Origin of the sequence: Comamonas denitrificans, assembly GCF_042654745.1 — a bacterium.
Taxonomy (GTDB): domain Bacteria; phylum Pseudomonadota; class Gammaproteobacteria; order Burkholderiales; family Burkholderiaceae_C; genus Comamonas; species Comamonas denitrificans.
This window is the reverse complement of sequence record NZ_JBHSEY010000010.1, coordinates 55,782-111,822: the sequence shown is the minus strand read 5'-3', so window position 1 is coordinate 111,822 and position 56,041 is coordinate 55,782. Positions and strand designations below refer to the sequence as shown.

General features: G+C 61.8%; 54 protein-coding genes and 1 riboswitch (2 of these 55 only partly in view). Of the genes, 30 read left to right on the top strand and 24 right to left on the bottom strand.

Features of this window, described 5'->3' with window-relative positions; translation table 11 throughout:
- Positions 1 to 461 carry the 5' portion of a dCTP deaminase gene (gene dcd / locus ACFO24_RS02475; protein ID WP_207573888.1) on the bottom strand. The gene continues 106 nt to the left of window position 1, outside the view, so only the first 461 of its 567 coding nucleotides appear in the window; its start codon is at positions 459 to 461; its stop codon lies off the left edge, out of view.
- A 285-nt stretch (positions 462 to 746) separates the two neighbouring features.
- On the opposite strand from dcd, the gene ACFO24_RS02470 reads away from it, so the two are divergent.
- Together ACFO24_RS02470 and brnQ are read left to right on the top strand one after the other, a co-directional pair.
- Positions 747 to 1,184, top strand: a complete 438-nt coding sequence (locus tag ACFO24_RS02470) for an HIT family protein (protein WP_377736620.1) — start codon at positions 747 to 749, stop codon at positions 1,182 to 1,184.
- Positions 1,185 to 1,360: 176 nt separating this feature from the next.
- The gene (gene brnQ, locus ACFO24_RS02465) at positions 1,361 to 2,683 is read left to right on the top strand and encodes a branched-chain amino acid transport system II carrier protein (RefSeq protein ID WP_377736618.1); all 1,323 of its coding nucleotides are present in this window, start codon (positions 1,361 to 1,363) and stop codon (positions 2,681 to 2,683) included.
- A 4-nt stretch (positions 2,684 to 2,687) separates the two neighbouring features.
- Here the strand turns inward: brnQ and ACFO24_RS02460 are convergent, their stop codons facing one another.
- Positions 2,688 to 3,194, bottom strand: coding sequence for a hypothetical protein (locus tag ACFO24_RS02460; protein ID WP_377736617.1), 507 nt, complete (start codon positions 3,192 to 3,194; stop codon positions 2,688 to 2,690).
- A 37-nt stretch (positions 3,195 to 3,231) separates the two neighbouring features.
- Positions 3,232 to 4,440, bottom strand: a complete 1,209-nt coding sequence (gene coaBC / locus ACFO24_RS02455) for a bifunctional phosphopantothenoylcysteine decarboxylase/phosphopantothenate--cysteine ligase CoaBC (RefSeq protein WP_377736615.1) — start codon at positions 4,438 to 4,440, stop codon at positions 3,232 to 3,234.
- A gap of 102 nt (positions 4,441 to 4,542) precedes the next feature.
- Here coaBC and ACFO24_RS02450 point away from each other — a divergent pair, with 102 nt between their 5' ends.
- The 4 genes from ACFO24_RS02450 to ACFO24_RS02435 all read left to right on the top strand — a co-directional run bounded on the left by ACFO24_RS02450 (position 4,543) and on the right by ACFO24_RS02435 (position 8,828).
- Complete coding sequence (locus ACFO24_RS02450; protein ID WP_377736613.1) at positions 4,543 to 6,189, top strand: CTP synthase; 1,647 nt, start codon at positions 4,543 to 4,545, stop codon at positions 6,187 to 6,189.
- A 103-nt stretch (positions 6,190 to 6,292) separates the two neighbouring features.
- A complete protein-coding gene (gene kdsA / locus ACFO24_RS02445) occupies positions 6,293 to 7,150 on the top strand; it encodes a 3-deoxy-8-phosphooctulonate synthase (protein ID WP_377736611.1) in 858 nt (285 codons plus the stop codon).
- Positions 7,151 to 7,199: 49 nt separating this feature from the next.
- Positions 7,200 to 8,486, top strand: a complete 1,287-nt coding sequence (gene eno, locus ACFO24_RS02440; protein ID WP_207573881.1) for a phosphopyruvate hydratase — start codon at positions 7,200 to 7,202, stop codon at positions 8,484 to 8,486.
- A 66-nt stretch (positions 8,487 to 8,552) separates the two neighbouring features.
- The gene (locus ACFO24_RS02435) at positions 8,553 to 8,828 is read left to right on the top strand and encodes an FtsB family cell division protein (protein WP_377736608.1); all 276 of its coding nucleotides are present in this window, start codon (positions 8,553 to 8,555) and stop codon (positions 8,826 to 8,828) included.
- A 65-nt stretch (positions 8,829 to 8,893) separates the two neighbouring features.
- On the opposite strand, the gene hslO is transcribed toward ACFO24_RS02435, so the two are convergent.
- Both hslO and ACFO24_RS02425 read right to left on the bottom strand, forming a co-directional pair.
- Positions 8,894 to 9,880, bottom strand: coding sequence for an Hsp33 family molecular chaperone HslO (gene hslO / locus ACFO24_RS02430; protein WP_377736606.1), 987 nt, complete (start codon positions 9,878 to 9,880; stop codon positions 8,894 to 8,896).
- A 43-nt stretch (positions 9,881 to 9,923) separates the two neighbouring features.
- Positions 9,924 to 10,448 (bottom strand): gamma carbonic anhydrase family protein, encoded by a 525-nt coding sequence (locus ACFO24_RS02425; RefSeq protein WP_377736605.1) that lies wholly within the window; start codon positions 10,446 to 10,448, stop codon positions 9,924 to 9,926.
- A 54-nt stretch (positions 10,449 to 10,502) separates the two neighbouring features.
- Here ACFO24_RS02425 and ACFO24_RS02420 point away from each other — a divergent pair, with 54 nt between their 5' ends.
- The 3 genes from ACFO24_RS02420 to ACFO24_RS02410 all read left to right on the top strand — a co-directional run bounded on the left by ACFO24_RS02420 (position 10,503) and on the right by ACFO24_RS02410 (position 13,951).
- Positions 10,503 to 11,309, top strand: coding sequence for a ferritin-like domain-containing protein (locus tag ACFO24_RS02420; protein ID WP_377736603.1), 807 nt, complete (start codon positions 10,503 to 10,505; stop codon positions 11,307 to 11,309).
- A 42-nt stretch (positions 11,310 to 11,351) separates the two neighbouring features.
- Positions 11,352 to 12,590: an EAL and HDOD domain-containing protein gene (locus ACFO24_RS02415; protein WP_377736602.1), complete on the top strand. Its 1,239-nt coding sequence runs from the start codon at positions 11,352 to 11,354 to the stop codon at positions 12,588 to 12,590.
- A 95-nt stretch (positions 12,591 to 12,685) separates the two neighbouring features.
- On the top strand, positions 12,686 to 13,951 hold the full coding sequence (locus tag ACFO24_RS02410) for an EAL and HDOD domain-containing protein (RefSeq protein ID WP_377736600.1): 1,266 nt from the start codon (positions 12,686 to 12,688) through the stop codon (positions 13,949 to 13,951).
- Positions 13,952 to 13,977: 26 nt separating this feature from the next.
- Here ACFO24_RS02410 and xerD read toward each other — a convergent pair whose 3' ends face one another.
- Together xerD and queG are read right to left on the bottom strand one after the other, a co-directional pair.
- Positions 13,978 to 14,907 (bottom strand): site-specific tyrosine recombinase XerD, encoded by a 930-nt coding sequence (xerD, locus tag ACFO24_RS02405; protein WP_377736598.1) that lies wholly within the window; start codon positions 14,905 to 14,907, stop codon positions 13,978 to 13,980.
- A 23-nt stretch (positions 14,908 to 14,930) separates the two neighbouring features.
- Positions 14,931 to 16,007, bottom strand: coding sequence for a tRNA epoxyqueuosine(34) reductase QueG (queG, locus tag ACFO24_RS02400; protein WP_377736760.1), 1,077 nt, complete (start codon positions 16,005 to 16,007; stop codon positions 14,931 to 14,933).
- A gap of 81 nt (positions 16,008 to 16,088) precedes the next feature.
- Between queG and tsaE the strand changes: the two genes are divergently transcribed.
- Together tsaE and ACFO24_RS02390 are read left to right on the top strand one after the other, a co-directional pair.
- On the top strand, positions 16,089 to 16,598 hold the full coding sequence (gene tsaE / locus ACFO24_RS02395; protein ID WP_377736596.1) for a tRNA (adenosine(37)-N6)-threonylcarbamoyltransferase complex ATPase subunit type 1 TsaE: 510 nt from the start codon (positions 16,089 to 16,091) through the stop codon (positions 16,596 to 16,598).
- Complete coding sequence (locus tag ACFO24_RS02390; RefSeq protein WP_377736595.1) at positions 16,595 to 18,025, top strand: N-acetylmuramoyl-L-alanine amidase; 1,431 nt, start codon at positions 16,595 to 16,597, stop codon at positions 18,023 to 18,025. The genes tsaE and ACFO24_RS02390 overlap by 4 nt, the downstream gene beginning before the upstream one ends.
- Before the next feature lie 79 nt (positions 18,026 to 18,104).
- Here the strand turns inward: ACFO24_RS02390 and ACFO24_RS02385 are convergent, their stop codons facing one another.
- Positions 18,105 to 18,758, bottom strand: a complete 654-nt coding sequence (locus ACFO24_RS02385; RefSeq protein ID WP_377736594.1) for a DedA family protein — start codon at positions 18,756 to 18,758, stop codon at positions 18,105 to 18,107.
- A gap of 168 nt (positions 18,759 to 18,926) precedes the next feature.
- Here ACFO24_RS02385 and ACFO24_RS02380 point away from each other — a divergent pair, with 168 nt between their 5' ends.
- The 4 genes from ACFO24_RS02380 (at position 18,927) to gdhA (ending at position 23,659) form a co-directional block, all read left to right on the top strand.
- Complete coding sequence (locus tag ACFO24_RS02380) at positions 18,927 to 19,208, top strand: glycine zipper 2TM domain-containing protein (RefSeq protein ID WP_377736593.1); 282 nt, start codon at positions 18,927 to 18,929, stop codon at positions 19,206 to 19,208.
- 93 nt (positions 19,209 to 19,301) lie between these two features.
- Positions 19,302 to 21,266 carry a DNA mismatch repair endonuclease MutL gene (gene mutL, locus ACFO24_RS02375; RefSeq protein WP_377736592.1) on the top strand — a complete coding sequence of 655 codons (1,965 nt, stop codon included), beginning with the start codon at positions 19,302 to 19,304 and terminating at the stop codon, positions 21,264 to 21,266.
- Positions 21,267 to 21,299: 33 nt separating this feature from the next.
- Positions 21,300 to 22,130: a MurR/RpiR family transcriptional regulator gene (locus tag ACFO24_RS02370; RefSeq protein ID WP_377736591.1), complete on the top strand. Its 831-nt coding sequence runs from the start codon at positions 21,300 to 21,302 to the stop codon at positions 22,128 to 22,130.
- Between the two features lie 185 nt (positions 22,131 to 22,315).
- Positions 22,316 to 23,659, top strand: a complete 1,344-nt coding sequence (gene gdhA, locus ACFO24_RS02365) for an NADP-specific glutamate dehydrogenase (protein WP_377736590.1) — start codon at positions 22,316 to 22,318, stop codon at positions 23,657 to 23,659.
- A gap of 89 nt (positions 23,660 to 23,748) precedes the next feature.
- Here gdhA and ACFO24_RS02360 read toward each other — a convergent pair whose 3' ends face one another.
- A complete protein-coding gene (locus tag ACFO24_RS02360) occupies positions 23,749 to 24,177 on the bottom strand; it encodes a bacteriohemerythrin (RefSeq protein WP_377736589.1) in 429 nt (142 codons plus the stop codon).
- 84 nt (positions 24,178 to 24,261) lie between these two features.
- Positions 24,262 to 25,161, bottom strand: a complete 900-nt coding sequence (locus ACFO24_RS02355; protein WP_377736588.1) for a LysR family transcriptional regulator — start codon at positions 25,159 to 25,161, stop codon at positions 24,262 to 24,264.
- A 102-nt stretch (positions 25,162 to 25,263) separates the two neighbouring features.
- Between ACFO24_RS02355 and ACFO24_RS02350 the strand changes: the two genes are divergently transcribed.
- The 13 genes from ACFO24_RS02350 to fghA all read left to right on the top strand — a co-directional run bounded on the left by ACFO24_RS02350 (position 25,264) and on the right by fghA (position 37,949).
- Positions 25,264 to 26,229, top strand: coding sequence for an MBL fold metallo-hydrolase (locus tag ACFO24_RS02350; protein ID WP_377736587.1), 966 nt, complete (start codon positions 25,264 to 25,266; stop codon positions 26,227 to 26,229).
- Between the two features lie 123 nt (positions 26,230 to 26,352).
- Positions 26,353 to 28,029, top strand: coding sequence for an FAD-dependent oxidoreductase (locus ACFO24_RS02345; protein ID WP_377736586.1), 1,677 nt, complete (start codon positions 26,353 to 26,355; stop codon positions 28,027 to 28,029).
- A 40-nt stretch (positions 28,030 to 28,069) separates the two neighbouring features.
- Positions 28,070 to 28,300, top strand: a complete 231-nt coding sequence (locus tag ACFO24_RS02340; protein WP_207573862.1) for a DUF2783 domain-containing protein — start codon at positions 28,070 to 28,072, stop codon at positions 28,298 to 28,300.
- Between the two features lie 42 nt (positions 28,301 to 28,342).
- Complete coding sequence (locus ACFO24_RS02335; RefSeq protein ID WP_377736585.1) at positions 28,343 to 28,888, top strand: VOC family protein; 546 nt, start codon at positions 28,343 to 28,345, stop codon at positions 28,886 to 28,888.
- Positions 28,889 to 28,916: 28 nt separating this feature from the next.
- Positions 28,917 to 29,933 (top strand): fumarylacetoacetate hydrolase family protein, encoded by a 1,017-nt coding sequence (locus ACFO24_RS02330; protein WP_377736583.1) that lies wholly within the window; start codon positions 28,917 to 28,919, stop codon positions 29,931 to 29,933.
- 47 nt (positions 29,934 to 29,980) lie between these two features.
- The gene (locus tag ACFO24_RS02325) at positions 29,981 to 31,000 is read left to right on the top strand and encodes a TRAP transporter substrate-binding protein (protein WP_377736582.1); all 1,020 of its coding nucleotides are present in this window, start codon (positions 29,981 to 29,983) and stop codon (positions 30,998 to 31,000) included.
- Between the two features lie 103 nt (positions 31,001 to 31,103).
- On the top strand, positions 31,104 to 31,661 hold the full coding sequence (locus tag ACFO24_RS02320) for a TRAP transporter small permease (RefSeq protein ID WP_377736580.1): 558 nt from the start codon (positions 31,104 to 31,106) through the stop codon (positions 31,659 to 31,661).
- Positions 31,658 to 32,980, top strand: coding sequence for a TRAP transporter large permease (locus ACFO24_RS02315; protein WP_377736579.1), 1,323 nt, complete (start codon positions 31,658 to 31,660; stop codon positions 32,978 to 32,980). Before ACFO24_RS02320 ends, ACFO24_RS02315 begins: the two co-directional genes overlap by 4 nt.
- Before the next feature lie 22 nt (positions 32,981 to 33,002).
- Positions 33,003 to 33,671, top strand: coding sequence for a maleylacetoacetate isomerase (gene maiA, locus ACFO24_RS02310; RefSeq protein WP_377736758.1), 669 nt, complete (start codon positions 33,003 to 33,005; stop codon positions 33,669 to 33,671).
- 50 nt (positions 33,672 to 33,721) lie between these two features.
- Complete coding sequence (locus ACFO24_RS02305) at positions 33,722 to 34,942, top strand: multidrug effflux MFS transporter (RefSeq protein WP_377736578.1); 1,221 nt, start codon at positions 33,722 to 33,724, stop codon at positions 34,940 to 34,942.
- A complete protein-coding gene (miaA, locus tag ACFO24_RS02300) occupies positions 34,929 to 35,942 on the top strand; it encodes a tRNA (adenosine(37)-N6)-dimethylallyltransferase MiaA (protein ID WP_377736577.1) in 1,014 nt (337 codons plus the stop codon). The genes ACFO24_RS02305 and miaA overlap by 14 nt, the downstream gene beginning before the upstream one ends.
- A gap of 31 nt (positions 35,943 to 35,973) precedes the next feature.
- Complete coding sequence (locus ACFO24_RS02295) at positions 35,974 to 37,110, top strand: S-(hydroxymethyl)glutathione dehydrogenase/class III alcohol dehydrogenase (RefSeq protein WP_377736576.1); 1,137 nt, start codon at positions 35,974 to 35,976, stop codon at positions 37,108 to 37,110.
- Positions 37,111 to 37,112: 2 nt separating this feature from the next.
- On the top strand, positions 37,113 to 37,949 hold the full coding sequence (fghA, locus tag ACFO24_RS02290) for an S-formylglutathione hydrolase (protein ID WP_377736757.1): 837 nt from the start codon (positions 37,113 to 37,115) through the stop codon (positions 37,947 to 37,949).
- 34 nt (positions 37,950 to 37,983) lie between these two features.
- On the opposite strand, the gene bfr is transcribed toward fghA, so the two are convergent.
- The gene (gene bfr / locus ACFO24_RS02285; RefSeq protein ID WP_377736575.1) at positions 37,984 to 38,451 is read right to left on the bottom strand and encodes a bacterioferritin; all 468 of its coding nucleotides are present in this window, start codon (positions 38,449 to 38,451) and stop codon (positions 37,984 to 37,986) included.
- A 269-nt stretch (positions 38,452 to 38,720) separates the two neighbouring features.
- On the opposite strand from bfr, the gene yddG reads away from it, so the two are divergent.
- Entirely contained in the window at positions 38,721 to 39,611 is an 891-nt protein-coding gene (yddG, locus tag ACFO24_RS02280) for an aromatic amino acid DMT transporter YddG (protein ID WP_377736573.1), read from the top strand.
- 12 nt (positions 39,612 to 39,623) lie between these two features.
- Here the strand turns inward: yddG and ACFO24_RS02275 are convergent, their stop codons facing one another.
- From ACFO24_RS02275 to ACFO24_RS02250, 6 genes are all read right to left on the bottom strand, one after another.
- Entirely contained in the window at positions 39,624 to 40,151 is a 528-nt protein-coding gene (locus ACFO24_RS02275; RefSeq protein ID WP_377736572.1) for a hypothetical protein, read from the bottom strand.
- Between the two features lie 10 nt (positions 40,152 to 40,161).
- Positions 40,162 to 41,055: an ABC transporter substrate-binding protein gene (locus tag ACFO24_RS02270; RefSeq protein WP_377736570.1), complete on the bottom strand. Its 894-nt coding sequence runs from the start codon at positions 41,053 to 41,055 to the stop codon at positions 40,162 to 40,164.
- Positions 41,055 to 42,935: a TonB-dependent receptor domain-containing protein gene (locus ACFO24_RS02265; protein WP_377736569.1), complete on the bottom strand. Its 1,881-nt coding sequence runs from the start codon at positions 42,933 to 42,935 to the stop codon at positions 41,055 to 41,057. The genes ACFO24_RS02270 and ACFO24_RS02265 overlap by 1 nt, the downstream gene beginning before the upstream one ends.
- A gap of 76 nt (positions 42,936 to 43,011) precedes the next feature.
- Positions 43,012 to 43,264: riboswitch (cobalamin riboswitch) on the bottom strand.
- A gap of 6 nt (positions 43,265 to 43,270) precedes the next feature.
- Positions 43,271 to 44,860 carry a methyl-accepting chemotaxis protein gene (locus tag ACFO24_RS02260; protein WP_377736568.1) on the bottom strand — a complete coding sequence of 530 codons (1,590 nt, stop codon included), beginning with the start codon at positions 44,858 to 44,860 and terminating at the stop codon, positions 43,271 to 43,273.
- Positions 44,861 to 44,931: 71 nt separating this feature from the next.
- Complete coding sequence (locus ACFO24_RS02255) at positions 44,932 to 45,588, bottom strand: DUF924 family protein (RefSeq protein ID WP_377736567.1); 657 nt, start codon at positions 45,586 to 45,588, stop codon at positions 44,932 to 44,934.
- A 125-nt stretch (positions 45,589 to 45,713) separates the two neighbouring features.
- Positions 45,714 to 46,625: a LysR family transcriptional regulator gene (locus tag ACFO24_RS02250; RefSeq protein ID WP_377736756.1), complete on the bottom strand. Its 912-nt coding sequence runs from the start codon at positions 46,623 to 46,625 to the stop codon at positions 45,714 to 45,716.
- 106 nt (positions 46,626 to 46,731) lie between these two features.
- Between ACFO24_RS02250 and metE the strand changes: the two genes are divergently transcribed.
- Positions 46,732 to 49,002: a 5-methyltetrahydropteroyltriglutamate--homocysteine S-methyltransferase gene (gene metE, locus ACFO24_RS02245; protein WP_377736566.1), complete on the top strand. Its 2,271-nt coding sequence runs from the start codon at positions 46,732 to 46,734 to the stop codon at positions 49,000 to 49,002.
- Positions 49,003 to 49,220: 218 nt separating this feature from the next.
- On the opposite strand, the gene ACFO24_RS02240 is transcribed toward metE, so the two are convergent.
- From ACFO24_RS02240 to ACFO24_RS02210, 7 genes are all read right to left on the bottom strand, one after another.
- Positions 49,221 to 49,712, bottom strand: a complete 492-nt coding sequence (locus ACFO24_RS02240; RefSeq protein ID WP_377736565.1) for a DUF1178 family protein — start codon at positions 49,710 to 49,712, stop codon at positions 49,221 to 49,223.
- A gap of 84 nt (positions 49,713 to 49,796) precedes the next feature.
- On the bottom strand, positions 49,797 to 50,105 hold the full coding sequence (locus ACFO24_RS02235; protein WP_207573844.1) for a DUF2818 family protein: 309 nt from the start codon (positions 50,103 to 50,105) through the stop codon (positions 49,797 to 49,799).
- Between the two features lie 20 nt (positions 50,106 to 50,125).
- Positions 50,126 to 51,622 carry an NADH-quinone oxidoreductase subunit NuoN gene (nuoN, locus tag ACFO24_RS02230; RefSeq protein ID WP_377736563.1) on the bottom strand — a complete coding sequence of 499 codons (1,497 nt, stop codon included), beginning with the start codon at positions 51,620 to 51,622 and terminating at the stop codon, positions 50,126 to 50,128.
- 27 nt (positions 51,623 to 51,649) lie between these two features.
- On the bottom strand, positions 51,650 to 53,125 hold the full coding sequence (locus ACFO24_RS02225) for an NADH-quinone oxidoreductase subunit M (RefSeq protein WP_207573842.1): 1,476 nt from the start codon (positions 53,123 to 53,125) through the stop codon (positions 51,650 to 51,652).
- 13 nt (positions 53,126 to 53,138) lie between these two features.
- Complete coding sequence (nuoL, locus tag ACFO24_RS02220) at positions 53,139 to 55,169, bottom strand: NADH-quinone oxidoreductase subunit L (RefSeq protein WP_377736562.1); 2,031 nt, start codon at positions 55,167 to 55,169, stop codon at positions 53,139 to 53,141.
- Positions 55,170 to 55,199: 30 nt separating this feature from the next.
- Positions 55,200 to 55,508 (bottom strand): NADH-quinone oxidoreductase subunit NuoK, encoded by a 309-nt coding sequence (gene nuoK / locus ACFO24_RS02215; protein ID WP_207573841.1) that lies wholly within the window; start codon positions 55,506 to 55,508, stop codon positions 55,200 to 55,202.
- A protein-coding gene (locus ACFO24_RS02210; RefSeq protein WP_207573840.1) for an NADH-quinone oxidoreductase subunit J crosses the window boundary here: on the bottom strand, positions 55,505 to 56,041 show its 3' portion. The gene runs 120 nt beyond the window's last position; the window shows 537 of its 657 coding nt (coding positions 121–657); its start codon lies beyond the right edge, outside the window; the stop codon is at positions 55,505 to 55,507. The genes nuoK and ACFO24_RS02210 overlap by 4 nt, the downstream gene beginning before the upstream one ends.

Here is a 56,041-nt window from a genome sequence, read left to right as displayed (position 1 = left end):
CAGCCCTCGCCGGCATAAATTTTGGCGGGCAGCGGCGTGGTGTTGGAAAACTCCAGCGTCACATACCCTTCCCACTCGGGCTCAAAAGGGGTCACATTGACGATGATGCCGCAGCGGGCGTAGGTGCTTTTGCCCAAGCACACCGTCAGCACATCGCGCGGAATGCGGAAATACTCCACCGTGCGGGCCAGTGCAAAGCTGTTGGGCGGGATGATGCAGTAATCGCCCTCGAAATCGACAAAGCTTTTTTCATCGAAATTTTTCGGGTCCACCACGGTGCTGTGGATGTTGGTAAAAACTTTGAATTCGCGGGCGCAACGGATGTCGTAGCCATAGCTGCTGGTGCCGTAGCTGATGATTTTCTTGCCGTCGGCCTGGCGAATTTGCCCAGGCTCAAAGGGCTCGATCATGCCGTGCTGCTCGGCCATGCGGCGTATCCATTTATCGCTTTTGATGCTCATGCGCGCTTCTCTCTCGTCGTCATTAAGAACGTGTTCACGATCTGCGCGCGAAGGGGTGCGGGATGCGGATCGGGATGGGCTGCAAGGCGCAAACCACAGACATAGCCGTAGCTATGGCGAGGATTTGCAACGCCGCAGACCGCCCGAGGCCGCGACTGCACACCCGCGAGGAGATCGTGAACACGTTCTAAGGGGCAGTGGTATCGGTAAAAATCCGCACTCTACCTGCAACGCCAGCGGCTGCGCAGGAAAAACCCATCCGCCATCTATAAAAAGGAGCCCTCTATGCCCATGTTTGTTGATACCTCGCCGCCCGGTGAATGCATTTTTTGCAAACTCGTTGCCGGCACCCTTCCCTGCGCCCAGGTGTATGAGGACGAGCTGACCCTGGCTTTCATGGACCTGGGCCAAGTCAATCCCGGCCATGTGCTGGTGGCCAGCAAGCGCCACGCTGTCACGCTGCTAGAGCTGACCGCCGAAGAAGCCGGTGCCGTCATGCAAACCGCACAGCGCATGGCGCACGCCATCCAAAGCGCATTCGACCCCGAAGGCATCACCGTGCTGCAAGCCAACGGCGCTGCGGCCGAGCAAACCGTGCGCCACTTTCACCTGCATGTGGTGCCGCGCTACCAAAACGATGGCATCACCTTAGGCTGGCCACGCAAAGAACCTGGCCCCGCTGCGCTGCATGACTACGCCGAGCGCCTGCGCAAAGTGCTGTAAGCACAGCACGGCGGCACCACCGCCGCCCCACACCCCCTGCACCCCAAAATGCAGGGGTTTTTTATGCGCAAAAAGCAAAGCAATCAAAAAAATTTCAAAAAATACGCCAAACATCATTTTTTAAAGCGCCAAGAAACCAATATGTGCAATTTATTTTTGTCACAATCGTGCCCATCATGACGACGAAAAAACTCCATCTCTGGGACATTCTGGCCCTTGGCTTTATGACTTTTGCCCTCTTTCTGGGGGCTGGCAACATCATTTTTCCGCCCATGGTCGGGCTGTCTGCCGGAGATCAGCTGTGGCCGGCCGCCCTGGGCTTTTTGCTCACCGGTGTGGGCCTGCCGCTGCTCACGGTGGTGGCCTTGGCCCGCGTGGGCGGGGGCATGCCGGCACTGACTGCCCCCCTGGGCAAGGCCGCCGGCATTGCCTTGGGCGTGGCGGTGTACCTTTGCATTGGCCCCCTGTTTGCCACCCCGCGCACCGCCACGGTGTCTTTTGCCATGGGGGTCGCCCCCTTTGTGGGCGACACCCCAGTCAATTTGCTCATCTTTACCTGCGTTTATTTTGCGCTGGTGCTTTTGCTCTCGCTCTACCCTGGCAAGCTGATGGACAACATCGGCAAAATCATCACCCCGGTGCTGATTCTGGCCTTGGCCATTGTGGGCGGGGCCGCCTTTTTCCTGCCGACCGGCCTGCTCAGCGCCGCCACGGGCAACTATGTCCACCAACCCCTGGCCGAGGGCTTTTTGCAGGGCTACCAAACCATGGATGCGCTGGGCGCACTGGTGTTTGGCGTGGTGATTGTCAATGCCATCAAAAGCCAAGGCATCCACGATGCGCGGCTGCACACCCGCTACGCCATTGCTGCCGGGGTGATTGCGGCGCTGGGGCTGGGGCTGGTGTATATCTCACTGGTTTACCTGGGGGCCCACAACGCCCATTTGGCCGCCAATGCCAGCACCGGCGTAGAAGTTCTCACCCGCTACGTGGAGCATACTTTTGGCAACCCCGGCTTGTGGCTGCTGGCCACGGTGATTTTGTTGGCCTGCCTGACCACGGGCGTTGGCTTGGTCAGCGCCTGCGGGGTGTACTTTAGCCAGCTGCTGCCCCTGTCCTACCGGGCCGTGGTCATTTTGATTAGCGCCTTTTCACTGGGCGCGGCCAACTTGGGGCTGGCCCAGCTGATTGCCATTGCTGTGCCTGTGCTCTACACCATTTACCCGGTAGCGATTGCGCTGGTGGGACTCAATTTACTCAGCCGCTGCTGGCGCAATCCGCGCACAGTGTTCGCTCCGGTGTTGCTGGTGGCGCTGATTTTTGGCTTGGTCGATGGCTTCAAGGCGGCTGAACTGCAGGCATGGATTCCCAGTCTGCTGCTGAGCTTGCCCGGTGCCTCGATGGGGCTGGGCTGGCTGCTGCCTGTGCTGGTGGCCTGCGCCCTGGCAGCAGCATGGGACCGCGTGCGCCCCTACCCACCAGCGCACGCCGCGCATTGATGGCCTAGCCGGCAGACTTTGTACTGGAAGCTGCCTTGGCCGAGCGCAGCAAGCGGCGCACATTCCACACCACCCACAACACAATCGCCAGCGGAATCCACTCGGCTTTAAACACCAGCAAGCCCAGCAGCACCATGCCAAACACGATGCTGGGCACCTTCATAGAGGCGGCAGGCAGGCCAGGCTTGTCTTGCCCCGCTGTGGGTGGATTAAAAGCACCGCGCTTTTTGCCCGAAGTGGTGGTATTGCTTTGCGCCAGCATCTGCGTCACCTGGCGCACCACCTCTTCTTTCTTGCTGGCAGCCTTGGTGGCTGCGCTCGCCTTGGCCCCCACTTGGCCAGCATGGGGCTGGGCAGTCGGCAGGGTAAAACCACCCGTGCGGCGATGCTCTTGCTCTGACCACTGCATCAGCTGCTCAACATAGCGCACATAGTCCCCATTGGGGGGGCCGCTGTAATCGGCCAAAGCGGGGGGCGGTTGGTGGCGTAAGCCAGATGCGGGTTGGTTCATAGCCTGTCTGCCCCTGTTGGAAGTAAATAAAAGGCCGTCACGGCAAACGCCGTGCGATTTCTGCGATCAGGGCATGGCCCAGTTGCGCCTTGCTGGCCCGGGGCAAGGCACTGCTGCCGTGGGCATCAATCAGCAGCAGCGTATTGTCATCCTGACCAAATGTCGCTGGGCCAATGTTGCCCACCAGCAACGGAACGTTTTTGCGCACCCGCTTGGCACTGGCGTGGGCCAACAGGTTGTCACTCTCAGCGGCAAAGCCCACACAGTACAGCTGCCCCTGCTGGGCGCGTTCACTGTTGGCCACGGTGGCCAGAATGTCGGGGTTTTCGACAAAGGCCAGGCTGGGCACGGCACCACTGCCGTCTTTTTTGATTTTTTTAGTAGAAAAATCGGCCGGACGCCAATCTGCAACTGCGGCGGCAGCTATGAAAATAGAAACATCCTCTAGCGCCGACTGCACCGCTGCCAGCATGTCCCGCGCCGATTGCACATTGATGCGCTGCACACCCCGGGGCGTAGGCAAATGCACCGGGCCGGCGACCAAGGTCACCTGCGCCCCCGCCGCGCGGGCCGCCGCCGCAATGGCAAAGCCCATCTTGCCGCTGGAATGGTTGGTCAAGCCGCGCACGGGGTCCAGCGCCTCAAAGGTCGGCCCCGCCGTAATCAACACCTTGTGCCCCGCTAAGCGCTTGGGCACCAAGCTGGCGGCAATGTCTTGGATCAGCTCTTCAGGCTCCAGCATGCGGCCATCGCCGCATTCGCCACAGGCTTGCTCGCCCTGGCCCACGTCCAGCACCTGGGCCCCATCGGCTGCGGCCTGGGCAAAGTTGCGCTGCGTGGCCGGATGCGCCCACATTTCGCGGTTCATGGCCGGGGCCAGCAGCAAGGGCTTGCCGTGCGGCCGCGCCAGGCACAGCAAACTGAGCAACTCATCGGCCCGGCCCTGGGCCAGCTTGGCGGCAAAGTCGGCACTGCACGGGGCAATGACGATGGCATCGGCCGCGCGGCTCAAGTTGATGTGCGCCATGTTGTTCTCAGGCCGCGCATCCCATTGCGAGGTAAACACCGGACGACCCGATAGCGCCTGCATCGTCACCGGGGTGATGAATTGCTGGGCCGCCTCGGTCATGACGACTTGCACGGTGGCCCCGACTTTGGTGAGCAGGCGGCACAGCTGCGCCACCTTGTAGCAGGCGACCCCGCCGGTCAGGCCCAAGACGATGTGTTTGCTTTGAAGCTCTTGCATAGGCAAATGCTAGCAGAGGGCGGGGGTGCATTCACCCAAGGGAGCTGCAGTTGGCGGACGCTGCCCCCTATAATCGCAATTTCCCGCTACCTATACAACGGCATGACCAAATTCGTTTTTGTCACGGGCGGTGTGGTGTCCTCCTTAGGCAAGGGCATCGCCTCGGCCTCGCTGGCAGCACTGCTTGAATCGCGTGGCCTCAAAGTCACCCTTATTAAGCTCGATCCCTATATCAACGTCGATCCGGGCACCATGAGCCCCATCCAGCACGGCGAGGTGTTCGTCACCGACGACGGCGCTGAGACCGATCTGGACCTGGGCCACTACGAGCGCTTCATCGAAACGCGCATGAAGCAGGCCAACAACTTCACCACCGGCCGCATCTACCAAAGCGTGCTCGAAAAAGAGCGCCGGGGCGACTACCTGGGCAAAACCGTGCAGGTGATTCCGCACATCACCAACGAAATCCAAGAATACGTCAAACGCGGCGCAGGCATTGGCACCCCGGATGCGGTGGACGTGGCCATCTGCGAAGTGGGCGGCACTGTGGGCGACATTGAATCGCTGCCCTTTTTAGAGGCCGTGCGCCAATTGGCGCTGAAGCAGGGGCCGAACAACACCGCCTTTGTCCATCTGACCTACCTGCCCTACATCGAAACGGCGGGCGAGCTCAAAACCAAACCCACCCAGCACACGGTGCAAAAGCTGCGCGAAATCGGCATCCAGCCCGATGCCCTGCTGTGCCGCGCCAAGCACAGTGTGCCGGCCGATGAGAAGGCCAAAATCTCCCTGTTCACCAACGTGGCCGAGTGGGGCGTGATCAGCATGTGGGATGTGGACACCATCTACAAAGTGCCGCGCATGCTGCACGAGCAGGGCCTGGACGGCATGGTCTGCGACAAGCTGCGCCTGAACACGCCGCCGGCCAACCTCAAGCGCTGGGACGATTTGGTGTACGAAACCGAACACCCCCAGGGCGAGGTGCGCGTGGCCATGGTGGGCAAATACGTGGAGCTGTCCGATGCCTACAAGTCGGTGAACGAAGCGCTCAAGCACGCTGGCATGCAAAGCCATGTGCGCGTCAAGATTGATCACATTGATTCGGAACTCATCACCGATGCCAACGCGGCCGAGCACCTGGGCGGCTACGATGCCATTTTGGTGCCCGGCGGTTTTGGCGAGCGTGGCGTGGAAGGAAAAATCGCCACCGCCCGCTTTGCCCGCGAGCGCAAGGTGCCCTACCTGGGTATTTGCTTAGGCATGCAAGTGGCCACCATCGAATTTGCCCGCAACGTGGCGGGGCTGGCCGATGCCAACTCCACCGAGTTCAAGCCCGACACCCCCCACCCCGTGATCGCCTTGATTACCGAGTGGAAAGATGCCGACGGCAAGGTGTACACCCGCGATGCCAACTCCGACCTGGGCGGCACCATGCGCCTGGGGGCCCAAAGCTCGGATGTGCAAAAAGGCACGCTGGCGCACGGCATTTATGGCGACGTGGTCACCGAGCGCCACCGCCACCGCTACGAAGCCAATGTGCAATACCTTGATCGCCTGCGCCAAGCCGGGCTGGTGATCTCGGCGCTGACGCAGCGCGAGCAACTGACCGAGATTGTCGAACTGCCCACCAGCGTGCACCCCTGGTTCATTGGCGTGCAGTTTCACCCCGAGTTCAAATCCACGCCATGGAACGGCCACCCGCTGTTCAATGCCTTTATCCGCGCGGCTTTGGCTGAAAAGAAAGATTAATAACAGGAGCTGCTTGCGCACTAAATTCGGCCAATGAAGGGCTAAAACCCCTTGAAAAGCTGAAGAATAAAGCGCAAACAGCTCTGATTATTCAAAGACCACTATGCAACTTTGCGGTTTTAACGTTGGCCTGGACCAGCCCTTTTTCCTGATTGCCGGCACCTGCTCGATCGAGGGCTTGCAAATGTCGCTGGATGTGGCCGGCCAGCTCAAAGAAAGCTGCACCGCGCTGGGCATCCCGCTGATCTACAAAGGCTCGTTTGACAAAGCCAACCGCTCCTCGGGCAACAGCCAGCGCGGCGTGGGGATGGATGCGGGGCTGAACATCCTGGACGAAGTGCGCCGCCAGTTGCAGCTGCCCATCCTGACCGACGTACACGAAGCCGCCCAAGTGGCCGAGGTGGCCAGCGTCGTCGATGTGCTGCAAACCCCCGCCTTCTTGTGCCGCCAAACCGATTTCATCCGCGCCGTGGCGCAATCGGGCAAGCCGGTGAACATTAAAAAAGGCCAGTTCCTCGCCCCCTGGGACATGAAAAACGTCATCGACAAAGCCCGTGCGGCTGCGGCCGAAGTGGGCCTGAGCGAAGACCGCTTTCTGGCCTGCGAGCGCGGGGTCAGCTTTGGCTACAACAACCTGGTGGCCGATATGACCAGCCTGGCGCACATGCGCCAAAGCGGTGCCCCCGTGGTGTTTGACGTGACCCACTCGGTGCAAAAACCCGGCGGCCTGGGCGCTGTCAGCGGCGGTGCCCGCGACATGGTGCCCGTGCTGGCGCGTGCCGGTGCGGCCGTGGGCGTGGCCGGTTTTTTCATGGAAACCCACCCCGATCCGGCCCAGGCCTGGTCGGACGGCCCCAATGCCGTGCCCCTCAAGCACATGCACGCCCTGCTGACCACCTTGGTGCAAATCGATGCCATCACCAAGCAAAACGGCTTCTTGGAAAACGATTTTTCGGCCTGAGCCTTCACCGCGCCAGGCCCCAGTTTTTTGAAACTTCAAAGGAAACACCATGAGTGCAATTGTTGATATCGTCGGCCGCGAAGTGCTGGACAGCCGCGGCAACCCCACCGTCGAATGCGACGTGCTGCTGGAATCGGGCGTGATGGGCCGCGCCGCGGTGCCCTCGGGGGCCTCCACCGGCTCGCGCGAAGCCATTGAGCTGCGCGACGGCGACAAAGGCCGCTACCTGGGCAAGGGCGTGTTGAAAGCCGTGGAGCACATCAACCACGACATCGCCAATGCCGTGATTGGCCTGGATGCGGCCGAGCAAGCCTTCCTCGACAAAACCATGATCGAGCTGGACGGCACCGACAACAAATCGCGCCTGGGCGCCAACGCCATGTTGGCTGTGTCGATGGCCGTGGCCCGCGCTGCGGCTGAAGAAGCCGGCCTGCCCCTGTACCGCTACTTTGGCGGCATGGGCGGCGTGCAACTGCCCGTGCCCATGATGAACGTCATCAACGGCGGGGCGCACGCCAACAACAGCCTGGACCTGCAAGAGTTCATGATCATCCCCGTGGGCGCGCCCTCTTTCCGCGAAGCCGTGCGCTGGGGTGCCGAGGTGTTCCACGCGCTCAAAGCCATCATCCACGACCAGGGCATGAGCACCGCCGTGGGCGATGAAGGCGGTTTTGCCCCCAGCGTGGAAAACCACGAAGCGGCCATCCAACTGATCATCCAGGCCATCGAAAAAGCGGGCTACAAGGCTGGCGAACAAATCGCCCTGGGCCTGGACTGCGCCGCCAGCGAGTTCTACAAAGACGGCATGTACGTGCTGGCCGGTGAAGGCAATATGACGCTAACCGCTGCGCAGTGGACCGACATGCTGGCGGGCTGGTGCGACAAATACCCCATCATCAGCATTGAAGACGGCATGCACGAAGGCGACTGGGACGGCTGGAAGCTGCTCACCGAGCGCCTGGGCAGCAAGGTGCAGCTGGTGGGCGACGATCTGTTCGTGACCAACACCAAGATTTTGAAAGAAGGCATCGACAAGCGCATTGCCAACTCCATCCTGATCAAAATCAACCAGATCGGCACGCTGACCGAGACCTTTGCTGCCATCGAAATGGCCAAACGCGCCGGTTACACCGCCGTGATCTCGCACCGCTCGGGCGAGACCGAAGACAGCACCATTGCCGACATCGCCGTGGGCCTGAACGCTGGCCAGATCAAGACCGGCTCGATGAGCCGCTCTGACCGCATCGCCAAGTACAACCAGCTGCTGCGCATCGAGGAAGACCTGGGCGACGTGGCCGAGTACCCAGGCCGCGCGGCGTTCTACAACCTGCGTTAATGCGCCCCTCAATCCATTAAGGACACCCCAAAAATGCCCTCCCCGTGAGGGCGTTTTCAAGCCGCCATGGTTGGACGCATCGTCACCCTCGTTTTGTTGGCCCTGCTGGCCCTGATCCACAATCAACTGTGGCTGGGGGACGGCGGCGTGGCCCGCGCCCAGGCATTGCAGGCCCAAATTGACGCACAACAAAAAGCCAACGCTTTGGTGCAGCAAGAGGTCGAGCGCCTGCGCTCGGAAGTGCAAGACCTCAAAGACGGCAACGAGATGGTGGAAGAAAAAGCTCGGGGCGAGCTGGGCATGCTCAAACCCGGCGAAATTTATATTCAAATCACCCAATAAGGCTTACCGCGTCTGCGCAACAAGCTATAAAAAAAAGCTGCCTTGGCAGCTTTTTTCAATGGGGTTTATTGCACCGAACCGGGTGCCGTGTGGCTGGTATCGGTAAACAGCTGGGTAATGTCAATCGGATCAAACCGGTACTGGGCCCCGCAGTAATCACACCCCACCTCCACCGAGCCGCGCTCAGCGACCACGCTGGCGACCTCTTCCTGCCCCAGGCCTTTGAGCATGGTTTGCACCCGCTCACGGCTGCAGGTGCAGGCAAAGTGCGGCCCGCTAGGGCCTGTTTGCGGGACAAAGCGCAGCAGTTTTTCCTCCCAAAACAGGCGGCGCAAAATGGTATCGACATCCAGGCTGAGCAACTCCTCGCGCGTCAAGCTCGCGGCCAAGGTGGCGATGCGTTGGTAGTCTTCGTTTTCGCCCTGGGCATCCTCGGCATCGCTGGCGCTTTCGGTGGCTCGGGCCAAATTGTCTTGGCCTTTGAGCGGCATGCGCTGAATCAGCAGACCAGCGGCCACTTCGTCATTGGCGGCCAGCACCACCGTGGTGTCCAGCTGCTCGGACTGGAGCATGTAGTGCTGCAACGCCTGGGCCAAGGTCGCCACGCTGTCGCCTTGCGCGTTTTGCAGCGACACCACGCCCTGGTACGGCTGCATGCCAGGTTGGCGATCTTGCGGATCAAGGGTGATGGCGCAGCGCCCCTGGCCATGCACATTGACCAAACTGGTCAGGTCAGCACCACCGTCCACAGTGCCATGCACTGTGGCCGTGGCCCGCAGGGCCAGGTTGCTGTGTACCTCGGCGACGGCCACTTTGACCGGGCCATCGCCAAAAATTTGAAACACCAAGGCACCATTGAATTTGATGTTGGACTGCATCAGCACAGCCGCCGCCGTCATCTCACCCAACAATTCATGCACCGCGCGGGGGTAGGCCCCGGTTTCGGTATTGGCGGCACGGCGCTGCAAGATGGCTTGCCACGCATCGGTCAGGCGCACCACCATGCCGCGCACAGGCAGGCCATCAAACAAAAATTTATGCAGTTCAGACATTGTTTTCCTTTCGCCGGGGCAGACAAGCGCGCAGTGCACCGCTTTAGCCGATGTGGCGCAGCCCCTTTTTAAAACGCTGCGCATTATCCCGGTAGTGCTGGGCGCTGCGGCGCAAGCCCTCGATTTGTGCATCAGTCAGCTGGCGCACCACCTTGGCGGGGCTGCCAAGAATCATGCTGCCGTCAGGAAATTCTTTGCCCTCTGTGACCAAGGCCCCCGCACCAACCAGGCAGTGCTTGCCAATTTTGGCCCCATTGAGCACCACCGCGCCAATGCCAATCAGCGATTCATCGCCAATCGTGCAGCCATGCAGCATGGCCTTGTGGCCCACAGTGACATTGCGGCCAATGCGCAAAGGCTGGCCCGCATCGGCGTGCAGCACGGTGTTGTCTTGGATATTGCTGCCCGCACCAATGTGCAAATGGTCGCTATCGCCACGGGCCACCACGCCAAACCACAGGCTGGCCTGGGCCTCTAAGGTCACGCGCCCGATCACCTGGGCACTGTCGGCCACCCAGGCCGAGTCGGCAATTTCAGGCACCACGCCATCCAGTTCATACACCGCCATACGGTCTCCTTGTTAAAACTTCAGGTTATTTACCCACTACCTACAATCGCACGTATGCAACTTCGACATCATGCCTTGGAGGTTTTGTGCCTGTGCAATCCGCAGGAAAAAGCCCAGGCCGCCATGGCCATGCTGGCCCAAGCACACCGCTATGCGATTGCGCCGCAGGCGGTGCTGCACTGCCATGCCCCCTTGCCCGGCCACCCTGCCCGGCCGGTGCTGCGGCCGCACACGCAGGTGGCCCGGCGTTCGCCCGCCACCTTGCAAGGGCGGGCCGTGCTGATGCATGCCATTGCACACATTGAGTTCAACGCCATCAATCTGGCGCTGGATGCGATTTGGCGCTTTGCCGACATGCCTGCGGCCTACTACCTGGATTGGCTGCAGGTCGCCGGGGAAGAGGGCAAGCATTTTTTACTGATCGACGCCTGGCTGCAGCAGCACGGATTTGCTTATGGGGACTTTCCCGCCCACCAAGGGCTGTGGAGCATGTGCGAAAAAACTGCCGAGGACATCACCGCCCGCATGGCCTTGGTTCCCCGAACTTTAGAAGCGCGTGGCCTTGATGCCACGCCACAAATTCAATTAAAACTTCAAAAAATTGGCTCTGATGATGCGCTAGAAGCTAGCAAAATATTGGATATCATCTTGCACGAAGAAGTGGGGCATGTTGCCATTGGCAACCATTGGTACAACTGGTTGTGCTTGCAACAACGCGTATCCCCCCAAGCCCACTACACTGCACTGCTTGAGCGCTACCAGGCACCGTGGCCCAAGCCCCCACTCAATCGCTCTGCCCGCCACGCCGCAGGCTTTACCGCGCAAGAGATTGCCTGGCTAGAGATGGGCCCACCCGCATAATCGGCCGGCCTGTTTTCCGCCCCTTCGTTCGTTTTTTTATTTATGACTACCCCCTCCGCTGCCGTTGGTGCCTCTACCGCCTTGATTGCCCGCCAGGCCATTGTCAATAGTGAAAAATCGGTCATCGGCTATGAACTGTTCAACCGCTCGCGCGCCCCGGCCGAGCACACGGCCGCCTCCGATGTGCTGCTGGTGTTTACGGCCATGACCCACGCTGGCACCGAAGACATCATGGGCGACAAACTGCTGTTTGTGAACTGCACGCACGAGAGCCTGGCTGGCGGCCACCTGGAGCTGCTCGACCCCAGCAAAATCGTGCTGGAAATTCAAGACCTGGGCCACAGCGCCAGCGCTGAAGCCCATCTGCGCCTGCCCATGTTGGAGACGCTCAAGCAACGCGGCTTCAAGCTGTCGTTTGGCCATTTTGTGCTCGATTCGGTGTACGCAGGCTGGCTGGCGCTGGCCAACTACATCAAGCTCGATTTAACCGTGTTGCCACGCGACCAGTGGCTGGTGCTGATTCAGTACGCCCAAAAACACAGCACGGCGCAGCTCATTGCCACAAAAATGGAGACCGTTGAGCAGTTTGAGCTGCTGCAACAAATGGGGGTCAAGCTCTTTCAAGGCTTTTGGTTTGCCCGCCCTTCGGTATTTGAAGCCAAAATTTTGGCCCCCCGCCAAACCAGCCTGGTCGAGCTCATCACCTTGCTGCGCCGCCAGGCCAGCACCGATGAACTCGAAGAGGTGTTAAAAAAAGATGCCGGCTTGGCCTTTAACCTGCTGCGCCTGATCAATTCCGCCAGCTTTGGCATGCAGCGCGAAGTCACCTCGTTTCGCCATGCGGTGCTCATCATGGGGTTGAAAAAACTTTTTCGCTGGGCGGCCTTGCTTCTGGCCGCCACCAAATATGCCAATACCCCGCCCTCCCTGGGCCAAACAGCGGTGGTACGCGGGCGCTTGATGGAGTTGCTGGCCGAAGAGTTTTTAAGCGAAGAAGAAGCGGACATGGCGTTTGTCACGGGCATTTTCTCGCTGCTCGATTTGATGCTGTCCATCCCCACTGCTGACGCGCTGCAATTGATCCATGCGCCCGAGCCCATTCGCCAAGCCTTGCTCCACCAAGTGGGCCCCTTGGCCGATTTGCTCACCCTGGCCAAGGCCTGCGAAAACAATAATGACTCTGTTTTTGACGAGGCTGCCGAAAAACTGGGCCTGACCAACCAACAAATCAACTGGGCCCACTTGCGAGCCCTGGCCTGGAGTGACCAGGTCAACGGTTAAAGCACCAAGGCGACATTGTGTTCACCGGCAATCGCGGTACAGTTATTTCATTAAGAGCAATCAGCCCTTGAGGCTTGGCATTATTCATTCAACGTATGAGCACCACCCCCGACTCCTCCCTTCCTGGCGCCACCTCCACCAAGACAGAGGCCAATGCGTTGGTTGGCCGCCAGGCAATTTTGAACGAGCAGCGCGAAGTCTTCGGCTATGAGTTGTTTGACCGCAGTGCGGCCTCGTTTACCGCTGCCAGCGATGCCGCCTTGCTGTTCAACGCCCTGTCGTACGCGGGCGCGGAAGCCTTGGTGGGGAAAAAACTGGTGTTTATCAACACCACCCACGATGGCCTCTCGGGCGGGCACCTGGAGCTGATCGCCCCAGAAAAAGTCGTCCTGGAAGTTCCCCCCATGCCTGCGGGCAGCTGTGCCTTTGACATTACCGCCCGCTGTGGCGTATTGGGTGTCTTGAAAGAGCGCGGCTTTCGCATCGCTTTTGACCAGCATGCGCTGACCAAGGAATACGCCAGCTGGCTGCCCCTGGCCGACTTCATCAAACTGGACATGATGCACATCAAGGCCGAGCAACTGCCCGCCGTTGTGCAATTTACCCAGAAGTACACCAAAGCCCACATCGTTGCTGAAAAAGTAGAGACCAAAGAGCAGTTCGAGTGCATGAAGGCCTTGGGCGTGAAGCTGTTCCAAGGCTATTGGTTTGCCAAGCCCGATGTCATCCAGGCCAAAACGGTGCGGCCCAATCAGGCAGTGATCATGCAGCTGCTCAACCTGGTGCGCAGCCAAGGCAGCACGGCAGAGATTGAGGCGCTCCTGAAAAAAGACCCCACCCTGTCCTTCAACCTGCTGCGCTTTATCAATTCGGCCGGTTTTGGTCTGTCGATTGAGGTCACCTCGTTTCGCCATGCAGTCATGATTTTGGGCTTGAAAAAGCTCTTTCGCTGGGCCGCTTTGCTGCTGACCACGTCGCGCGGCAGCGACACCGCCCCCGCTGTGGGCCAAACCGCGGTGGTGCGTGGCCGCTTGATGGAGCTGCTGGCGGCCGAGATGCTCACCCCCGAAGAGGTGGACAACGCCTTCATCGTTGGCATGTTCTCCCTGCTCGATTCCATGCTGGGCATCCCCATGGAGATGGCCTTGGATGCTGTGGCCCTGCCGCAGTCCGTGCGCGATGCCTTGCTGACCCGCACCGGTGTCTTAGCCCCCTTCTTAGAGCTGACTTTGGCCTGCGAACAAGGCGATGACGACAACTTTGCCCGCCTGACCGATGCCCTGCACCTGTCCAATCACCAGGTCAATTGGGCCCATTTGCAAGCCTTGGCCTGGGCCGAAACGTTCGACGACATGAACTGAAGGGCGGCCCCCGCTTGCCCCCGCCCTCAGCCACGCGGGTGATGCTGGGCATGCAATTGCTGCAGGCGCGCGCGGGCAATGTGGGTGTAAATCTGCGTGGTAGAAATATCGGCATGCCCCAAGAGCAGCTGCACCACCCGCAAGTCAGCGCCGTGGTTGAGCAAATGCGTGGCAAACGCATGGCGCAGGGTGTGCGGCGACAGTGGCACGCTGATCCCCGCCTGCAGCGCATATTTTTTTACCAGCACCCAAAACATGGCCCGCGACATGGCGCTACCGCGCTGGGTGACAAAGCAATCGTGGCTGCGCTGACCCGCCAAAATTGCGCTGCGGGCTTGCTCTAAATACGACTGCAGCCAATCGCTGGCCACTTGACCAAAGGGCACCAGGCGCTCTTTACGGCCTTTGCCCAGCACCCGCACCACCCCTTGCTGCACATCCATGTGCTGCAACTGCAAGCCCACCAGTTCGCTCACGCGCAAGCCGCTGGCATACAGCAGCTCCAGCATCGCCCGATCCCGCAGGCCCAAAGGGGTGGAGGTATCGGGCGCGGCCAGCAGCTGCTCCACTTGTGCCTCACTGAGCACATGGGGCACGCGGGGCGGGCGCTTGGCGGCCAACAGCAGCACGCTGGGATCGTGCTGCAAGCGTTGCTCTTGCAAGGCCCAGTGGTAATAGCGGCGCAACACACTCAAGCCCCGGTTGCTGGAAGTGGCCTTGGCCCCTTGGGCCGCACGCTGGGCTTGCCAGGCTTGCAAATCCTGCGTCTGTGCGCCATCCAGGCTCACACCGCGTTCGGCCAAAAACTGCGCACAGGCGCTGGCATCGCGCCGGTAGGCTTTCAAGGTGTTTTCAGCCAGCCCGTCTTGGAGCAGCAGGGTCTCCAAAAAAGCATCCAAACTGCTCCAGCTGGCCGCCAGCAGGGCCTCTTTATCGGTCGTTCCCAGATTGGTCATAGTCGGCAATAGTAGCCGCCGCCCTAAAAAGGCGGTGCTGGCGGTAGGCGCGGGTGCTGTGCCAAGGCCCACTGCACATGCTCGCGCACCAGCGCACTGGGATCGTCCAGGCGCGTTGCCAAAGTGGTCGCAATCGCTTGCGCCGTGGCCGCATCCGGGGCTTGGCGCAGGGCATTGCCCAGCGCCACGGCAATATTGCGTACCCATTTTTCATGGCCAATGCGGCGGATGGGGCTGCCTTCGGTGCGGCGCAGAAAGCTGGCCTCGTCCCAGGCAAACAGCTCGGCCAGGCCCACATCCTGCAGGCCAGGGCGCACCGCAAAATCGGCCAGCACACTGGGCTGGGCAAACTTGTTCCAGGGGCAGGCCAGTTGGCAATCGTCACAGCCATAGATGCGGTTGGCCATTTTGGGGCGCAAGTCTTCGGGGATGCTGCCACCGTACTCAATCGTCAGGTACGAGATGCAGCGGCGCGCATCCACCTGCCCCGGTGCGACGATGGCCCCCGTCGGGCAGGCATCCAGGCACGCGGTGCAGCTGCCGCAGTGCACGCTGACCGGCTCGGTCGGCGGCAAAGGCAGATCGACGTAGATTTCGCCCAAAAAAAAGGTCGAACCGGCCTCGCGGTTGAGCACCAGGCTGTGCTTGCCGCGCCAGCCCTGGCCGCTGCGCCGGGCCAGCTCGGCCTCGAGCACCGGGGCCGAATCGGTGAACGCGCGGTAGCCAAACGGCCCCAGCTCTTGGGCCATGCGCTCGGCCAGTTTTTGCAAGCGGGCCCGCAGCACCTTGTGGTAATCGCGCCCTCGGGCATAGACCGAGATGATGGCCTCTTGCGGATGGCGCAGGCGCTGCCACTCGCGCTCTTGCCAATCGGCCGGGGTATCGACCGGCAGGTAATTCATGCGGGCGGTGATGACGCTGACCGTGCCGGGCACCAGCTCGGCCGGGCGGGCACGCTTGAGGCCATGCGCCGCCATGTAGTGCATCTGGCCGTGAAAGCCTTGCTCCAACCAGCGCAGCAAACCCGGCTCACTGGAGGACAAATCCACACCGGCGACGCCAATTTGCGAAAATCCCAGCTCTTTGGCCCAGGCGGTGATGCGGGCCAGCCAGGCTTGGCTTGCTTGGGCTTGGTTTTCTTGACTGTGATTTTTTGCGTGCATAAGCGCCCGATTGTAAAAATGCCCGATTCCCCCCAGCGCCCGCAGGCGCACCCCGGTGTCACGCTGACCTGGTCGAGTGAAGCCGATACCGCCGCCTTTGCCCAGCAATTGGCCCACAAGATGATGGCCAACTCGGCCCTGGCCCAGGCCTTTATCACCCTGCACGGCAACCTGGGTGCGGGCAAAACCACGCTGGTGCGCCATTTGCTGCAGGCCCTGGGTGTGCCAGGGCGTATCAAAAGCCCGACCTACGCCGTGGTCGAGTCCTACGACCTGCCGCAGCTGGCCATCTGGCATTTTGACTTTTACCGTTTTGACGATCCGCTGGAGTGGGAAGATGCCGGTTTTCGGGACATTTTCGCCAGCCCCGGATTGAAGCTGGCAGAATGGCCGGAAAAAGCTGCCGGCCTTGCCCCACAAGCCGATGTAGCTATCCATATCGAAGCCATTGACGACACCCAACGCCGCGTGCATCTGCGCCCCCTCAGTGCCTGCGGTACGCAACTTTTGCAAGCCTGGTTTTCATGAGCGCTAACCGCCCCCTTGTTTCCCACCCCCGCCGCCGTTTATTGCAAGCGGGCACCTTGGCCTTCCTATTGGGTCGCCAGCAAATTGCCTTTGGCGCCAGCGTGGTGGCCGTGCGGGTCTGGCCTGCGCCGGACTATTCCCGCGTCACGCTCGAATCGGACAAACCGCTCAAGACCACGCAAACCTTCATCCCCAATCCGCCGCGCCTGGCGGTGGATATTCAGGGCATGCAGCTGACCAACACGCTCAAAGAGCTGGCCGTCAAAGTGCAGCCCGATGACCCCAATATCGCCTCCATCCGCATCGGCCAAAACAGCCCCAACGTGGTGCGCATGGTGCTCGATTTGAAGCAGGCGGCCAACCCGCAGGTCTTCACCTTAAAGCCGGTGCCGCCCTACCAGCACCGCCTGGTGCTGGACTTGTACCCGGCGCAAGAGCTCGACCCCCTGGCCCAACTGATTCAAGAGCGCCTGCCCGGCAGCAGCGAACTGGCCGCCAACACGGCGGCGGCGACGGCGGCGGCCCCCGCGCACGACGATGATCCGCTCAGCCAGCTCATCGCCCAGCGCCAAACGGCCCAAACGGCCCAGGCAGAGCCCGCAGCCCCGGCCACTGCAGCGCCCCCCAGTGCCCCGGCCCAAGTGGCCACCGCCCCGGCGCAACCTGCGCAACCTGCGCCCAGCACCAAAACCGCCGGGCCCACCGAGCGCATCATCATCGTCGCCCTGGACCCCGGCCACGGCGGCGAAGACCCCGGTGCCATTGGCCCCCGGGGCACGCGCGAAAAAGACATCGTGCTGAAAATCGCCCTGCTGCTGCGCCAGCGCATCAACGCCACCCGCATCAATGGCAACCCGATGCGGGCCTTTCTCACCCGCGATGCCGATTTTTTTGTGCCCTTGGCCACGCGCGTGAGCAAAGCGCGGCGCGTGCAGGCCGATTTATTCATCAGCATCCACGCCGATGCGTTTACCAAACCCTCGGCCAAGGGGGCCAGCGTGTTTGCCCTGAGCCCCAAAGGCGCGTCCAGCGCGGCAGCCCGCTGGCTGGCCGACAAAGAAAATCAGGCCGACCTGATCGGCGGGGTAAACGTCACCAGCAAAAACAAAGCCGTGCAAAACGCCGTGCTGGACATGAGCACCACGGCCCAAATTCGCGACAGCCTGCACCTGGGCAGCGCCGTGCTCAGCCACATTGGCGGCTTTGCCAAGCTGCACAAACCCAAGGTGGAGCAGGCTGGTTTTGCCGTGCTCAAGGCCCCGGACATCCCCAGCGTGCTGATCGAAACCGCCTTTATCAGCAACCCCGACGAAGAGCTGCGCCTGCGCTCGCCGGCCTACCAGGCTAAGCTGGCCGATGCCATCATGCAAGGCATCCGCCAGTACTTTGCCAAATTCCCGCCCACGGCCCGCTCGCGCTCTATTTAAAAGAAAGCTGCTTGCGCTGATAAAAAAAGGACTTCAAGGTGTTATTGCCTTGAAGTCCTTTTATTTAGAGCGGTAACAGCTATGCTTTTAAAGCCTTCTCTTTTCGCCCAGCGTGCCAGCTGCCGTAAATGGCGATCAAACCGGGCACCAAAATCAAGCCCCAGATGATTTTTTCCAAGTTGGCCTGCACCCAGGGCAAATTGCCAAAAAAGTAGCCCGCCGTGCCAATACCCAGCACCCAAATAAATGCGCCGACCACATTGAACAGCGTGAACTTGCTGCGCGACATGGCCGCCACCCCGCCCACAAACGGCGCAAAGGTGCGAATGAACGGCATGAACCGCGCCAGGATGATGGTCACGCCGCCGTAGCGCTCGTAAAAACTGTGCGCCTGCTCAAACGCGCGGCGGTTGAACCAGCGCGAATCCTCCCACTGGAACACTTTGGGGCCAATCATGCGGCCAATCGTGTAATTGCACTGGTCGCCCAAAATCGCCGCCACCAGCAGCACCACCATGGCCAAGGTGAAATCCATCAGCCCCGCGCCACACATGGCCCCCACAATAAACAGCAGAGAATCGCCCGGCAAAAACGGCATGACCACCACCCCGGTTTCGACAAACACAATCAAAAACAACAGGGCATACACCCAGGGGCCGTAGGCCACCACAAAATCCTGCAAATGCTTGTCGATATGCAGAATGAAGTCGATCAAAAACGCGGCAATTTCCACAACACAGCCTCTGGGCAGCAACAAAAGAACCGCGTACTGTAGCGCTGCGCACCGCGCTTTCTCACAAACACTCGCAATCGGGCAGAGAACTTTACCTCTGGTAAAGCCTGCTTACCGATTGCGCTGGCACAGTACGGGTATGCGTAACATTATTCGGAGGATCATCTTATGACCCGCAGCAAAACACTCATCCTCGGCACCACCTTGGCACTGGCACTGGGCCTGGCCGGTTGCGCCCACCAGCCCAGCAATGCCCAAATTGGCACCGGCGCGGGGGCCGTGGCCGGCGGCTTGCTGGGCGATGCCGTTTTTGGCACCACCTTGGGCACCATCGGCGGAGCGGCTGCCGGAGCCGTGATCGGCAATGAGATTGGCAAACGCAGCGACGGCCACTCGCACCAAAAACGCAAAAAACACAACAAGCATCGCCACTACCACTACGACGACTAAGAACGTGTTCACGATCTAAGCTCGGCTGCGCACGCACAGCGGCCAGATCCGCTGTGCCAAGCAAGGGCGGCGCAGGTGCATAAAATCGCAGCAATGACCAGCACCTCCGCCTTGCCTGCCCCCCCTTCCCCCCCGCGCCGCGCCATCCAAGACCTGCCCGACGAACTGATCAGCCAGATTGCCGCTGGCGAGGTGGTCGAGCGCCCCGCCTCGGTGGTGCGCGAATTGGTTGATAACGCGCTGGATGCCGGGGCCCGCCAGATCACCGTGCGGCTGTTGGCGGGCGGGGTGCGCCTGATCAGCGTGGAGGATGACGGCGGCGGCATCCCACCGGCCGAACTGCCCATTGCCCTGCGCCGCCACGCCACCAGCAAGGTGCACGATCTGCAGGAGCTGGAGGGCGTGACCACCATGGGCTTTCGCGGCGAGGCGCTGGCGGCGATTGCCTCGGTCTCGCAAACCAGCATCCTCTCGCGCCCGCCCGAGGCCGACAGCGCCTGGCTGCTCGATGCCCGCAGCGGCGAACTGCGCCGCGCCGCCCGCGCCCCCGGCACGACGCTGGAGGTCAAAGAGCTGTTCTTCTCCACCCCCGCGCGGCGCAAGTTTTTAAAAACCGATGCCACTGAGCTGGCCCACTGCATCGAAAGCGTGCGCCGCCACGCCCTGGCCCGCCCGGATGTCGGTTTTGCCATCTGGCACGAGGGCAAACTGGTCGAGCAATGGCGGGCCGTGCCCCCCGAGACCGAGCCCAGCCAAGCCCTGGCGCGGCGCCTGGCCGATGTGCTGGGGCAGGAATTTGTCGATAACAGCCTGCCCGTACACCGTATTTTTAACAACGGCGCCATCACCATCTCGGGCCGCGCCGGGCTGCCCGATGCGGCCCGCAACCGGGCTGACCAGCAGTACTGCTATGTGAATGGCCGCTTTGTGCGTGACAAAGTCATCCAGCACGCGGCCAAGGCCGCCTATGAAGACGTGCTGCATGGCCACAAGCAGCCCATGTATGCGCTGTACGTCCGCATTGACCCGCTGCGGGTGGATGTAAACGTCCACCCCACCAAGATTGAAGTGCGCTTTCGCGACAGCCGCGAAGTCCACCAGGCCATCAAGCACGCCATCGAAGATGCCCTGGCCGTGCCCCGTGCCCAGCGGCTGGCGGCCCAGGCCAAGCTGCCGGATGCCGCCCCCCAGCCTGCGCCCGCCAGTGCCCAAAGCACACCCCAGCAGCAGTTGGCCATGCCCTTGTCGGCCGCTGGGCCCTCGGCGTTCGCCCCGGCGTTCACCGCTGCGGCAACGCCTGCGGCGGCCACCGCGCTGACCCCCACACACATGCAGGCCCTGTGGGCACCGCTGCGCGAAGCCAGCCCGCCGCCCGCATGGCAAGTGCAAGAAAGCCACCCAGCCACCGCCCCTGCTGCCAAAGCTCCCTCGGCCGAAGCCAGCGCTCCGCCAGCAGCGGCCCCGGCCCAGCACTGGCCGCTGGGCCGCGCCGTGGCGCAAATCCACGGCATTTACATCCTGGCGGAAAACGCCCAGGGCATGGTCATCGTCGATATGCACGCCGCGCACGAGCGCATCGTGTACGAGCGCCTGAAAACCCAGGTGGGCCACGACCAGCCCATTGCCAGCCAGCCCTTGCTGATTGCCGCCACCTTTGCCGCCACCCCGCAAGAAGTGGCCGCTGCCGAAGCGCACAGCGCCACCTTGGCCACCTTGGGGCTGGAGGTGGTTCCGTTCTCGCCCAAAACCCTGGCGGTGCGGGCCGTGCCCGCCCTCTTGGCACAAGGCGATGCGGTGGAACTGGCCCGCAGCGTGCTGGCCGAGCTGCACCAGCACGAGGCCAGCACCCTGGTGGCCCGCGCCCGCCATGAAATCCTGGCCACCATGGCCTGCCATGGGGCCGTGCGGGCGCACCGGCGCCTGACCCTTGATGAAATGAACGCCCTGCTGCGCCAGATGGAGCAGACCGACCGCGCCGACCAATGCAACCATGGCCGCCCTACCTGGCGGCAGTTGAGCATGGCCGAGCTCGATGGCCTGTTTCTGCGCGGCCGCTAACCCTGACGATTCCCGACGATTGGTTTGAACGCTATGCCTGTGCAACCCGCCCACCCCAACGCCACCCCGTTTTTGGCCCGCCTGCGCCAGATGCAGGACCAGCTCTCGCCCACCGAGAAAAAACTCGCCCTGCTGATTTTGGACACCCCCATCCACCTGGGCAGCTACAGCGCCAGCGAATTGGCGCAGATTACCGACGTATCCAATGCCACCATCACCCGCTTTGTGCGCCACCTGGGCTACGGCACCTACGAAGAAGCCCGCCGCCAGGCCCGGCTAGAGGCCGACGCTGCCGGCACACTGCCCCTGCCCCCGGCCGCCCAGGCCAGCGCCAACGCCCCCAACAGCCAAGCGCTGTGGCAGGCCCAGCAAGACAAGCTGCGTGCCACCTTGGCGCAAATCCCGGCCAGCACCATGAACACCCTGGCCGCGGCCCTGCACCGCGCCCCGCGCGTAGTGGCCGTGGGCCTGGGGGCCAACCACCTGCTGGCCCAGCACCTGTGCCAATTGCTGCACACCGCCCTGGACAAACCAGCGCTGGCCCAACCGGCGGCCGGCACCACGCTGGAAGAGGCTTTAACCCCCTTGGCGCGGGGCGACATGCTCATCCTGTGCGTCCTTGGGCGCATTCCCCCTGCGGTGCAAACCCTGGCCCAACAAGCCCAGCAACGGGGCATTGCGCTGCTGTGCATCACCGACCTGACCAGCCCCGCCCCCACGTCCGACTGGCTGCTGCGCTGCGACACCAGCGCCCACGCCCCCATGGTGGGCCACCTGCTGGACACCAGCGCGGCGCACACCTTGGTCTATGGTTTGGTGGCGCACACGGTGCAATGGGGGGCGGCACCGTTTGAATTAGAGTAAAAAAGGATGATTAAATAAAATAGCTGCAAGCGCTTGACCTGTAAGGGTTTAAGCGCTTTTTTCTTGTATTTTTTCATCCTCATCGTTCAAAACGATGCCCGGCAACGCAATGGGATTTGCATGAAGTCATACGTTTTTGGCATAATCCGCCGCATTGCAATATCGGTATGAAAGGCCGCTTTCCCATGACGCTCCCCACCCTTGAACACTTCCTGCAAGACATTGCCCGCCGCAACCCCGACCAGCCCGAGTTTTTGCAGGCGGTCACTGAAGTGATGGAGAGCCTGTGGCCTTTCATTTCTGCCAATCCACGCTACGCCGAGCAAGCCTTGCTGGAGCGCCTGGTCGAACCCGAGCGCCTGATTCAATTTCGCGTCTGCTGGCACGACGACCAAGGCCGGGTGCGCGTCAATCGCGGCTACCGCATCCAGCACAGCATGGCCATTGGCCCGTACAAGGGGGGGCTGCGCTTTCACCCCTCGGTGACCCCCTCGGTGCTGAAATTTTTGGCCTTTGAACAAACCTTCAAAAACGCCCTGACCACCTTGCCCATGGGTGGCGGCAAAGGCGGTTCCGACTTCGACCCCAAAGGCAAGAGCAACGCCGAGGTCATGCGTTTCTGCCAGGCCTTCGCCTCGGAGCTGTTCCGCCACATTGGCCCCGATACCGATGTGCCCGCAGGCGACATCGGCGTGGGTGGCCGCGAAGTGGGCTTCATCGCTGGCATGTACAAAAAGCTGGCCAACAACGCTTCGAGCGTGTTCACCGGCAAGGGCCTGAGCTTTGGCGGCTCGCTGATCCGCCCCGAAGCCACCGGCTACGGCACCGTGTACTTCGCCCAGGAAATGCTGGCCACCCGTGGCCAATCGTTTGCCGGCAAGACCGTGTCGGTGTCCGGCTCGGGCAACGTGGCGCAGTACGCCGTAGAAAAAGCCATGCAACTGGGCGCCAAAGTGGTCACCGTGTCCGACTCCGGCGGCACCGTGTACGACGCTGCAGGCTTCACCCCGGAAAAACTGGCCATCCTGATGCAGATCAAGAACGAGCAGTACGGCCGCGTCAGCGAATACGCTGCCAAAGTGGGCGCTGAGTTCCAGGCCGGCAAAACCCCTTGGCACATCGCCGTGGACATCGCGCTGCCCTGCGCCACACAAAACGAACTGGACGAGAACGACGCCAAGACCCTCATCCAGAACGGTGTGGTCTGCGTGGCCGAAGGCGCCAACATGCCCAGCACCAACGAAGCGGCCAAGGTCTTTGAACACGCTGGCGTGCTGTACGCACCCGGCAAGGCCTCGAACGCCGGTGGCGTGGCCACCTCGGGTCTGGAAATGAGCCAGAACGCCATGCGCCTGAGCTGGACCGCCGAAGAAGTCGATGCCCGCCTGCACGGCATCATGAAGAGCATCCACGCTGCCTGCGTCAAGCACGGCCAGCGTGCCGATGGCAGCATCAGCTACATCGACGGCGCCAACATCGCCGGCTTTGTCAAAGTGGCCGATGCCATGCTGGCCCAAGGCGTGATTTAAACCACCCGGCTGAACACAAAAAAAAGCGCTACTGCAATGCGGTAGCGCTTTTTTTGTGCTTTTTTTATGCTTTTTTCAGGCCCAGGGCATCAGGATTTTTTTAGAGCCTTCAGGCGCCTTTGCTTGTCCAGAAACAAGCGCACTTCTTTGTCGTTGCGGCGAATGTGCAGCGACAGCCAATCGCGCAGCAGTTGCGACAGGCGGGTGGCCACGGTGGGGCTGCCGCCTTCGTACAGCTCTTTTAAGCGCACCAGCTCGGCCACAAAGTGATCGTGCCCCTTGCGGTGGGCTTCGGATTCAGGAAAGCCAACGCTGGCCATAAAGCGCTCTTCGTGCGCCAAATGCTCTTTGGTGTCGGCCAGTAATTCTTCCAACAACCCAGCCACGATTTCTTGGCCACTGCCTTGGCTGGTGGCATCGTGCAAACGATTAACCTGATCGACCAAGCGGCGGTGGTCTTGGTCAATCGGGCCATCGTGGTCAATGACCATATCGCTCGCCCATTCAAAGTACGCCATCACGGCTCCTTGCTATAAAAATTTACACTTGCGGACAGTCCTAGCGCCGTATGGTACTACCGTAATTACCCGCGCCGCCCTGGATTACGCCCACGCACGCGCCAATTGCCCACGGGCAAAATCCAAAAATCCTTGTGCAGCAGGCGAGAGCGAACGCCCTTTGCGCGTAAAAATCCAAAAGCTGCGCTGCACCTGCGGATGAACCAACGGGCGCATGACCAGGCCGTTTTGCTCGACCAGCAAGCGCGCATAGGGCATGCACAAGGTAATGCCCAGGCCAGCGCGCACCAGCGCCAGCGCCGAGGTCATGAACGTCACTTGCATGAACGAGTCCTGCTGCAGGTCGCGGGCGGCATCGCCCGCGTCGCTGACCAACAGATCGGTAAATTGCCCCTGCAGGGTAATCAGGGGCTGGGCGCTCAAATCCTGCCAACGCACCTGCTCCTGCGCGGCCAGCGGGTGGCCCTTGGGCAGCACCACCATAAAGGGCAGGGTAAACAGCTCGGCGGCCTCGATGTCGGAATTGGTCTCGCGCTCGGGGCCAATGCCAATGTCCACCTCGCCCGAGAACACCCGCGCCATGACGCTTTCCACCGCGCAATCGACCATGCGCAGCTGCACGCCGGGGTGCAGGGCTTTGAAGTCGGCCATCACCTGCGGCAGCAGGGTGCAGGCCAAGAGCTGCGGCACGGCAATGCGCACCTTGCCGCGCTGCAGGGCTTTAAGGTTGCCGACCTCGCTGACCACGCCTTCCAGGTCGTGCAGGATTTTTTCGATCTGCGGGTACAGCTCCTGCCCGATCACGGACAAGCGCAAGCGCCGCGTGCTGCGGTCAAACAGGCGCAGGCCCAGGCTGCTCTCCAGTTCACGAATCAAGCCGCTCAAAGCCGACTGGGTGACAAACAACCGCTCGGCCGCCAGCGTAAAGCTGCCCGTCTGGGCCACGGCGATAAAGGCATGCAGCTGGCGCAGGGTGACATTCATAAGGTGAACCAATAAATTGATAAGAAAAAACCGTTTGAATCATAAATAGATCTCCCTTTTAATGCATCCAAGCACTGCCATTCAATTCAAGGAGAACCGCGCATGACCGAGAAAAAATTCGCCTCCCAGGCCGACCTGGAAGAAAAGAAGATCAGCTGGGAAAAGCTCAGCGACAACGCCTACGCCTACACCGCCGAGGGCGACCCGAACACCGGGGTCATCATCGGTGACGATGGCTGCATGATCATCGATGCCACGGCCACCCCCGTGGCTGCGCAGGGCGTGATCGCCAAAATCCGTGAAATCACCGACAAGCCCATCAAATACGTGGTGCTGACGCATTACCACGCCGTGCGCGTGCTGGGCGCATCGGGCTACAAAAGCGAAGGGTTGGAGCAAATCATTGCCAGCCGCGATACCTACGACCTGATCGTCGAGCGTGGCCAGCAGGACATGGATTCGGAAATTGGCCGCTTCCCGCGCCTGTTCCAGGCCGTGGAAAGCGTGCCCGGCCTGACCTGGCCGACCATGACCTTCCAGGGTGAAATGAGCGTTTGGCTGGGCAAGCTGGAGGTGAAGATTAAGCAAGTGGGCCGGGGCCACACCAAGGGCGACACCATCGTCTATCTGCCCAGCCAAAACATCTGCTTCTCGGGCGACCTGGTCGAGGCCGACGCTGCCTGCTACACCGGCGATGCCTACCTGGCCGACTGGCCGCAAACGCTGGACAACCTGGCCGCCATGCAGTTTGACAAGCTGATCCCCGGCCGTGGCCCCGCGCTGATGACCCCCGAAGCCGTGCAAAAAGGCCTGGCCTACACGCGCGATTTCGTCAGCACCCTGTACCAAAGCGCCCAAGAGGCCGTGGCCCAGGGCATGGATTTGAACGCCACCATGCAGCACACACGCAAGGCCATGGACCCCAAGTTTGGCCACGTGTTCATCTACGAACACTGCCTGCCATTTGACGTGACGCGCGCCCACGACGAAGCCAGCGGCATCCGCGACCCACGCATCTGGACGGCCGAGCGCGACAAAGAAATGTGGCACGCGCTGCAGCAAGTCTGAACAAAAAAATAGCTTCTACCGCTGATAAAAAAACAATTTCAGATAGAAATTCATATGAAACATAGCAAATACAAGCGGTAGCAGCTATCTTTTTAAAAAGAATATTACCAAGACGGAGACAAGATGCTATCCACCTACACCTACCCAAAATTCGAGTACGTCTGCCCGCCCGAAGTGGCCGAGCAGCGCAGCGGCCACTACCCCGTGGTGATTGTTGGCGCGGGGCCTGTGGGCCTGTCCATGGCGATTGACCTGGCGGCCCAGGGCCAGCAGGTGCTGCTGCTGGACAACGACGACACCGTCTCCATCGGCTCGCGCGGCGTGTGCTATGCCAAGCGCACGCTGGAAGTGCTCGACCGCCTGAACTGCGGCGCGCCTGCCGTGGAAAAAGGCGTGTCCTGGAACGTGGGCCGCACCTTTTTTGGCGATGGCGAGGTGTTCAACTTCAACCTGTGCCCCCAAGAAGGCCACCAGCGCCCCGGCATGGTGAACCTGCAGCAGTACTACCTGGAGGACTACCTGGTGGCCCGCGCCCGCCAGTTGCCCAACCTGGAGATGCGCTTTAAAAACAACGTCATCAGCGTCGAGCAAGACGATGCCCAGGCCACCGTGCGCGTGGAAACGCCCGACGGTGCCTACACCCTGACGACCGATTGGCTGGTGGCCGCGGACGGCGCACGCTCGCCCATTCGCACCATGCTGGGGCTGGACATTGAGGGCAAAATTTTCATGGACCGCTTCCTGATTGCCGACGTGGTGATGAAGGCCGACTACCCGGCCGAGCGCTGGTTCTGGTTTGACCCGCCCTTCCACCGCAACCAGTCGGTGCTGCTGCACAAGCAGGCCGACAACGTCTGGCGCATCGACTTTCAGCTGGGCTGGGATGCCGACCCCGAGGCCGAGAAAAAGCCCGAAAACGTCATCCCCCGCATCCAAGCCATGCTGGGCGACGAGCGCGAGTTTGAGCTGGAATGGGTCAGCGTCTACACCTTCCAGTGCCGCCGCATGGGCCGGTTCAACCACAACCGCGTGCTGTTTGTGGGCGATGCGGCGCACCAGGTCTCGCCCTTTGGCGCACGTGGGGCCAACAGCGGCATTCAAGACACCGACAACCTGGCCTGGAAGTTGAAACTGGTGCTGGACGGCAAGGCCCCCGCCGCGCTGCTGGACAGCTACAGCGCCGAGCGCTGCTACGCCGCCGACGAGAACATCATGAACTCCACGCGCTCGACCGACTTCATCACGCCCAAAAGCAACGTCAGCAAAGCCTTTCGCAACGCGGTGCTAGAGCTGGCGCAGGACTACCCCTTTGCCCGCGCCCTGGTCAATTCGGGCCGCCTGTCGGTGCCCAGCTGGCTGGTCGATTCGCCGCTGAACACCCCCGACAGCGACGCATTTACCGGCAACATGGTGCCCGGCGCACCCATGGACGATGCCCCCGTCAGCGGCAGCCGCACCGGCTGGCTGCTGGGCGCGATGGACACGCGTTTTCAGCTGCTTTACTACGTTGAAGATGCCAGCCAGATCAGCGCCGCCCAGGCCCAGGCCCTGGCCGCGCTGGCCCACGACCGCATTGGCGTGCAGGCCGTGGTAGTGGCCAAAACCGGCGCAGCCCCGCACGGCCTGCTGACGCTGCTGGACACGCAAGGCAGCATCGCCCAGCGCTACGACCTGCAACCGGGCACCTGCTACCTGCTGCGCCCCGACCAGCACGTGGCCGCCCGCTGGCGCAGCTTTGATGCCGCACGGGTGCGTGCCGCCGTGGCCCGCGCCACGGGCAATGCCGCCGCCAGCGCCTAAACCGTGCCCCGTCCATAAAAAAACCCAAGGAGACCACCCCATGCCCCTGATCACCGCTGCCAACCTGCACGAACCCGGCAAACGCTACTTCCAGGCCTATTCGCCCGGCGATGATTTCTACGAAGCCCTGATCGACACCCACCAGGGCCTGAGCGACGAGCAAAGCCTGGCCGTCAATGCCCGGCTGGTGCTGCTGCTGGCCAACCACATTGGCGACATCAGCGTGCTGCGCCAGGCGCTGGCCATTGCCCGCCAGCCTTTCAACAATTAAAAATCCATAAATCCATTCCACCCCCCACCCAAGGAGACAACCATGGCCTTTCTCAACGGCGTTCACCATGTCGCTTACCGCTGCAAAAACGCGAAGGAAACCGTGGAGTGGTACCAAAAGTACCTCGATGCCAATTTCATCCTCGCCATTGCCGAAAACCAAGTGCCCTCCACCAAGGAGCCCGACCCCTACATGCACATCTTCATCGACATCGGCGGGGGCAACATCCTGGCTTTCTTTGAACTGCCGACCAAGCAGCCCATGATCGCCCCGTCGGATGCCAACACCCCGGCGTGGACGCAGCACCTGGCGCTGAAGGTCGATTCCATCGACACCATGCTGAAAGTCAAGGCCAAGATGGAGGCCGACGGCATCGAAGTGATCGGCCCCACCGACCACACCATCTTCCAGTCGATCTACTTCCGCGACCCGTCCGGCCACCGCCTGGAGCTGGCGGCCGACACCGCCACGCCCAAGATGAACCAGATGCTGGACCAGGTGAAGTGGGACATGCTCAACGAATGGGACCGCACCAAAAAGGCCCCCACGCATGCCCGCTGGATGCACGACGGCAGCTACGCCAATTAATTGCATTGTCAAAAGGAAACCCCACCCCATGAAACTTGCCACCCTGCAACAAGGCGGCCGCGACGGCACCCTGGTCGTCGTCAGCCGCGACCTGGGCCGCTGCCGCGCCGTGCCCGCCATTGCCCGCACCCTGCTGGCCGCGATGGACGACTGGGCCACGGTGGAGCCGCAACTGCGCCAGGTGTACGAAGCGCTGAACAGCGGTGCCATCGAAGGCGAGCCGTTTGACCAGGCCGCCTGCCACAGCCCGCTGCCGCGCACTTGGCAATGGGCCGATGGCTCGGCCTACCTCAACCACGTCGAGCTGGTGCGCCGCGCCCGCAACGCCGAGGTGCCCGAGACCTTCTACACCGACCCGCTGATGTACCAGGGCGGCAGCGACGGCTTCATCGCCCCGCGCGCGCCCATCGTGGCCAAAGAGGCCTGGGGCATCGACATGGAGGCCGAAGTCACCGTCGTCACCGGCGACGTGCCCCTGGGTGCCACGCCCGAAGAAGCGGCCAAGGCCATCCGGCTGGTGATGCTGGTCAATGACGTATCGCTGCGCCACCTGATTCCGGCAGAACTGGCCAAGGGTTTTGGCTTTTTCCAGAGCAAACCGGCCAGCGCTTTCAGCCCCGTGGCCGTCACGCCCGACGAGCTGGGCGATACCTGGCAGGACAGCAAAGTGCATCTGCCCCTGGTGGTTCACCTGAACGGCGAACTGTTTGGCAAGCCCAACGCCGGGGTGGACATGACGTTCAACTTCGGCCAGCTGATTGCCCACGTGGCCAAGACGCGCACGCTGTGCGCCGGCTCCATCATTGGCTCGGGCACGGTGTCGAACAAGCAGGGCAACCTGTGGGGCTCGTCCATTGCCAACGGCGGCGTGGGTTACTGCTGCCTGGCCGAGGTGCGCACCTACGAAACCATTGAGCAGGGCAAGCCCATCACGCCCTTCATGCGCCACGGCGATGTGGTGCGCATCGAGATGTTCGATGCCCAGGGCGCGAGCATCTTCGGCACCATCGAAAACACGGTGGACACCCACAGCCTGGATAAATAACCGATCCGATAACGGACGACATTTCACACCCCAAGGAGACAAACACCATGCAAAAAACCCTCATCGCCCTGGCCTGCGCCAGCGCCAGCCTGGCCGCCAGCGCCGATCCCGTGATCCTGAAAGTGGCCCATTTTTGGCCCGCCACCGCGCTGTCGCAGCAAAAGGTGCTGGAGCCTTGGTGCGCCAAGATTGCCCAGGAGTCGAACAACACCCTGCAATGCCAGATCTACCCCTCCATGCAGCTGGGCGGCACGCCCCCGCAACTGATTCAGCAGGCGATTGACGGCGTGGCCGACATCGTCTGGACGCTGCCGGGCTACACCGCCGGGCGCTTTCCGTCGATGGAGGTGATGGAGCTGCCCTTTCTGACCAAAGACGCGGAAGGCGGCAGCCGCGCCGCCTGGGAGATTTACCAAAAATACGGCCAGAAAGACTTTGCCGGCCTCAAGGCCCTGGCCTTTCACGTACACGATCGCGGCCAGATTCACAACAACAAGCGCCCCATCACCAAGGTGGCCGACTTCAAAGGCCTGAAGATGCGCGCCCCCACGCGCCTGACCAACAAGATGATTGCCGCCCTGGGGGCCACCCCCGTGGCCATGCCCATGCCGCAGACCCCAGATGCCGTCTCCAAGGGCGTGGTCGATGGCTACGTGCTGCCCTGGGAAGTGGTGCCCACCATGAAGCTGCACGAGATGACCAAGTACCACTCGGAAATCAACCCGCCGCAGCCCGGCCTGTACACCACGCTGTTCACCATTGCCATGAACCAGGCCAAGTACGACAGCCTGACCCCGGAGCAGAAAAAGGTGATTGATGCCAACTCGGGCGTGGACTTCTCGGCCGCCATCGGCAAGGCCTGGGATGAATCGGCCCCCGCCGCCCGCAAGCAGGCGCAAGAGCGGGGCAACCAGTTCAACACCATCGGCGCGGCCGAGGTAGAGGGCTTCCAGAAAGCCACGGCCCGTGTGGCCACCGACTGGGTCAAAGAAGTCACAGCCAAGGGCTACGACGGCAAGGCCATGCTGCACGATGCCCAAACCCTGTCGGCCCAATACGCCAAATAACAACTTAATAGCTTTTACCGCTTGTATCTATTGATTTTCAGCATGTTTTTGATCTGAAGTCTTTTATTTATCAGCGGTAAAAGCTTTTTTTATTGAGTATCTGATGACTGAAGTTGTTCCTTCCCCTGAAGGCGCTGCCACCCCAGCGGCCCCGCAGGATGCGCTGGGCCGTTTCCTGCTGGGCTGGTCGCAACTGTCGGCCCTGTGCGGCGTGGCGCTGCTGCTGGGCATCTGCCTGCTGTCCACCTGGAGCGTGCTGGGCCGCGCCCTGTTTGACTCCCCCGTCATGGGCGACGTGGAAATCGTGCAAATCATTTGCTCGCTGGCCATTGCCTCTTTCCTGCCCTACGCGCAGATGAAGAACGCCCACGTCATCGTGGACTTTTTCACCCACGGTGCCAGCGCCCGCACCCGCGCCGTGCTGGACGTTTTGGCCGCGCTGGTGCTGGCCGTGGTCGCCACCTGGCTGGCCTGGCGCAGCACGGCCGGTGCCATTGAGGCCTACAGCAATGGCGAGACATCCATGATCTTGGACTGGCCGCTGTGGTGGGCGCACATCACCATTGCGCCCGGCTTTGGCCTGCTGACGCTTACCGCCCTCTACACCGCCTGGACACTGGGCAAGAACATGAATAACCACCACCAGGGGAATGCAGCATGAGCGGCGTAACGATTGGCTTCCTGATGGGGGGACTGGTGCTGGTGCTGCTGGTCATCCGCGTCCACATTGCGGTGGCGATGCTGCTGGCCGGGGGCATTGGCTACGCCCTGGTGGCGGGCATTGACCCGCTCTTCAACTACGCCAAAACCATGGCGTTTGCCCGCTATTCGGTCTATGACCTGTCGGTGGTGCCGCTGTTTTTACTGATGGGCAATTTGGCCTCGCGCGGCGGACTGTCGCGGCGGCTGTTCCAGGCCACAAATGCATTTTTGGGCCATTACCGGGGCGGTGTGGCCATGAGTGCGGTAGGGGCCTGCGCCGGCTTTGGGGCCATCTGCGGCTCTTCGCTGGCCACGGCGGCCACCATGGGGCAGGTGGCCCTGCCCGAGCTGCGCCGCTACAACTATTCGCCCGCACTGGCCACCGGCGCACTGGCGGCCGGCGGCACCCTGGGGGTGCTGATTCCGCCCTCGGTGGTGCTGGTGATCTACGCCGTGCTGGCCGAGCAGAACGTGGCCGCCATGTTCATCGCCGCCCTGCTGCCGGGCCTGCTGGCCCTGAGCGGCTACATGGTGGCCATCATGATTTATGTGCGCCTCTCGCCCGGCAGCGGCCCGGCTGCGCCACGCATGAACTGGAGCGAGCGCCTGCACACCCTGCGCGAGGTCTGGCCGATTGTGGCGATTTTTGTCACCGTGATCGGCGGCATCTACGGTGGCATCTTCACCCCGACTGAGGCCGCCGCCATCGGCACCATCGCCACCGGCGCACTGGCCCTGCTCATGCGCGAGCTGACCTGGCAAGGCATCGTGGATGCCGCGCTGGACACGGCCGCAGCCACCGCCATGATCTTTTTGATCTTGCTGGGTGCAGATTTGCTCAACGCTTTCTTTGCCATCTCGCAAATGCCCGTGGCCGCAGCGCAGTGGGTGCTGGGCGCCGACCTGCCGCCCATGATGGTGCTGGTGGGCATTGTGCTGATCTACCTGGTGCTGGGCTGCGTGATGGACAGCCTGTCCATGCTGCTGCTGACCATTCCCATCTTTTTGCCCATCGTGCTGGGGCTGGACTTTTGGGGGCTGGGCCAGACAGACAAGGCCATCTGGTTCGGCATTCTGGCGCTGATGGTGGTGGAGATCGGCCTGATCACCCCACCCGTGGGCATGAACCTGTTCATCATCAACAGCTTGGCCAAAGACGTGCCGATGAAAGAAACCTACAAAGGCACGCTGCCCTTCATCGCCTCAGACATCGTGCGCACGGCCATCTTGATGCTGGTGCCGGGGCTGTCGCTGTGGCTGGTGCATGCGCTCAATTGACCTTGAAGGACACCTGCCCGATATGCTCACGCTCTACACCTACTTTCGCAGCTCGGCCGCCTACCGGGTGCGCATCGCCCTGGGGCTGAAGGGGCTGCCCTACGACAGCCACGCCGTCCATCTGGTCAAGGACGGCGGCCAGCAGCACACCAGCGCCTACCGGGCCCTCAACCCGCAGGCCCTGGTGCCCAGTCTGCAAACGGCCACGGCACCAACAGACGGCAGCGCCACCCTCACCCAATCGCTGGCCATCATGGAGTACCTGGAAGAAGCCTACCCCCAGGCCCCCGCCCTGCTGCCTGCCGACTTGCTGGGCCGCGCCCGGGTGCGGGCTCTGGCCCAGGTGGTGGCCTGCGAAATCCACCCGCTGAACAACCTGCGCGTGCTGCGCTACCTCACCCAGGACATGGGCCTGAGCAGCCAGCAAAAGGATGCGTGGTATGCCCACTGGATCGCCCTGGGCCTGGGCGCGCTGGAGGAGATGCTGGCCACCAGCAGCGCCACCGGCCAGTTTTGCCACGGCGATACCCCCACCCTGGCCGATTGCTGCCTGGTGCCGCAAGTGTTCAACGCCCGGCGCTTTGGCTGCCCCACCCAGGGCTATCCCACCATTGAGCGCATCGTGGCCACCTGCGAGCAATTGCCCGCTTTTGCCCAGGCCGCGCCAGGGCTGCAGCCGGACGCGGAATAAAAGAGCGCATTTGCGCTCCTTGCCCGTCTCCCTGCCGCCAGAATGCTGCCATGCGCACCCCTTCCGTCCCTGCCGCTGCCGAATCGGGCATCACCATCCTCGTGCTGGCACTGCTGCTGAGCATCCAGCCCGTCACCACCGACCTGTACCTGCCCGCCCTGCCCACGCTGACCTACGCCCTGGGGGCCAGCGTAACGCAGGGGCAGCTCACTTTGAGCGCCCTGCTGCTGGCGTTTGGCTGCTCCCAGCTTTTCTGGGGGCCACTGTCCGACCGCTGGGGCCGCAGGCCCATTTTGCTGGCCGGACTGCTGCTGTACACCCTGGCCTCCATCGGCAATACCCTGGCGGCCAGCATGGATCTGCTCATCCTGTGGCGCACCCTGCAAGGGGTGGCCATGGGCGCGGTGGTGATGTGCGGGCGGGCCATCGTGCGCGACCTGTACACCCCCGTGGCCGGGGCGCGGGCCATGTCCAAGGCGCTGACCGGCCTGGGCGTAGTCGCCTGCCTGTGCGCCCCCATCGGCGGTTGGCTGGCCGATGCGCTGGGCTGGCGCTCTGCCCTGCTGGCGCTGACCGCCTACGCCCTGCTCACCCTGGCCATGGTGTGGCGGCACCTGCCCGAATCCCTGCCCCAGCCCAACCCGCAGGCGCTGCGCCCAGCCATCTTGCTGCGCACCTGGGGCCGGGTGCTGCGCCACCCCACCTTCTGGGCCTATTCGCTGCTGACCACGGCCTCCTACGGCGGGTTGTTCGTCTTCCTGGCCTCGTCCTCCTTCATCTTCATTGAAGTGCTGGGGCTGGAGCGCACCCGCTACGGGGCCGTGCTGTTTTCCACCGGCGTGGCCTACTTCGCCGGCACCTTTTTGTGCCGGGCACTCATGGCCCGCTTCGGCCTCACGCGCACGGTGGCCATTGGGGGGCTGCTCAGCGTCAGCGGCGGCGGCCTGGTCATGGCGGTGGCCGCAGCAGGCTGGCATACGCCGCTGGCCCTGTTGCCGCCGTTTTACCTGTTCATGCTGGGCCACGGCATCCACCAGCCCTGTGGGCAATCGGGCTGCGTGGCACCGTTTCCGGACGCAGCCGGCGTGGCCTCGGCCTTCAACGGTTTCATGATGATGCTGGTGGCCTTTGCCACCGGGGCCTGGATCAGCGCCCAGCTCAATGGCACGGTCTGGCCATTGGTGCAGGGCGTGGGGCTGTTTTCTGTGCTGCTGGGCGCAATTGCTTGGGGATTGGTGCAAAAATTCGGCCATCCCGATGCCAATACTTGAACCCTCCCCCCCCTCTTGCGCCCTCGCCCTGCCCTGCCTGGCCATTGCTGGCCCCACCGCCAGCGGCAAAACCGCTGCCGCCCTGGCCCTGGCCGCCGCCCTGGCGGCACGCGGGCAGGCCTGCGAGATCATCAGCGTTGATTCCGCCCTGGTCTATCGCGGCATGAACATTGGCACCGCCAAGCCCACGGCCGAAGAATTGGCCCAGGTGCCGCACCATCTGATCGACATCCTGGACCCACTGCAAAGCTACAGCGCCGCCGATTTTGTGCGCGATGCCACCGCGCTGATCGCCGCCATCCGCCAGCGCCACGCCATACCGCTGCTGGTGGGCGGCACCATGCTCTACTTCAAAGCCCTGATGGACGGCCTGGACGACCTGCCCACTGCCGATCCTGCCGTGCGCCAGCGCCTGGATGCCGAGGCCGCCGCCATTGGCTGGCCCGCCATGCACGCCCGGCTGGCCCAGGTCGATCCGGTCAGCGCCGCCCGCCTGGCCCCCAACGACAGCCAGCGCATCCAGCGGGCCCTGGAAGTATGGGAGCGCACCGGCCAGCCTTTGTCGGCTTTTCACAAATCAAAAACAAGAGCTGTAACCGCAAGCCCCATCAGCGAAAACGGCTTTTTTTCTTTAGAACCTGAAAACCGCGCCTGGCTGCACAAGCGCATTGCCCAGCGCTTTGATGCCATGCTGGCCGAGGGCTTTCTGCAGGAGATGCAGCAACTGCGCCAACGCGGCGATTTGCACCTGGATTTACCCAGCATGCGCTGCGTGGGCTACCGCCAAGCCTGGGAGGCGCTGGACAGCGCCGCCGCCCACCACCAATCCGTGGACATACCCAGCCTGCGCGAAAAAGGCATTGCCGCCACGCGCCAGCTGGCCAAGCGCCAAATCACCTGGCTGCGCAGCATGCCCCAGCGGCAAACGATTGCCTGCGATGCGCCCCAGGCGCAGGCCACCTTGGTCGCCCGCGCTTTGGCGGTGTGCCGAGCGATATAGTCCAAGCTTGTTTACCGCCCAAGGAGCTGTTATGAAATCCCGTGCCGCCGTGGCCTTTAAGGCTGGAGAGCCACTACAAATCGTCGAAATCGACGTCGCCCCGCCAAAAAAGGGCGAAGTGCTCGTCAAAATCACGCACACCGGCGTGTGCCACACCGATGCCTTTACCTTAAGCGGCGATGACCCCGAGGGGGTCTTTCCCGCCGTGCTCGGCCACGAAGGCGCGGGCATCGTCGTCGAGGTGGGCGAAGGCGTGACCAGCGTGCAGCCCGGCGACCACGTGATCCCGCTGTACACCGCCGAATGCGGCGAATGCCTGTTCTGCAAAAGCGGCAAAACCAACCTGTGCGTGGCCGTGCGGGCCACCCAGGGCAAGGGCCTGATGCCCGATGGCACCACGCGCTTTTCCTACCAGGGCCAGCCCATTTACCACTACATGGGCTGCTCGACGTTCAGCGAATACACCGTGGTGGCCGAAGTCTCGCTGGCCAAAATCAACCCCGCTGCCAACCCTGAACACGTCTGCCTGCTGGGCTGCGGGGTCACCACCGGACTGGGCGCGGTCAAACACACCGCCAAGGTGCAAGCGGGCGACAGCGTGGCCGTGTTTGGCTTGGGCGGCATCGGTTTGGCGGTGCTGCAAGGGGCCAAGCTGGCGGGCGCAGGGCGCATCATCGCCATCGACACCAACCCCAGCAAGTTTGAGCTGGCCCGCACCTTTGGCGCAACCGACTGCGTCAACCCCAAGGACTTCGATAAGCCCATCCAGCAAGTGATTGTGGAGATGACCGGCTGGGGCGTGGACCACAGCTTTGAGTGCATTGGCAACGTCAATGTCATGCGCGCTGCGCTGGAGTGCGCCCACCGGGGCTGGGGGCAAAGCATCATCATCGGCGTGGCCGGTGCGGGGCAAGAAATTTCCACCCGCCCCTTCCAACTGGTCACCGGCCGTCGCTGGCTGGGCAGTGCTTTTGGCGGGGTCAAGGGCCGCAGCGAATTGCCCGGCATGGTGGAAGATGCCATGGCCGAGCGCATCCAGCTGGCCCCCTTTGTCACCCACACCATGGGGCTGGAAGACATCAACCACGCTTTTGATCTGATGCACGAAGGCAAAAGCATCCGCAGCGTGCTGCACTACGCGCCCACGGCCAAGGAGACGGTGGCATGAGCCTGCAACAACTGGAAAACCACGCCTGCTTTGGCGGGCAGCAGCAGGTGTGGCAGCACCCCAGCAGCAGCCTGCACTGCGACATGCGCTTTGGCGTGTACCTGCCGCCCCAGGCGCTGGCGGGGCAGCGCTGCCCGGTGCTGTATTGGCTCTCGGGCCTGACCTGTACTGAGCAAAACTTCATCACCAAAGCCGGGGCGCAGCACAGCGCGGCGCAGCACGGCTTCATCCTGGTGGCACCGGACACCAGCCCGCGCGGCACCGATGTGGCCGACGATGCCGCTTACGACCTGGGGCAAGGGGCCGGGTTTTACCTGAACGCCACCCAAGCGCCCTGGGCTGCGCACTACCGCATGGAAGACTATGTGGTGCAGGAGCTGCCCGCGCTGATCGAAGCGCACTTTCCCGCCAGCACGCACCGCGCCATCAGCGGCCACTCGATGGGGGGCCATGGGGCCTTGACCCTGGCGCTGAAATACCCTGGGCGCTACGCCAGCGTGTCGGCCTTTGCGCCCATCGTGGCACCCAGCCAAGTGCCATGGGGCGAAAAAGCGTTTACCGCCTACCTGGGCACCGACCGCAGCGCGTGGCAGGCGCACGATAGCGTGGCCTTGATTGCCCAGGAGCGCTCAGAACGCCTGCCCCTGCTGATCGACCAGGGCCTGGCCGATGACTTTCTGGCCGCGCAACTGCGCCCCGAGCTGCTGGAAGCCGCCTGCCAAGCCGCAGGCCACCCACTGACGCTGCGCCGCCACGCGGGCTACGACCACAGCTATTACTTTATTGCCAGCTTTATCGGCGACCACCTGGCCCACCACGCCCAGGCGCTGGGCGCTTAGATCGTAAACACGTTCTTGGAACGTGTTTACGCTCTCAACCCATCTGGCTTTGCAGGTAGTTTTGCAGCCCAATCTGTTCAATCAGCTTGAGCTGCTTTTCCAGCCAATAGGTGTGGTCGGCCTCGGTGTCGTGCAACTGCTGCAGCAAGATGTCGCGGCTGACAAAGTCGCCGTGCTGCTCGCACAGGGCCATGCCTTGGCGCAGGTTGTCGCGCACGGCGTATTCGGCGGCCAAGTCTTTGCGCAGCATGTCGGGCACGTTCTCACCCAGGGTCAGCTCTTTGGGGCGCATGTCCGGGCGGCCACCGAGCAGCAAAATGCGGCGCAAGATGGCATCGGCGTGCTGGGTTTCTTCCTGCATCTCGTGGTCGATGCGGGTAAACAGCTTGTTCAGCCCCAGGTCTTCATAGATGCGTGAATGGGCAAAGTACTGGTCACGGGCGGTCAGCTCGCCGCGCAGCAGTTCTTTGAGGTAGTCGATGACTTCAGGATGGCCTTGCATGGTGTTCACTCCGCTCAGGTTGCAAAGCCTGCAGTATCGGGCACGGGGGCGGCGGCCACCGGCTGGATGGGCACAATTCCCAGGTGCCCGTGGCTGGGATGCAAGTGGTAGGCAAAGGCATTCGCATTGCCAAGCCGAGCACGCTGCGCAAGCCGAAAAATCATATAAACCAAAGCTGTTTGCGCTGAACAAGTAAGATTTTTTCAACTAAAACCCTCTAAAAATCATATACAACAAGCGGTTATAGCTATTTATTTAATAAAACTTCCATGCCCAACCCAACCCACGCCACCTTGATTGGCCTGATCGCCATCGTGCTGTGGAGCGCCATCGTCGGCCTGATCCGCAGCGTCAGCGACCACCTGGGGCCCACGGGCGGTGCGGCCATGCTGTACAGCGTGGCCTCGGTATTCCTGCTGCTGACGGTGGGCGGTGCCCGGCCGCGTGACCTGCGGGCCTTTCCCCGGCGCTATCTGCTGTGGGGCAGCGTGCTGTTTGTGGCCTATGAGCTGTGCCTGGCCCTGTCGATTGGCTACGCGCACACAGCGCAGCAGGCGATTGAGGTGGGCATGGTCAATTACCTGTGGCCCAGTTTCACCATCGTGGCGGCCATCGTGTTCAACCGGCAAAGGGCCAACTGGCTCATCGTGCCGGGCTTTGGGCTGTCGATCATCGGCATCGGCTGGGTGCTGGGCGGTGCGCAAGGTTTTGACCTGCGCGGCATGGCGGCGAACGTGCAAGACAACCCGCTGAGCTACGGCCTGGCCTTGGCCGGGGCGCTGATCTGGGCGGGCTACTGCACCGTCACCGCCCGCATCGCCCAGGGCAAAAATGGCGTTACGCTGTTTTTTATTCTGGTGGCGCTGGCGCTGTGGGTGAAGTACGGGCTGGAAGGCGGCGGGCCGATGGATTTCACTGCGGCGGCCATGGTTTACCTGGTGCTGGCCGCCGGGGCCATGGGCTTTGGCTACGCGGCGTGGAACGTGGGCATCCTGCACGGCAACGTCACCATCCTGGCGGGCGCGTCGTATTTCATTCCGGTGCTGTCCTCGGCCCTGTCGGTGTGGTTGCTGGGCGCGTCGCTGTCCTGGGCTTTTTGGCAGGGCGCGGCCATGGTCTGCGGTGGGGCGATTTTGTGCTGGCTGGCCACGCGGCGCTAGCGCATGGCGGCGCTATACCTTGTAGCTTTTGCTGGTAAAGGGCACTTCGTCCAGCCCCCGGCGGCGATTGACGACCAGCGTCATTAAAAAGAACAAATTGCACATGGCGTTGCAGATGCGCGGCAGCACGTCGGGGATGGCGTGCCCCTCCTGCTCGACCCGCACCAAGGCGCGAATGGCTTTTTTGGCGCAGGAGCGGGCCAGGTGCAACTGCGGCACCGGCACCGTGCCCCGGGGCAGGATGAAGGTGTGCTGGCGCGCGCCCAGCGCGTCTTGGTAGTGGCGCAGGCGCTGCACCACCCATTGCACGTCGGCTTCTTCCACCGCCAGCGTGCCACGAATCGAGCCATTGACGTGAAACGCCAAGGGCTGCAACTGGTCCAGGTCGGCCGCCAGGTCGGCCATTTCGGGCGGCATGGCCGACAGGGCCATACCGATCAGGGTACACAGCTCGTCGGTGACCATTTCAAAGTCGCACAGCGTGGACGTTTCGTGGATAAAGGGGTAGCACAGCTCCCCGTAGTGGCGACTGGATTTCATAGGAATGCTTTCATGGTGCAGCGTGCGCTGGCGTGTGCCCGGGCAGCTGGCCCAGGCACCGCGCCAGGATGCGGGCCGCTTCGACCAAACGCGGCCCCGGGCGGGTGAGGGTGCGGGTCTCGGGTGCGGAAAGCTGGCACACCTGCCCCAGGCGCAGCGCCCGCAAACGCCCCCAGCCTGGGCGCTGGGCCAAAGCGTGCAAGCTGGCCGCCGTGTGCGACTGGATGATGAGGTCAGGATCGGCCCGCACCACATATTCCGGCGTGAGCTGGGGAAACGGCGTGCTGCTGCCAGCGGCAATATTTTCGGCCCCCAGGTGGCTGAGCAGCTCGCCCATGAACGAGTCGGGGCCGGCGGCATACAGGGCGTTGTCCACTTCGATGTACACCCGTGGCGGCGGCAGACCCGGGCGGCGTGCCTGGGCCGTGCTTGCTATTTCTTGTAGCTCTTGGCGCATATTTTTAATGGCAATTTCCGCTGTATGAAGCTGCAAAGCTTTATCAATCTTGCGCAAAGCGCTCTCAATATCGGCAATGGTGAGCGCATCCACCTCCACCACGTGCAAGCCCAGGGCCTGCAAGCGCTGCTGCACGGGCGGGGTGCGCCCGGTAAACACCACGTCGGGGCGCAGGTGTACCACCGCCTCGATCGACGGCTCCCAGGTGCGCCCCAGGCGGGGCAGTGCCTGCACCGGGGGCGGATCGAGCGAAAAATCATCCACCCCCACCAGGCGCTCACACGCGCCCAGGGCGCACACCGCTTCGGTGGCCGAGGGCAGCAGGGAGACGATGCGCTGCGGCGCCGCCTGCGGGACCGGGGCTGCCGCCGAGGTTTGCGCCCCGGCGGTCAGCGCCACGCTTGCGGCCACGGTGGCCACTGCGGCCCGCAGCAAGCGCCACGCCATTAGCGCATGGCCCATTTCAACGTCAGATAACCGGCGCGGCCCAGTTGGTTGTAGCCGTAGGCGGTTTCGTAGCGGACGTTGCCCAGGTTGGCGATACGTGCTTGCAGCGACCATTCGGGCGTGAACTGGTACTGCGCGTACACGTCCGCCGTGGTGTAGGCGGGCAGGGTGACAGGCACGGCAGGCCAGGGTTTGAAGTCCGTGTCCTTGCGGCTGCCCACGTGCAGCAGGCTGGTGCCCAGGCGCCAGGCACCCAGTTGCTTGTCCACCGTCAGGCTGGCCTGGTGTTTGGCGCGGCGCACGGGTGTTTGGCCATCGGCCTGCTTGGCATCCAGGTAATCGTAGGCGGCGGCCACGGCCCAGCCCTGGTAGGCAAAGCCATATTCCACAGTCCAACCCTTCAGGCGTGTGGTGCCTGCTACGTTGGTCATGCTGGTAGTGCCGGAGGCGATCAGGTTCTGGATTTTGTTGTCGAAATGCAGCAGCTTGGCGCTGTGCGGCCCCTGACTCCATTGCAAGCCGATTTCGTTGTTCTTGCCCTTTTCCGGTTGCAGGTTGGGATTGCCGCTGTACTGCGGCCCCCATGCGGAAACGTAGTAGAGGTCATTGAACGAAGGCGCCCGCATACTCTTGCCATGGGCGGCATAGGCACGCAGCCCCGGCACCAGCTCCAGGCCATAACTCAGGCCGTAGGTGGTGAAGTCGCCGAATTGCGAGTTGTCGTCGTTGCGCACATTCACCTGCCAGGAGTGCCGCCCCACGCTGCCGTTCAGGCCTGCAAACACGGCATCCACCGTCCGCTTGTTGACGGCGTAGTGGTTCGAGGTGTCCACCTTCTGCTCCAGCCGCTCCACCCCGGCCAAGACCATGCCCAGGGGGGTGGCGATGGTGTTGTCCCACTTGTATTCGGTCTGGCGGGTGGTGAAGTGGTAGTCGCCCCAGGCCTGCTGCAGGCCAATCTGCTTGTCGGTCGATTCCCCCACCGACACCGTGCTGCGCCAGCGCGGCAGCACCTGGCCCTGGAGCTGCACGCGCCCGACTTCGGTACGCAGGTCGTCATGGCTGCCCGGCCCGGAATCGAGGAACACCGTGCCCCGGGACTGCATCCACTGCGCCTGCACGCGCCAATCGGCGTTGAAGGCATAACCCACGGCCACCTGGGCGGCGGTCTGGTCGAAGGCGTCGCGGTCGGGGTCGTAGCCGCCGTCGTTGGCATTGGTAGCGGAAATGCCATGCTCGGTCACACGGCTCAGGTTCAACTGGTAGTCAAAACCGTTCTGTTCGCCGCGCAGCCCGACTGCGCCGGACTTGTGGCCGTAATCGCCCAGCGTGATCTCGGCATTGCCCAGCAAGGGCTTGCCCGTGCCCTGGCCGCGCTTGGTGAACACCTGAATGACCCCACCCACGGCCTCACTGCCGTACAGGGCCGAGGCCGGGCCTTTGACCACCTCGATGCGCTCGATCAGCTCCAGCGGCAGGTTGGCCAGCGCCGGGGCGGCTGTCGTGGCCGAACCGTAGCGCACGCCATCGACCAACAGCAGCGTGTGGCTGCTGCCCGCGCCGCGCAGAAACACGGTTTGCATGTGCCCGCGGCCACCGTAGCTGGACAATTGCACGCCCGCCAGGCGCTGCAACACCTCGGCCACCGAGCGGCCCGGGCCCACCGCATCCAGTTGTGCGCGGGTAATGACGGTCACATCGGCCAAAGTTGCATCCAAACGGCTTTCGGTGCGTGTGGCGGTGACCACGGTTTCTTGCAGCGCAGCCTCTTGTGCCATGGCGGTGTGGGTGAAGACGGCACAGGCGATGGCCGCCAACGAAAAATGCACCGGCAGGCGCGCACCGGCAGGCGACGCGCAGGAAAAATTCAAGTTTTGCATGGTAAAAATCAGAACAGACCCGCCCCGGCGTCCCCGCCACGGCAATCATTCACTGGCATGCAATTTGTTGGCTTGCACACCAGCCCCTTTTTTGGCCGGTATCCAGACTGGCGTTTTCCTTGGCCGTCGCCTTCCCACAGCCCAGGGCTGCAGTGGCTTTACGAGACGGAAGGAGGGCCTTGGAACGGCTTCCAAGGCCCTTGCGCACACTGTTGCGGGGGCAGTACATGCTGCGCTGGTGCGTCGGTAGCGACGCGCCAGCGGCCATGTTTCCCGTTTAACCGCAGGGACAGAAACGCCCTGCGAGCACCAAAGGGGCCGATTCTAGAGGCTGTTCAGGCCCCCAAGGCGTATTGCGGCTGGGAAGATGCCGGAGTGTGAAACACGCTGACGGTCTGCACCAGGGCCTGCGCCTGGCTTTGCAGCGACTGGGCCGCAGCGGCGGCCTCTTCCACCAAGGCGGCATTTTCTTGGGTGACCTGGTCCATTTGCTGCATGGCCTGGTTGATTTGGGCAATGCCCACGGTTTGGTCTTGGCTGGCTTCGCTGATCTCACGCATGATGTCGGCCACGCGGCGCACGCTGACGACGATTTCATCCATGGTGCTGCCCGCTTTTTCCACCTGGGTGCTGCCGTTGCTGACGTTGCCCACCGATTCAGCAATCAGGCCTTTGATTTCGCGGGCCGCATCGGCACTGCGCCCGGCCAGGGCGCGCACCTCGCTGGCCACCACGGCAAAGCCCCGGCCCTGCTCACCGGCGCGGGCCGCTTCCACGGCAGCGTTCAGCGCCAGGATGTTGGTCTGGAAGGCAATGCTGTCGATGATGCCGATGATGTCGGCAATCTTGCGCGAGGAGGTGTTGATCGCCTCCATGGTGTCCACCACCTCGGCCACCACCTTGCCACCGCGCATGGCCACCTGGGCGGCGGTTTCCGCCAGCGCGGAAGCCTGTTTGCCGCTTTCGTAATTCTGCGAGACGGTGCCCGACAACTCGTGCATGGCGGCCGTGGTTTGCTCCAGGGCGCTGGCCTGCTCTTCGGTGCGCCCAGACAAATCCAGGTTGCCCGTGGCAATTTGTGTGGTGGCGGTGGCAATGGCATCGCTGCCCTGGCGCACGTTGGTGACGATTTGCACCAAGCTTTGGTCCATCGCCTGCAGGGTTTGGAGCAGGTCGCCCGTTTCGTCAGAGCGGTCAATCGCCATCGCATTGCCCAACTGCCCTTGCGCCACAGACTGGGCCACCCCAACGGCTTGCACCAGCGGGCGGGTAATGGAGCGGGTGATCACCCACGCCAGGCCCATCCCCAAGGCTGCGGCAATCAAGCCCGTGGCAATCACAATCCAACGGGCCCAATCGGCAGCGGCCACGGCCTGGGCACCGTCTTCCTGGGCCAAGCGGTTCTCCAGATCGGACAAATCCTGGCAATACTGCGATATCAGCGCCAATTGCACCAGGGTGACGGTTTGCAGCTCGTGGGTTGCCCCCTCCATGTCGCCTGCATCCAGCAGGGCATAAAACTTGGTCTGGGACTGGACGTAAATGCCCCGGGCCTGCTCAATTTTTGCCAGCAGCGCTTTGCCTTCATCCAGAAAAAGCAGCTCTTGCAGACGTTTGATGGACACCACGAATGCCTCGCGCGAGGCCACAATTTCATCGCGCAATTGCTGGCGGCGCTGCGGATCGCTGAAGACTTGCTCCGCCGTGCGCCGGGCATTGAGCGCCGCAATCAGCCCCAGCCGGGAAGCGGCATCGGCTTTAGCCCACGCTACCTGCGTCATGTGGCGGGTGGTATGGCTCAAGGTATTGAGATTCCACACGGCGACCACGGCAACCACCAGCAGCAAAGCCAGCACGGCACCAAACGCAACAAACAAGCGGGCACCGATGCGCCAATGGTGCAGGGGAGAGAGAAGTTTGAGCATGCACATTCAACGTTGAAGGAAATAAAAAAGTGCGGTGAAGATCACTGCACGTTACCAGCCGAAACATGCCACTAAAACCCAGAACCGGGTTTACTCAAGTATTCCATTTCGTCGGCCGTACTGCTGCGCCCAAGCGGGCGGTTGCGGTGCGGAAAGCGGCCAAACTGTTCAATCACGCTCTGGTGGCGCTGGGCGTAATCCAGCGCACCCGCCAAAAGGTGGCTGACCTGGGCATCCCCCGCCTCCTGCGCCTGCGCGGCCAGGTCTTCGAAGGCAATCACGCTGTGCGTTTGCAAGGCGGCATCTTCGGCGTGCTCCAGCGGCAGGTAGCAAAAAATCCGCGCCGCCAGGGGGATGGCCCGGTCTTGGTCCCAGCCCGCATCAATGCCCTGCTGCGCCAGGGCCAGGGCCTGGGCATCGCCCGCAAAGGCTTTGGCCGTGCCCCGGTAGGCGTTGCGCGTGAACTGGTCCAGCACGATGAGCAGGGCCAGCCACCCCAGCGGGTGCTGCGCCTGGGCGTGCAGTTTGCCGGCCAGGGCTTCGAGCAAAACGGCACCAAAGCGCTTGCGGATTTCTTCGTCGGTGGCCTCGGATTTGGTGAACCACAGGCTTTGTCGGGCCAGGGCGCTGGCGTTGCTGGGGCGCTCGCTGCCCAGCCAGTATTCCAGCACCTGGGCCAGGCGGGGGTCGAGGACGGGGGCAGCAGCAGAAAAATCAAAGGCAGTCATGGGTACGGGCTTTCTTTCAACAGGTTCCAGACACAAACAATGAAAAAGCGGGTTGGCGCATTTAAAACAAGAGCTTTAACCGCTTATAAATAAACAATTTCACGCATAAACAATAGTTAATCCCTTTATTGATCAGCGGTTGCAGCCATCATTTCATTATTTTCTTGGGCCAGCGCGATGAAGGCCGCCAGGTAATCAATGCCCTGCTCATCGCTGCGCACCCCCAGATGAATCTGCTTGGCCACGCCCTGCGGGCCCAGGCGCACCGGCCGCACGGCCAGGCGCTGGGCATATTCCAGCACCAACCAGCGTGGCAAGGCCGCCACGCCCCGACCACTGGCCACCATTTGCAACATGATGTCGGTGGTTTCAATGCTTTTGTGCACCGCCGGTGCGCTACCGGCCGGCAGCAGAAACTGGGTGAAGATGTCCAGCCGCTCGGCCGGGACGGGGTAGGTGATCAGCGTCTCGTGCTGCAAGTCGGTGGGCCGGGCATAGTCGGCCTGGGCCAGCGGGTGGTGGCGGCTGACGACCAGCACCTGCTCGTAATCAAACACTGGGGTAAACACCAAGCCCGGTTGGTACACCGGGTCGGGGGTGACGAGCAGGTCAATCTCGTAATCGAGCAGCGCCGTCAGCCCGCCGAACTGAAATTTCTGCTTCACATCCACCTCCACATCGGGCCACGCGGCCAGATAGGGTGCCACCACTTTGAGCAACCACTGGTAGCACGGGTGGCACTCCATGCCAATGCGCAGGCTGCCGCGCTGGCCCTGGGCAATTTGCGCCAGCTTGGTCTCCATCTGCTCGAGTTGCGGCAGCACCCGCTGCGCCAGGATCAGCACTTGCTGCCCCGCCGGGGTCAGGCGCAGACTGCGCCCCTGGCGCAGCCACAGGGCGGTGCCCAGGCGCTCTTCCAGCTTGCGCACACTGTGGCTCAGGGCCGATTGGGTGACGCACAGGCGCTCGGCCGCCGCGGTCAAAGAGCCGTGCTGCTCAACGGCCTGCACGATGGCCAGATGGATGCGCTCTAAAATCATGAGTAAAAATAATAGATAGGTGAATTATTACCATTTTACTTCATACATCGACCCGAATAGGATTGCACTCATCCAACCAACTTGTTGAAAGAAAGCAATCTTTATGACCATTATTCATAACCTCGGTTTTCCCCGCATCGGTGCGCAGCGCGAACTGAAATTTGGCCTGGAAGCGTTCTGGCGCGGCGAAGCCAGCGCTGAGCAGCTGAATATTTTGAGCACCTGGCTGCGCGAGCAGCACTGGCAACTGCAGTCCACGCTGGACTATGTGCCCGTGGGGGATTTCTCCCTGTACGACCAGGTGCTGGACATGAGCTTCACCCTGGGCCACTTGCCCGAGCGCGTGCAGGGTCTGCCCGGCAGCGAACTGGACCAGTACTTTCGCGTGGCCCGGGGCCGCAGCGCAGGCGACAGCACTGGCGTGGCCGCTGGCGAGATGACCAAGTGGTTTGATACCAACTACCACTACATCGTCCCCGAATTCACGGCCGATACCCAGTTCAAGCTGAACCCCCAACGCCTGGTGCAGCAACTGACCCAGGCCCGCGCCCAGGGCGTGAATCCCAAGCCGGTCATCATCGGCCCCGTCACCTACCTGGCCCTGGGCAAGGCCAAGGACGAGAGCAACAAGCTGGCCCTGCTGGAGCGCCTGCTGCCCGTGTACGCCCAACTGCTGGACACCCTGGCCGCCGAGGGCGTGGAGTGGGTGCAGGTGGACGAGCCGATTTTGGTCACCGAGCTGGATGCCGACTGGCAGCACGCCCTGAACACCGCCTACCACCAGCTCAAAAGCTGCAAGGTCAAAATTCTGCTGGCCAGCTACTTTGGCCCGCTGCTGGACAACAAATACCTGGCCGCCAACCTGCCCGTGGCCGGGCTGCACGTGGACGCAACGCACGATGCGGGCGACGTGCAGCAACTCATCGGCCTGCTGCCCGCGCACAAGGTGCTGTCGCTGGGCGTGATCAGCGGCCGCAATATCTGGAAAACCGACCTGAGCGCCACGCTGGACTGGCTTGAACCCCTGGCCGAGCGCCTGGGCGAGCGCCTGTGGCTGGCCCCCAGCTGCTCACTGCTGCATGTGCCGGTCGATCTGGACAGCGAAGAAAAACTCGACCCCGAGGTAAAAAACTGGTTGGCCTTTGCCAAGCAAAAACTGCACGAGCTGCACGTGCTGGGCCAGGCGCTGAACCAGGGCCGCGCCAGCGTGCAGGCGGCACTGGCCGCCAACGCCGCTGCCTTGGAACAGCGGCGCACCTCGCCGCGCGTACACCGCCCTGAAGTGCAGGCTGCCGTGGCCGCCATCACCGCCGCCCTGGGCCAGCGCCAAAGCCCCTACGCCGTCCGCGCCCAGCAGCAGGCGGCCCACCTGCGCCTGCCCGCCTACCCGACGACGACGATTGGCTCCTTCCCGCAAACGCCAGACATCCGCCGCGCCCGCAGCGACTTCAAGGCTGGGCGCATCGGTACGGCCGAATACCAAGCCGCCATGCAGGCAGAAATCGCCCGCAGCGTGCGCGAGCAAGAAGCCCTGGGCCTGGACGTGCTGGTGCATGGCGAGGCCGAGCGCAACGACATGGTCGAATACTTTGGCGAACAGCTGCAAGGCTACGCTTTCAGCCAGTTCGGCTGGGTGCAGTCCTACGGCTCGCGCTGCGTCAAGCCGCCGATTCTGTTTGGCGACATCGCCCGCCCCCAGGCCATGACGGTGGAGTGGATTGCCTACGCCCAATCGCTGACGGCCAAGCCCATGAAGGGCATGCTCACCGGCCCGGTGACCATCCTGAACTGGTCGTTTGTGCGCGACGATCAGCCGCGTGCCACCACCTGCAAGCAGCTGGCGCTGGCCATCCGCCAGGAAGTGCTGGATTTGGAAAAAGCCGGCGTGCGCGTCATCCAGATCGACGAGGCTGCGCTGCGCGAGGGCCTGCCCCTGCGCAAGAGCCAGTGGCACAACTACCTGGACTGGGCGATCGAGAGTTTTCGCATCAGCGCCAACGGCGTGCAGGACAGCACGCAGATCCACACCCACATGTGCTATTCGGAGTTCAACGACATCATTGCCGCCATCGCGGACATGGATGCCGACGTGATCACCATCGAGACTTCGCGCTCGGACATGGAGCTGCTGGACGCGTTTGAGCACTTCCACTACCCCAACGAGATTGGCCCCGGCGTGTACGACATTCACTCGCCCAACATCCCCACGCAGGCGCACATCGTGCAGCTGATGCAAAAAGCCGCCCAGCGCATCCCCGCCGAGCGCCTGTGGGTGAACCCGGACTGCGGCCTGAAAACCCGCCAGTGGGGCGAAGTCATCCCAGCGCTGCAGGCCATGGTGGCCGCCGCCCAAGAGCTGCGTGCTGCGGCATGAATGAAATTAAATAGCAGAGCTTGTTCCACATAAAAATAAACGACTTAAAGACTATTTATCTTTGAAATCGTTTATTCATCAGCGCAAGCAGCTATAAAAATAGCCCCATTCGAACGAGTGGGGCTTTTTTTTATGGGGCTGCGCGGCAGCCTCAGCGCTTAATGCAACGCCTAATGCAACGCCTAATGCAACGCCTAATGCAAACCCTAATGCAGCACTTATTGCAGCGTCTCGCCGCTGACCTTGGGCAAAGCCAGGGGCACGATGGGCACGCCCTCCTCCACCAATTCCTGGGCTTGCGCGGGCGTGACCTGGCCACGAATGGGTTTTTCCTCCTGCTCGCCCCGGTGCATGGCCAGGGCCTGCTCGGTAAAGCGCGTGCCAACATCCTCACTGGCCTGGGCCAATTGGCGGGACAGTTGCAGCCAGGCCGCCTGCAGCGCGCGGAGTTTTTCTGGGGCGTTGCCAGGCAGCGTAGTCAATGACCGGGTCTGCTGGGGCACGGCGGCGGAGGCTTCAGAAGAAGGCGGCTGGGGCGCAGCCGCCCCCAAGTTCAACCGGGGGGCGCTCAAGCCCTTGGTAATCGCCCCATCACCACACACAGGGCATTCCAGCAGGCCGCGCTGTTGTTGATCCTGGTAATCGGCTTCGGAGCCAAACCAGCCCTCAAAAATATGACCTTGGCCGCAGTGCAAGTCAAAAACCTTCATGGCAGCCCCTCATGCAAAATAAAAACGATGAAGAAAAACAAACGGCATCTGCGAAAGATGCCGTGAGGATAAAGGAGCAAGGGCTTAACTGCGGTGCTTGCCCAAATAGCGATAGACAAAACCCGGAAAGGCCAGCGTCAAAAACAAGGCCCAGGTCACCGCATAAAACTCCCACCCTTGCGGGTAAATCTGCCCGGCACGGTGTTCCAGCGCCAAGGCCATGCCACCAACAGCAAAATACAGCAGCAACAGCTCCCCCAACCGCGCCCACAAGGGCTTGCTGCCCTGCTGGGGGCGCGGGCCCGCCAGCAGCCAGCGCTCATTCACGAAGGGAAGGTTGGCCGCCAAGAAAGCGGCCACAATGACCAGCCAAATCGCAGCAGTTTGACTCACACAACGCCTTCCATGATGGATTACGAAGTCAGCGCCCGCACGATGGCATCGGCACACAGGCCCATCAAACCACCGGGGAAGATGCCCAAAATCAGCACCAGCAAGCCGTTGAAGGACAGCACCGAGCGCACATCCATCGGCGCAACGATGGGGCCGGCGGTCAAAGGTTTGTCAAAGTACATGACCTTGACCACACGCAGGTAGTAGAAAGCACCGATCAGCGACATCAGCACCGCAAACACGGCCAGGGCGATGTTGAAGCTCGAACCCGTGGCCACCAATGCTTCCAGCACCGACAGCTTGGCATAAAAGCCCACCAGCGGCGGAATGCCGGCCAGCGAGAACATGCAAATCGTCATGATGGCGGCGTACAGGGGGCTGCGCTGGTTCAGGCCGGCCAGATCGGCGATTTCCTCGCTCTCAAAGCCTTCGCGCGCCAGCAGCAAGATGATGCCGAAGGCGGGCAAGGCGGTCAGCACATAGGTCACCACGTAGAACATGGCAGCGCTGTAGGCGGTCTGGGCGGTACCGGTGTCCACCTCGCCATTGACCACGCCAGACATCAGGCCCAAGAGCAAAAAGCCCATGTGCGAAATGGTGGAGTAAGCCAGCATGCGCTTGAGGTTGGTCTGCACCACACCGACCAGGTTGCCGATCAGCAACGAGGCAATCGCCATAAAGGCCAGCATCTGCTGCCAATCTGCCGCCAGCGGCAACAGGCCATCGACCAGCAGGCGCATCACCACGGCAAAGGCGGCCAGCTTGGGGGCGCTGCCCAGGATCAGGGTGATCGAAGTGGGCGCACCGTGGTACACGTCGGGAATCCACATGTGAAAAGGCACAGCCCCCAGCTTGAAGGCCAGGCCCGCCACCAGGAACACCAGGCCAAACACCAGGATTTGCGGCTTGGTTTCGCCCGCGTCAATCACCTTGAAGATTTCACCAATGTCCAGCGTGCCGGTCGCGCCGTAAATCATGGACATGCCATACAGCAAGAAGCCGCTGGCCATCGCACCCAGCACGAAGTACTTCATGGCCGCTTCGACCGATGCCTCATGATCGCGGCGCAGCGCCACCATGGCGTAGCTGGACAGGGTGAGCAGCTCCAGGCCGAGGTACAGCACCAGCAGATGATTGCTGCTGATCATGATGAAAATACCCAGCAGCGAGAAGATGGCCAGGGAGAACAACTCCCCACCATGGCGCAACATGCCGCGATCGGCCGAGTAGGGGCGGGCATAGACCAGGGCCACCATCATGGACAGGGTGGCAAAGCACTTGAGCCAGTTGCCCATGGCGTCAGAGACGACCATATTGCTCCAGCCATACACGGTGTTGCCGTTGGCGGCATACATGGCTTGCATGATGGCGACTACCGCCAAGGTCAGCATGGTCAGCACATAGGTGCCGGTACGGCGAAAGCTGCTTACGCCCAGATCGGCCAGGACGATCACACAACCCATGACCATCAGGATGATCTCGGGGTAGACAGCAAGCCAGCTGATGTTGTCAATCATTTGAAATCTCTCTGTTCAGTCTGGTCTTTAGGGAAGCTTGGACTGGGCCACGTGCTGCAACAGCTGCTGCACGGAGGGGTCAATCACATCGGTAAAGGGCTTGGGATAAATCCCCATGAACAGCACTGCAATCGCCAAAACACTGAGTACCAGGAACTCACGGCTATTGAGGTCTTGCATGTTCTTCACGTGCGCGTGGGTCACTTCGCCCAGGTAAACGCGCTTGTACATCCACAAGGAGTAGGCCGCGCCCCAGATCACCGCCGAAGCGGCCAGTACGCCAATCCAGAAGTTGAACTTCACCGAGGCCAGAATGACCATCCACTCGCCAACAAACCCAGCGGTGGCAGGCAGGCCACAGTTGGCCATGGAGAACAGCAGGGCAAACGCCGAGAACTTGGGCATGACATTGACCACGCCGCCGTAGTCGGCAATCTCACGCGAGTGCACCCGGTCATACAACACACCAATGCACAGGAACATCGCGCCCGAGACAAAACCGTGGGCAATCATCTGCGCAATACCGCCAGAGACACCAATGTCGTTGAACACGAAGAAACCCAGGGTGACAAAACCCATGTGCGCGACCGACGAATAGGCGACCAGCTTTTTCATGTCCTTTTGCACCAAGGCCACCACGCCGACGTAGAGCACCGCAATCAGCGACAAGGTGATGATCAGCCAGGCCCACTCCCGCGCAGCATCCGGGGCAATCGGCATAGAGAAACGCAAAAAGCCATAAGCCCCCAGCTTGAGCATGATGGCCGCCAGTACGGCCGAGCCACCCGTGGGCGCTTCCACGTGGACATCGGGCAGCCAAGTGTGCACCGGGAACATGGGCACTTTGACAGCGAATGCCGCGAAGAAGGCGAAGAACACCAGGGTTTGCGGCAGCTTGCCCAGGGGAAGCTGGTGCCAGGTCAAGATGTCAAAACTGCCACCTGCAGCGTTGTACAGGTAGATGATGGCGACCAAGGTCAGCAGCGAACCCAGCAGGGTGTACAAGAAGAACTTGAAGGCCGCGTAAATGCGATTGGGGCCGCCCCAGATACCAATGATCAGGTACATGGGGATCAGCGTGGCTTCAAAAAAGACGTAGAACAGCAACCCGTCCAGCGCCGCAAACACGCCAATCATCAGGCCAGACAGAATCAGGAAGGCCCCCATGTACTGGTTCACGCGCTCTTGGATGTTTGTCCACGAGGCAATCACCACAATCACGGTAATGAATGCCGTCAGCGGCACAAACCAGAACGACAGCCCATCCACGCCGAGGTGGTAGTGAACACTAAAGCGTTCAATCCACAGCATTTTTTCCACAAACTGCATTTGTGCAGTGCTGGTATCAAATCCGGCGATCAAAGGGATGGTTACCACCAATCCCAGCAAAGCACCGAGCAGGGCCAACCAGCGCACAGCACCGGTTTGGCTATCGCGTCCCAATGTCAATAGCAGTACGCCAAAGGCAATCGGGAGCCAAATGGCAAGACTCAACAAACCCATTTTTCTTCTTCCCTTACTTGTTGAGCCACACGAAGTAAGTCATGAGCAGGAACACGCCCAAAATCATGACCAACGCGTAGTGGTAGATATATCCAGACTGGAACCAGCGCACCACAGAAGCGATCTTGCCGACCACCTTCCAGGAGCCGTTCACCACGGCACCATCGATCAGCGCCTGGTCACCAACCCGCCAGAACACCGTGCCGAAAGCGCGGGCACCACGGGCAAAGATGTTTTCGTACACCCAGTCCACGCCGTACTTGCCTTCCAGCACCTGGTACAGGCCGATCTTCTTGGAGAACGCCATGATGGCAGCAGGAATCTCGGGCTTGACCATGTAGAACACATAGGACACCACAACCCCGGCCAAAGCCAGCCAGAAGGGCGGCGCAGAAAAGCCGTGCAGGGCCATCGGTACCCAGCCGTGAATGGCCTGGGCCAGCTCGGCCATGGCCGGGTGCTTGCTGCCGTCCACAAAGATGACGCCGTTAAAGAAATCACCAAACAGCATGGGCATCAGCGCAATGGCACCAATCACCACCGAGGGAATCGCCAGCAGCACCAGGGGCAGCGTCACCACCCAGGGCGATTCATGCGGCTTGGCATCGTGGCCATGGTGGTGGTCGTCATGTGCGTGGCCATGGTGTGCATCCGGGTTCTGGTCGTAACGCTCTTGGCCGTGGAACACGATCCAGTACAGACGGAACGAATAGAAAGCGGTGATAAACACCCCCGCCAGCACAGCAAAGTAGGCAAAACCGGCACCCGGCAGGGTGGAGGCGTGTACGGCCTCAATGATGGCGTCCTTCGAGTAAAAACCTGAGAAGAACGGCGTGCCGATCAACGCCAGATTACCCAGCAGGAAGGTGATCCAGGTAATGGGCATGTATTTGCGCACACCGCCCATCCAGCGGATATCTTGGTTGTGGTGCATGCCCATGATGACCGAGCCAGCCCCCAAGAACAGCAGCGCTTTAAAGAAAGCGTGCGTCATCAGGTGGAACACCGCCACCGAGTAGGCCGATGCACCCAGCGCCACCGTCATGTAGCCCAGCTGCGACAGCGTGGAGTAGGCAATCACGCGTTTGATGTCGTTTTGGATAATGCCCAAAATACCCATAAACAAGGCCGTAATCGCACCAATCACCAAGATGAAGTTCAAGGCGGTGTCCGACAGCTCATACAGCGGCGACATGCGCGACACCATAAAGATACCGGCCGTCACCATGGTGGCAGCGTGGATCAGCGCGGAAATCGGGGTGGGGCCTTCCATCGAGTCCGGCAACCAAGCATGCAGCGGAAACTGGGCCGATTTACCCATGGCACCAATGAACAAGCAGATGCCCGTCACCGTCAAGAGCAGCCAGCCTGTGCCGGGTAGCATGGTGGCCTGCAACTCGGGCAGCTTGGCGAAAATCTCGCTGTAGTTGAACGTACCGGTGTAGGCATAGATCAAGCCGATGCCAATGATGAAGCCAAAGTCACCCACACGATTGACCAAAAAGGCCTTCATGTTGGCAAAAGTGGCCGTGGGCTTCTTGAAGTAAAAGCCAATCAGCAGGTAGGACACCAAGCCCACCGCTTCCCAACCGAAGAACAGCTGCAGCAGGTTGTTGCTCATCACCAGCATCAGCATGGAGAAGGTAAACAACGAGATGTAGGAGAAGAAACGGTTGTAGCCCTCGTCCTCGGCCATATAGCCGATGGTGTAGATGTGCACCATCAGGGACACAAAGGTCACGACACACATCATCATGGCGGTGATGGAATCGATCAGAAAACCGATTTCCATCTTCACCCCGCCAATTTCCATCCACTCATAAATGGTGGCATCAAAGCGTGCGCCGTCATAAACCACGGACTGGAACACCAGCGCCGACAGAACGAATGACAACAAAACGCCCAAGATGGTGAGCGAATGACTCACTCCTCGGCCAAACTTGTTGCCCCCAAAGGCAGTACCAAAAATACCTGCCAGAACAGACCCCGCCAACGGTGCCAAGGGTACCGCCAGCAGCATCGATGCAGAAAGTGTTGAACTCATGCTTCAGAACCTTGCATAAATACCGGTAACTCAACCCTTAAGGATGTTGAGATCTTCCGCATTCATAGTGGATTTGTTACGGAAGAGCAGAACCAGAATGGCCAGGCCAATCGCGGCTTCTGCAGCTGCCACAGTCAAGATGAAGAACACAAACAGTTGTCCGTGCATATCCCCCAAATAGTGGGAGAAAGCGACAAAGTTCATATTCACCGACAGCAACATCATCTCAATGGCCATCAACAGCACGATCAGGTTCTTGCGGTTCAAGAAAATCCCGATCACTGAGATCGCAAAGAGCATGGCACCCAGTGTTAAGAAATGCCCGAGCGTGAGCGTCATTTGGTCTCCTCCCCCTGCGTTTTTGCGGTGGCCGCGGCTTGGGTTGCCGGCATGCTCACCAGGGTCAGGCGATCCTGGGCGCGTGCATTGATCTGGCCAGTAATGTTGGGTGTTTTGGCATCTTTGCGCTTGCGCAGCGTCAAGGCAATGGCGGCAATCATGGCGACCAGCAAAATAGCGGCAGCCACCTCAATCGGGAACAGGTACTCGGTGTACATCAAGCGACCCAGCGCCTGGGTATTGGAGTACGGCAGCACCTGGCCTTGGGCATCGAGCAGCTCAGCGACAGGCTTGGCTTCATCCAAGGTGCCAAAGCCCCCCATCAAAACCACTGCCATCTCCAGGGCAATCAAGGCACCAATGGCTGCAGCCACCGGAAAATGCTTCCAAAAGCCTTCGCTGATGCGGTCGATGCGGATGTCCAACATCATCACCACAAACAGGAACAGCACCATCACTGCCCCCATGTACACCACGACCAACATGATGCCCAGGAATTCAGCTTTCAAAAGCAACCAGATAGCGGCCGCTTG

Coding starts and splice junctions, on each gene's coding strand:
- ACFO24_RS02470 (WP_377736620.1), top strand. CDS start 747: ATGCCCATGTTTGTTGATACCTCGCCGCCCGGTGAATGCATTTTTTGC.
- brnQ (WP_377736618.1), top strand. CDS start 1,361: ATGACGACGAAAAAACTCCATCTCTGGGACATTCTGGCCCTTGGCTTT.
- ACFO24_RS02460 (WP_377736617.1), bottom strand. CDS start 3,194: ATGAACCAACCCGCATCTGGCTTACGCCACCAACCGCCCCCCGCTTTG.
- coaBC (WP_377736615.1), bottom strand. CDS start 4,440: ATGCAAGAGCTTCAAAGCAAACACATCGTCTTGGGCCTGACCGGCGGG.
- ACFO24_RS02450 (WP_377736613.1), top strand. CDS start 4,543: ATGACCAAATTCGTTTTTGTCACGGGCGGTGTGGTGTCCTCCTTAGGC.
- kdsA (WP_377736611.1), top strand. CDS start 6,293: ATGCAACTTTGCGGTTTTAACGTTGGCCTGGACCAGCCCTTTTTCCTG.
- eno (WP_207573881.1), top strand. CDS start 7,200: ATGAGTGCAATTGTTGATATCGTCGGCCGCGAAGTGCTGGACAGCCGC.
- ACFO24_RS02435 (WP_377736608.1), top strand. CDS start 8,553: ATGGTTGGACGCATCGTCACCCTCGTTTTGTTGGCCCTGCTGGCCCTG.
- hslO (WP_377736606.1), bottom strand. CDS start 9,880: ATGTCTGAACTGCATAAATTTTTGTTTGATGGCCTGCCTGTGCGCGGC.
- ACFO24_RS02425 (WP_377736605.1), bottom strand. CDS start 10,448: ATGGCGGTGTATGAACTGGATGGCGTGGTGCCTGAAATTGCCGACTCG.
- ACFO24_RS02420 (WP_377736603.1), top strand. CDS start 10,503: ATGCAACTTCGACATCATGCCTTGGAGGTTTTGTGCCTGTGCAATCCG.
- ACFO24_RS02415 (WP_377736602.1), top strand. CDS start 11,352: ATGACTACCCCCTCCGCTGCCGTTGGTGCCTCTACCGCCTTGATTGCC.
- ACFO24_RS02410 (WP_377736600.1), top strand. CDS start 12,686: ATGAGCACCACCCCCGACTCCTCCCTTCCTGGCGCCACCTCCACCAAG.
- xerD (WP_377736598.1), bottom strand. CDS start 14,907: ATGACCAATCTGGGAACGACCGATAAAGAGGCCCTGCTGGCGGCCAGC.
- tsaE (WP_377736596.1), top strand. CDS start 16,089: ATGCCCGATTCCCCCCAGCGCCCGCAGGCGCACCCCGGTGTCACGCTG.
- ACFO24_RS02390 (WP_377736595.1), top strand. CDS start 16,595: ATGAGCGCTAACCGCCCCCTTGTTTCCCACCCCCGCCGCCGTTTATTG.
- ACFO24_RS02380 (WP_377736593.1), top strand. CDS start 18,927: ATGACCCGCAGCAAAACACTCATCCTCGGCACCACCTTGGCACTGGCA.
- mutL (WP_377736592.1), top strand. CDS start 19,302: ATGACCAGCACCTCCGCCTTGCCTGCCCCCCCTTCCCCCCCGCGCCGC.
- ACFO24_RS02370 (WP_377736591.1), top strand. CDS start 21,300: ATGCCTGTGCAACCCGCCCACCCCAACGCCACCCCGTTTTTGGCCCGC.
- gdhA (WP_377736590.1), top strand. CDS start 22,316: ATGACGCTCCCCACCCTTGAACACTTCCTGCAAGACATTGCCCGCCGC.
- ACFO24_RS02360 (WP_377736589.1), bottom strand. CDS start 24,177: ATGGCGTACTTTGAATGGGCGAGCGATATGGTCATTGACCACGATGGC.
- ACFO24_RS02355 (WP_377736588.1), bottom strand. CDS start 25,161: ATGAATGTCACCCTGCGCCAGCTGCATGCCTTTATCGCCGTGGCCCAG.
- ACFO24_RS02350 (WP_377736587.1), top strand. CDS start 25,264: ATGACCGAGAAAAAATTCGCCTCCCAGGCCGACCTGGAAGAAAAGAAG.
- ACFO24_RS02345 (WP_377736586.1), top strand. CDS start 26,353: ATGCTATCCACCTACACCTACCCAAAATTCGAGTACGTCTGCCCGCCC.
- ACFO24_RS02340 (WP_207573862.1), top strand. CDS start 28,070: ATGCCCCTGATCACCGCTGCCAACCTGCACGAACCCGGCAAACGCTAC.
- ACFO24_RS02335 (WP_377736585.1), top strand. CDS start 28,343: ATGGCCTTTCTCAACGGCGTTCACCATGTCGCTTACCGCTGCAAAAAC.
- ACFO24_RS02330 (WP_377736583.1), top strand. CDS start 28,917: ATGAAACTTGCCACCCTGCAACAAGGCGGCCGCGACGGCACCCTGGTC.
- ACFO24_RS02325 (WP_377736582.1), top strand. CDS start 29,981: ATGCAAAAAACCCTCATCGCCCTGGCCTGCGCCAGCGCCAGCCTGGCC.
- ACFO24_RS02320 (WP_377736580.1), top strand. CDS start 31,104: ATGACTGAAGTTGTTCCTTCCCCTGAAGGCGCTGCCACCCCAGCGGCC.
- ACFO24_RS02315 (WP_377736579.1), top strand. CDS start 31,658: ATGAGCGGCGTAACGATTGGCTTCCTGATGGGGGGACTGGTGCTGGTG.
- maiA (WP_377736758.1), top strand. CDS start 33,003: ATGCTCACGCTCTACACCTACTTTCGCAGCTCGGCCGCCTACCGGGTG.
- ACFO24_RS02305 (WP_377736578.1), top strand. CDS start 33,722: ATGCGCACCCCTTCCGTCCCTGCCGCTGCCGAATCGGGCATCACCATC.
- miaA (WP_377736577.1), top strand. CDS start 34,929: ATGCCAATACTTGAACCCTCCCCCCCCTCTTGCGCCCTCGCCCTGCCC.
- ACFO24_RS02295 (WP_377736576.1), top strand. CDS start 35,974: ATGAAATCCCGTGCCGCCGTGGCCTTTAAGGCTGGAGAGCCACTACAA.
- bfr (WP_377736575.1), bottom strand. CDS start 38,451: ATGCAAGGCCATCCTGAAGTCATCGACTACCTCAAAGAACTGCTGCGC.
- yddG (WP_377736573.1), top strand. CDS start 38,721: ATGCCCAACCCAACCCACGCCACCTTGATTGGCCTGATCGCCATCGTG.
- ACFO24_RS02275 (WP_377736572.1), bottom strand. CDS start 40,151: ATGAAATCCAGTCGCCACTACGGGGAGCTGTGCTACCCCTTTATCCAC.
- ACFO24_RS02270 (WP_377736570.1), bottom strand. CDS start 41,055: ATGGCGTGGCGCTTGCTGCGGGCCGCAGTGGCCACCGTGGCCGCAAGC.
- ACFO24_RS02265 (WP_377736569.1), bottom strand. CDS start 42,935: ATGCAAAACTTGAATTTTTCCTGCGCGTCGCCTGCCGGTGCGCGCCTG.
- ACFO24_RS02260 (WP_377736568.1), bottom strand. CDS start 44,860: ATGCTCAAACTTCTCTCTCCCCTGCACCATTGGCGCATCGGTGCCCGC.
- ACFO24_RS02255 (WP_377736567.1), bottom strand. CDS start 45,588: ATGACTGCCTTTGATTTTTCTGCTGCTGCCCCCGTCCTCGACCCCCGC.
- metE (WP_377736566.1), top strand. CDS start 46,732: ATGACCATTATTCATAACCTCGGTTTTCCCCGCATCGGTGCGCAGCGC.
- ACFO24_RS02240 (WP_377736565.1), bottom strand. CDS start 49,712: ATGAAGGTTTTTGACTTGCACTGCGGCCAAGGTCATATTTTTGAGGGC.
- nuoN (WP_377736563.1), bottom strand. CDS start 51,622: ATGATTGACAACATCAGCTGGCTTGCTGTCTACCCCGAGATCATCCTG.
- ACFO24_RS02225 (WP_207573842.1), bottom strand. CDS start 53,125: ATGGGTTTGTTGAGTCTTGCCATTTGGCTCCCGATTGCCTTTGGCGTA.
- nuoL (WP_377736562.1), bottom strand. CDS start 55,169: ATGAGTTCAACACTTTCTGCATCGATGCTGCTGGCGGTACCCTTGGCA.
- nuoK (WP_207573841.1), bottom strand. CDS start 55,508: ATGACGCTCACGCTCGGGCATTTCTTAACACTGGGTGCCATGCTCTTT.